The sequence below is a fragment of the Flavobacterium sp. genome, from assembly GCF_027483985.1.
Taxonomy (GTDB): domain Bacteria; phylum Bacteroidota; class Bacteroidia; order Flavobacteriales; family Flavobacteriaceae; genus Flavobacterium.
Genome location: NZ_JAIXTJ010000009.1, coordinates 57,672 through 115,342 on the forward strand (window position 1 = coordinate 57,672; position 57,671 = coordinate 115,342).

The 57,671-nt window shown below is 33.0% G+C and carries 54 protein-coding genes (2 of these 54 cut by a window edge); 1 reads left to right on the forward strand and 53 read right to left on the reverse strand.

What is annotated here, in order from left to right:
• From Q0050_RS01555 to Q0050_RS01665, 23 genes are all read right to left on the reverse strand, one after another.
• Window positions 1-117, reverse strand: partial view of an exopolysaccharide biosynthesis polyprenyl glycosylphosphotransferase gene (locus tag Q0050_RS01555; protein ID WP_298391973.1) — the 5' portion only. The gene continues 1,278 nt to the left of window position 1, outside the view; 117 of the gene's 1,395 nt are visible here — the first part of the coding sequence; the start codon lies at window positions 115-117; its stop codon lies off the left edge, out of view.
• Window positions 118-172: 55 nt separating this feature from the next.
• Window positions 173-1,186, reverse strand: a complete 1,014-nt coding sequence (locus Q0050_RS01560; RefSeq protein ID WP_367277140.1) for a glycosyltransferase family 4 protein — start codon at window positions 1,184-1,186, stop codon at window positions 173-175.
• Window positions 1,155-2,477, reverse strand: coding sequence for an O-antigen ligase family protein (locus tag Q0050_RS01565; RefSeq protein ID WP_367277141.1), 1,323 nt, complete (start codon window positions 2,475-2,477; stop codon window positions 1,155-1,157). The genes Q0050_RS01560 and Q0050_RS01565 overlap by 32 nt, the downstream gene beginning before the upstream one ends.
• A gap of 29 nt (window positions 2,478-2,506) precedes the next feature.
• On the reverse strand, window positions 2,507-3,580 hold the full coding sequence (locus Q0050_RS01570; protein ID WP_298391978.1) for a glycosyltransferase: 1,074 nt from the start codon (window positions 3,578-3,580) through the stop codon (window positions 2,507-2,509).
• The gene (locus tag Q0050_RS01575; RefSeq protein ID WP_298391980.1) at window positions 3,580-4,695 is read right to left on the reverse strand and encodes a glycosyltransferase; all 1,116 of its coding nucleotides are present in this window, start codon (window positions 4,693-4,695) and stop codon (window positions 3,580-3,582) included. Before Q0050_RS01575 ends, Q0050_RS01570 begins: the two co-directional genes overlap by 1 nt.
• A complete protein-coding gene (locus Q0050_RS01580; protein WP_298391982.1) occupies window positions 4,692-5,705 on the reverse strand; it encodes a glycosyltransferase family 2 protein in 1,014 nt (337 codons plus the stop codon). Before Q0050_RS01580 ends, Q0050_RS01575 begins: the two co-directional genes overlap by 4 nt.
• Before the next feature lie 5 nt (window positions 5,706-5,710).
• Entirely contained in the window at window positions 5,711-6,454 is a 744-nt protein-coding gene (locus Q0050_RS01585; protein WP_298391984.1) for a methyltransferase domain-containing protein, read from the reverse strand.
• Between the two features lie 20 nt (window positions 6,455-6,474).
• The gene (locus tag Q0050_RS01590) at window positions 6,475-7,281 is read right to left on the reverse strand and encodes a bifunctional 2-polyprenyl-6-hydroxyphenol methylase/3-demethylubiquinol 3-O-methyltransferase UbiG (protein WP_298391986.1); all 807 of its coding nucleotides are present in this window, start codon (window positions 7,279-7,281) and stop codon (window positions 6,475-6,477) included.
• Window positions 7,282-7,346: 65 nt separating this feature from the next.
• On the reverse strand, window positions 7,347-8,420 hold the full coding sequence (locus tag Q0050_RS01595) for a peptidoglycan bridge formation glycyltransferase FemA/FemB family protein (protein WP_298391988.1): 1,074 nt from the start codon (window positions 8,418-8,420) through the stop codon (window positions 7,347-7,349).
• Entirely contained in the window at window positions 8,417-10,030 is a 1,614-nt protein-coding gene (locus Q0050_RS01600; protein WP_298391990.1) for a hypothetical protein, read from the reverse strand. The genes Q0050_RS01595 and Q0050_RS01600 overlap by 4 nt, the downstream gene beginning before the upstream one ends.
• 3 nt (window positions 10,031-10,033) lie before the next feature.
• The gene (locus Q0050_RS01605) at window positions 10,034-11,569 is read right to left on the reverse strand and encodes a glycosyltransferase family 2 protein (protein ID WP_298391992.1); all 1,536 of its coding nucleotides are present in this window, start codon (window positions 11,567-11,569) and stop codon (window positions 10,034-10,036) included.
• On the reverse strand, window positions 11,559-12,704 hold the full coding sequence (locus Q0050_RS01610) for a glycosyltransferase family 4 protein (RefSeq protein ID WP_298391994.1): 1,146 nt from the start codon (window positions 12,702-12,704) through the stop codon (window positions 11,559-11,561). Before Q0050_RS01610 ends, Q0050_RS01605 begins: the two co-directional genes overlap by 11 nt.
• Window positions 12,704-13,777 (reverse strand): glycosyltransferase family 4 protein, encoded by a 1,074-nt coding sequence (locus tag Q0050_RS01615; protein WP_298391996.1) that lies wholly within the window; start codon window positions 13,775-13,777, stop codon window positions 12,704-12,706. Before Q0050_RS01615 ends, Q0050_RS01610 begins: the two co-directional genes overlap by 1 nt.
• A complete protein-coding gene (locus Q0050_RS01620; protein ID WP_298391998.1) occupies window positions 13,777-15,015 on the reverse strand; it encodes a hypothetical protein in 1,239 nt (412 codons plus the stop codon). Before Q0050_RS01620 ends, Q0050_RS01615 begins: the two co-directional genes overlap by 1 nt.
• A gap of 24 nt (window positions 15,016-15,039) precedes the next feature.
• Window positions 15,040-16,422 carry a hypothetical protein gene (locus tag Q0050_RS01625; protein ID WP_298392000.1) on the reverse strand — a complete coding sequence of 461 codons (1,383 nt, stop codon included), beginning with the start codon at window positions 16,420-16,422 and terminating at the stop codon, window positions 15,040-15,042.
• Window positions 16,419-17,216, reverse strand: a complete 798-nt coding sequence (locus Q0050_RS01630; protein WP_298392001.1) for a hypothetical protein — start codon at window positions 17,214-17,216, stop codon at window positions 16,419-16,421. The genes Q0050_RS01625 and Q0050_RS01630 overlap by 4 nt, the downstream gene beginning before the upstream one ends.
• Window positions 17,209-17,931, reverse strand: coding sequence for a class I SAM-dependent methyltransferase (locus Q0050_RS01635; RefSeq protein WP_298392003.1), 723 nt, complete (start codon window positions 17,929-17,931; stop codon window positions 17,209-17,211). Before Q0050_RS01635 ends, Q0050_RS01630 begins: the two co-directional genes overlap by 8 nt.
• Before the next feature lie 47 nt (window positions 17,932-17,978).
• The gene (gene neuC / locus Q0050_RS01640; protein WP_298392005.1) at window positions 17,979-19,100 is read right to left on the reverse strand and encodes a UDP-N-acetylglucosamine 2-epimerase; all 1,122 of its coding nucleotides are present in this window, start codon (window positions 19,098-19,100) and stop codon (window positions 17,979-17,981) included.
• Window positions 19,097-20,086: a glycosyltransferase gene (locus Q0050_RS01645; RefSeq protein WP_298392006.1), complete on the reverse strand. Its 990-nt coding sequence runs from the start codon at window positions 20,084-20,086 to the stop codon at window positions 19,097-19,099. The genes neuC and Q0050_RS01645 overlap by 4 nt, the downstream gene beginning before the upstream one ends.
• 6 nt (window positions 20,087-20,092) lie before the next feature.
• Complete coding sequence (locus Q0050_RS01650; protein WP_298392008.1) at window positions 20,093-21,133, reverse strand: N-acetylneuraminate synthase family protein; 1,041 nt, start codon at window positions 21,131-21,133, stop codon at window positions 20,093-20,095.
• 190 nt (window positions 21,134-21,323) lie between these two features.
• A complete protein-coding gene (locus Q0050_RS01655; protein WP_298392010.1) occupies window positions 21,324-21,989 on the reverse strand; it encodes an acylneuraminate cytidylyltransferase family protein in 666 nt (221 codons plus the stop codon).
• Window positions 21,979-22,884 (reverse strand): glycosyltransferase family 2 protein, encoded by a 906-nt coding sequence (locus tag Q0050_RS01660; protein WP_298392012.1) that lies wholly within the window; start codon window positions 22,882-22,884, stop codon window positions 21,979-21,981. The genes Q0050_RS01655 and Q0050_RS01660 overlap by 11 nt, the downstream gene beginning before the upstream one ends.
• Window positions 22,885-22,893: 9 nt before the next feature.
• Window positions 22,894-24,690, reverse strand: coding sequence for an ABC transporter ATP-binding protein (locus Q0050_RS01665; protein WP_298392013.1), 1,797 nt, complete (start codon window positions 24,688-24,690; stop codon window positions 22,894-22,896).
• A gap of 98 nt (window positions 24,691-24,788) precedes the next feature.
• Here Q0050_RS01665 and Q0050_RS01670 point away from each other — a divergent pair, with 98 nt between their 5' ends.
• Window positions 24,789-25,526, forward strand: a complete 738-nt coding sequence (locus tag Q0050_RS01670; protein WP_298392015.1) for a CpsB/CapC family capsule biosynthesis tyrosine phosphatase — start codon at window positions 24,789-24,791, stop codon at window positions 25,524-25,526.
• A gap of 9 nt (window positions 25,527-25,535) precedes the next feature.
• Here Q0050_RS01670 and Q0050_RS01675 read toward each other — a convergent pair whose 3' ends face one another.
• The 30 genes from Q0050_RS01675 to Q0050_RS01820 all read right to left on the reverse strand — a co-directional run.
• Complete coding sequence (locus Q0050_RS01675) at window positions 25,536-27,911, reverse strand: polysaccharide biosynthesis tyrosine autokinase (protein ID WP_298392017.1); 2,376 nt, start codon at window positions 27,909-27,911, stop codon at window positions 25,536-25,538.
• 5 nt (window positions 27,912-27,916) lie between these two features.
• Complete coding sequence (locus tag Q0050_RS01680; protein WP_298392019.1) at window positions 27,917-28,624, reverse strand: polysaccharide biosynthesis/export family protein; 708 nt, start codon at window positions 28,622-28,624, stop codon at window positions 27,917-27,919.
• A 56-nt stretch (window positions 28,625-28,680) separates the two neighbouring features.
• Window positions 28,681-30,678, reverse strand: a complete 1,998-nt coding sequence (locus tag Q0050_RS01685) for a polysaccharide biosynthesis protein (RefSeq protein WP_367277142.1) — start codon at window positions 30,676-30,678, stop codon at window positions 28,681-28,683.
• Window positions 30,679-30,733: 55 nt separating this feature from the next.
• Window positions 30,734-31,867: an aminotransferase class I/II-fold pyridoxal phosphate-dependent enzyme gene (locus Q0050_RS01690; protein ID WP_298392021.1), complete on the reverse strand. Its 1,134-nt coding sequence runs from the start codon at window positions 31,865-31,867 to the stop codon at window positions 30,734-30,736.
• Window positions 31,854-32,510 carry an acetyltransferase gene (locus Q0050_RS01695; protein ID WP_298392023.1) on the reverse strand — a complete coding sequence of 219 codons (657 nt, stop codon included), beginning with the start codon at window positions 32,508-32,510 and terminating at the stop codon, window positions 31,854-31,856. The genes Q0050_RS01690 and Q0050_RS01695 overlap by 14 nt, the downstream gene beginning before the upstream one ends.
• 18 nt (window positions 32,511-32,528) lie before the next feature.
• Window positions 32,529-33,131, reverse strand: coding sequence for a sugar transferase (locus Q0050_RS01700; RefSeq protein ID WP_298392025.1), 603 nt, complete (start codon window positions 33,129-33,131; stop codon window positions 32,529-32,531).
• Window positions 33,124-34,275, reverse strand: coding sequence for a glycosyltransferase family 4 protein (locus Q0050_RS01705; RefSeq protein WP_367277143.1), 1,152 nt, complete (start codon window positions 34,273-34,275; stop codon window positions 33,124-33,126). The genes Q0050_RS01700 and Q0050_RS01705 overlap by 8 nt, the downstream gene beginning before the upstream one ends.
• Before the next feature lie 5 nt (window positions 34,276-34,280).
• Window positions 34,281-35,153, reverse strand: coding sequence for a glycosyltransferase family 2 protein (locus Q0050_RS01710; RefSeq protein ID WP_298392027.1), 873 nt, complete (start codon window positions 35,151-35,153; stop codon window positions 34,281-34,283).
• A complete protein-coding gene (locus tag Q0050_RS01715) occupies window positions 35,150-36,265 on the reverse strand; it encodes a glycosyltransferase family 1 protein (RefSeq protein ID WP_298392029.1) in 1,116 nt (371 codons plus the stop codon). Before Q0050_RS01715 ends, Q0050_RS01710 begins: the two co-directional genes overlap by 4 nt.
• Window positions 36,266-36,272: 7 nt before the next feature.
• Window positions 36,273-37,304 (reverse strand): glycosyltransferase, encoded by a 1,032-nt coding sequence (locus Q0050_RS01720; RefSeq protein WP_298392031.1) that lies wholly within the window; start codon window positions 37,302-37,304, stop codon window positions 36,273-36,275.
• Between the two features lie 16 nt (window positions 37,305-37,320).
• Window positions 37,321-38,355, reverse strand: a complete 1,035-nt coding sequence (locus Q0050_RS01725; RefSeq protein WP_298392089.1) for an EpsG family protein — start codon at window positions 38,353-38,355, stop codon at window positions 37,321-37,323.
• A gap of 72 nt (window positions 38,356-38,427) precedes the next feature.
• Window positions 38,428-39,444, reverse strand: a complete 1,017-nt coding sequence (locus Q0050_RS01730; protein WP_298392033.1) for a DUF6625 family protein — start codon at window positions 39,442-39,444, stop codon at window positions 38,428-38,430.
• 9 nt (window positions 39,445-39,453) lie between these two features.
• Complete coding sequence (locus Q0050_RS01735; protein ID WP_298392035.1) at window positions 39,454-40,005, reverse strand: hypothetical protein; 552 nt, start codon at window positions 40,003-40,005, stop codon at window positions 39,454-39,456.
• A 2-nt stretch (window positions 40,006-40,007) separates the two neighbouring features.
• Window positions 40,008-41,111 carry a glycosyltransferase gene (locus tag Q0050_RS01740; RefSeq protein WP_298392037.1) on the reverse strand — a complete coding sequence of 368 codons (1,104 nt, stop codon included), beginning with the start codon at window positions 41,109-41,111 and terminating at the stop codon, window positions 40,008-40,010.
• The gene (locus Q0050_RS01745) at window positions 41,108-42,202 is read right to left on the reverse strand and encodes a glycosyltransferase family 4 protein (protein ID WP_298392039.1); all 1,095 of its coding nucleotides are present in this window, start codon (window positions 42,200-42,202) and stop codon (window positions 41,108-41,110) included. The genes Q0050_RS01740 and Q0050_RS01745 overlap by 4 nt, the downstream gene beginning before the upstream one ends.
• Before the next feature lie 23 nt (window positions 42,203-42,225).
• The gene (locus Q0050_RS01750) at window positions 42,226-43,170 is read right to left on the reverse strand and encodes a hypothetical protein (RefSeq protein WP_298392041.1); all 945 of its coding nucleotides are present in this window, start codon (window positions 43,168-43,170) and stop codon (window positions 42,226-42,228) included.
• A gap of 3 nt (window positions 43,171-43,173) precedes the next feature.
• A complete protein-coding gene (locus tag Q0050_RS01755; RefSeq protein WP_298392043.1) occupies window positions 43,174-44,610 on the reverse strand; it encodes an MBOAT family protein in 1,437 nt (478 codons plus the stop codon).
• Window positions 44,611-44,616: 6 nt separating this feature from the next.
• Window positions 44,617-45,777, reverse strand: coding sequence for a glycoside hydrolase family 88 protein (locus tag Q0050_RS01760; protein ID WP_298392045.1), 1,161 nt, complete (start codon window positions 45,775-45,777; stop codon window positions 44,617-44,619).
• Window positions 45,778-45,783: 6 nt separating this feature from the next.
• Window positions 45,784-46,344, reverse strand: a complete 561-nt coding sequence (locus Q0050_RS01765; protein WP_298392047.1) for a DapH/DapD/GlmU-related protein — start codon at window positions 46,342-46,344, stop codon at window positions 45,784-45,786.
• A 1-nt stretch (window position 46,345) separates the two neighbouring features.
• A complete protein-coding gene (locus tag Q0050_RS01770) occupies window positions 46,346-47,251 on the reverse strand; it encodes a glycosyltransferase family 2 protein (RefSeq protein WP_298392049.1) in 906 nt (301 codons plus the stop codon).
• A 1-nt stretch (window position 47,252) separates the two neighbouring features.
• Window positions 47,253-48,446, reverse strand: a complete 1,194-nt coding sequence (locus Q0050_RS01775; protein ID WP_298392051.1) for a glycosyltransferase — start codon at window positions 48,444-48,446, stop codon at window positions 47,253-47,255.
• Window positions 48,433-49,623 carry a glycosyltransferase gene (locus Q0050_RS01780; RefSeq protein ID WP_298392053.1) on the reverse strand — a complete coding sequence of 397 codons (1,191 nt, stop codon included), beginning with the start codon at window positions 49,621-49,623 and terminating at the stop codon, window positions 48,433-48,435. Before Q0050_RS01780 ends, Q0050_RS01775 begins: the two co-directional genes overlap by 14 nt.
• Complete coding sequence (locus Q0050_RS01785; protein WP_298392055.1) at window positions 49,623-50,780, reverse strand: polysaccharide pyruvyl transferase family protein; 1,158 nt, start codon at window positions 50,778-50,780, stop codon at window positions 49,623-49,625. The genes Q0050_RS01780 and Q0050_RS01785 overlap by 1 nt, the downstream gene beginning before the upstream one ends.
• 4 nt (window positions 50,781-50,784) lie before the next feature.
• Window positions 50,785-51,816 carry a glycosyltransferase gene (locus tag Q0050_RS01790; RefSeq protein WP_298392057.1) on the reverse strand — a complete coding sequence of 344 codons (1,032 nt, stop codon included), beginning with the start codon at window positions 51,814-51,816 and terminating at the stop codon, window positions 50,785-50,787.
• A gap of 97 nt (window positions 51,817-51,913) precedes the next feature.
• Window positions 51,914-52,816: a glycosyltransferase family 2 protein gene (locus tag Q0050_RS01795; RefSeq protein WP_298392059.1), complete on the reverse strand. Its 903-nt coding sequence runs from the start codon at window positions 52,814-52,816 to the stop codon at window positions 51,914-51,916.
• 92 nt (window positions 52,817-52,908) lie between these two features.
• Window positions 52,909-53,781: a glycosyltransferase family 2 protein gene (locus Q0050_RS01800; protein WP_298392061.1), complete on the reverse strand. Its 873-nt coding sequence runs from the start codon at window positions 53,779-53,781 to the stop codon at window positions 52,909-52,911.
• Window positions 53,782-53,816: 35 nt separating this feature from the next.
• Window positions 53,817-54,746, reverse strand: coding sequence for a glycosyltransferase (locus Q0050_RS01805; protein WP_298392063.1), 930 nt, complete (start codon window positions 54,744-54,746; stop codon window positions 53,817-53,819).
• 2 nt (window positions 54,747-54,748) lie between these two features.
• Entirely contained in the window at window positions 54,749-55,396 is a 648-nt protein-coding gene (locus tag Q0050_RS01810; protein WP_298392065.1) for an acetyltransferase, read from the reverse strand.
• Window positions 55,390-56,466 carry a DegT/DnrJ/EryC1/StrS aminotransferase family protein gene (locus tag Q0050_RS01815; RefSeq protein ID WP_298392067.1) on the reverse strand — a complete coding sequence of 359 codons (1,077 nt, stop codon included), beginning with the start codon at window positions 56,464-56,466 and terminating at the stop codon, window positions 55,390-55,392. The genes Q0050_RS01810 and Q0050_RS01815 overlap by 7 nt, the downstream gene beginning before the upstream one ends.
• Window positions 56,463-57,671 carry the 3' portion of an ABC transporter ATP-binding protein gene (locus tag Q0050_RS01820; RefSeq protein ID WP_298392069.1) on the reverse strand. 66 nt of this gene lie beyond the right edge of the window, so the window shows 1,209 of its 1,275 coding nt (coding positions 67-1,275); its start codon lies beyond the right edge, outside the window; its stop codon occupies window positions 56,463-56,465. Before Q0050_RS01820 ends, Q0050_RS01815 begins: the two co-directional genes overlap by 4 nt.

The window sequence follows — 57,671 nt, forward strand, 5'->3', positions numbered from 1 at the left end:
AAAGTCAAAAATAGAACTTATAATGTATAATGATAGTAAGACAAAGATTACATCAAAAATCTTTAGAAGAATTTTTCTTTCGGAAACTTCAAAATGTATTTTTTTATTACTATTCATTTTACTTGTTAAAAAACATTGACGCAAGTTATAAAAAATATCATAAAGAAGACTACTATTTCAATATTTCAAACCATTTTTGCTTAATTACACTCCAATCAAAACTTTCAACAGTAGTTCTTGCAGCATCTACAATTTTTTGGGTTAAAATTTCATTATTAAAAATTTCGATAATCGCACTAACCATTCCATCAACATCACTATCGGCTACTAAAAGACCATTTTCTTTATCGGATATCAGAAACGGAATTCCGCCAACATTAGTAGAAACTACAGGCAATCCTAAAGCCATTGCTTCAATAACACTAATAGGTGTATTATCAAAATGAGTGGTATTTATAAAAACATTATATTCTTTTGAAAGTGCAACCCATGCTTCTTTGGTCAATTTTCCTGTGAAAGTAACTTCAACACCTAAATCAGCGGCATAATTCTTACAGTCTTCAACTAAATGCTCTTTATCAGGACCAACCATAGCTAAGGTCGCATTAGGATAAACTTTCTTAAGTTGATAGAGCACAGCAATTGCCATCTTGGGATTATAAATTTTAGAAAAAGAACGAACCCATAACAATTTAGGAACGATAAAATTACGTTTTAAAAAATCATACTTTTGAAGTTCAATGGTATTTGGAATATAAATTAAATTAGCAGCATAATTTTCTCTAAATGCAGCAAGTAAATAATCAGAAGGAGCAGAAATTTTATAGGCATTTTTAAATATCAAATCAGAAAAATAAGGGCTTCTTTTTATTCGATTGGGTAAATCACCGCCATGCAATTTTGCAATATACTTCACGTTAAAAAGGCGACACAACTGACTTGTTGCAAGTGCATAATAAAAATTTTGGGTACTATACGTGTCAATAAAAACATAATCAACTTTTCTAGCATACCAAATCGTAGTCAAAAGCATGTCAAAAAATCTAAAAATCTTATTTTTTTTAGAAGAAGCATAGTACACTTCAAAACCTTCTGACTCAAGAAAACTTCCTAAGGTTTCTATTGATGTAGCAGTGTTCCCGTGTTTTGATAATTTATTTCCTATGTACAGAATCTTCTTCATCATAATTGAATTTAATTTTTAACAAAGAAAGTGCGTAAATAAATGCTGGTGATGCCGTTCGCATAGCAGCATGATTGATGGTTAGAAACCAAAAAACAAGAAAACAAAGCATGTAGATATGCTGTTTATTATCTAAGTATAAAAAAATTGGTGTAAAAATCAAGATCAACAAAGACAGAATTCCTAACGAACCATGTTCCGCTAAAATTCGGGTCAACTCATCATGCGAGGCTACTAAATAACCCATAGTTTCCGATCGTATTTCGGTACCTTTTCCTGCGCCAACGCCAAAGAAAGGATTTTCCAAAAACATCTCAATCTCTCCCATTGCCAAATCTTCTCTTCCTGTAAGTTGCGAATCCTTTACTCTTCCTGTAGCATCTTGATTGGCATAACGCTTACTTATCAATCCGCCAGTTTGCGACTCGGTATATGCCCAAGTGGAAGCCAACAATATGAAAATAAATCCAACAATATAAATCAATTTCAATTTTCCAATATTTCTAGAATAAACATAAAGAAATCCAAAAAAAACAATGATCATTAGGAAACCCGTTATCATTCCTCCACGTGAAAACGTCAACAAACCTCTATAAAGCATTAAGATACCAACTAGTAAATTTATTAGCAAAAAAGTTTTGTTTCGAGAGGCGACAATCATTCTTGCAAAAAATATAAACATCCCCAATCCCAAAGCAGTAGCCACTTGATTAGGACCAAAACCTCCTGAAGTTTCAGAATTGGAACCGGTTGATGTAACCACTTCTTTTAATTCGGGCGTGTACAAAACCAAATACACCGCACACGAAATTATGGGCAATCCCATCAATAAAAGCAAATTATTAATTTCTTCAAAAGAAAATTTCCGATTATAACAATATAAGGAGGCGACTCCAAGACAAAAAGCACCAGAAATATTAAACATGATGGTTTTTCTAATATTAGGCGCATCCAAACTTATGGATTGAGTAGCAATATAAACTCCGGGTAATAACAAAATAAGATAAATCCAATAAGGAATGGCATTTTTAGAGATACCGCTATAAACCATTCCAATGGCTAAAAAAACGATAACGGAATATTTCGAAAATTCGTGGTTTGGATTTCCACCAGTCATCCGCAAAAACACCTCAACACCAACCACATAGGCAGAAGCATAAAGTACTTCATTATTTCTATTCTTTGTCTTTACGATAAAATACAAACTTAAAAATAAAATTAAAAAGCCATAAATCTTTGAAAGAAAGGGTAGCAAATAAATAGCCACTCCAAGCGCAGCATGAAGTAATATCAAAAATAAATAGTTCTTAACTTTATTTTCCATTACAAACTTAAAACCCAATTAATATAATTAGCGATGATGGCATCTTGAGAATGATGTGCTGCTATGGTTTGGTATAATTGTATCCCCATTTTGTCTCTTAACTCCTTATGATCTATCAATTGAACCAACGATGAATAAAATTGTTCTGCATTGTAATTATCAACTAATAAACCATTTACAGTAGTAGTAATAATTTTAGGAATTTCTCCAACCTTAGTGGAAACAACTGGTTTTTTATTCAATCCATATTCTAAAATGGCTACCGGCAAACCCTCAGATTGCGAAGATAAGACACAAATAGCACTTTGCTCAATAATATTTTGAGTATCGTTACGAGAATCATATAGAAACAGAACATTCGAAAGGAAATGGTCTTGAATTTCATTCTTTAACTTATCAGAATAGGCATCCTGAAAATCTTTTCCGACCAAGTGAATGGTCCAATCAGGATGGGATATTTTCAGTTTTTGAGCAACTTCAACTAAAAGAAAATGATTCTTTTGAAATCGTAAATTAGCCAAACATAAAATACGTTTGCCTTCTACCCCAAACAACTGAGTTTCTTTTTTCTGCAGATGATCTAATACCGTAAAATTGGGTAAATAAAGTACTTTGGCACAATTCAATTCTTTTTCAGCCCATTTTTTCAACTGATCGTTAACCACAATGATGCCTTTGAAAAAGAAAGAAGTAAACTTGAGAACAAACGATTTTTGAGAACTAATAAACTCACTCAAACCGTTATGATCGTGCCAAATAATTTGCACTTTTGGCAAAACTAATTTGGTTAAAAACGCCGTAAAAAAAGAACTACTATGCGCTTGCAAATGCGTAATTTTGTTTACAATGCAATACCTACGCAACTTAAAAACAGCTTGTAAATCTAACTTCGACTTTCTATTTAAAAACAAATAATTTACGTTGGCCGCTAGTTGACTTTTTAAAATGCCTTCTTTTCGAGTGGCAACTAATCCTGAAAATTCAATAGCGTTTGCTAAAGCATTAGCATAGTTCACGGCCATTTTTTCAGCACCGCCGATATCCAACGAATCAATTATTTGAAGCACTCTCATTACGCTAACATTTTCTTTATTTCTTGTTCAAATTTATCAATTGTAAATTGATGTGACCAATTTGAAGCAAGATTTATTTTTTTCTGATAGAATTCAAAGTCATTTATATGTTCTATTAAAGAAGTAACATCCGAATCTAAATCTAAATTCAAGATGATGCCTCTGTTTTGATGATCCAACATAGTACTAATGCACGAAACCGGAGTAGCAACCGGCAAACAGTTCCAAAACATTGCTTCTGCAACAACTTTAGGCCAACCCTCACTCAATGATGGTAAAAGCAAAAAATGCGCTTCTTTATAATTTGCAATCATTTCTTCTTTCGTAACATTGCCTTTAAGAGCAATAAAACCATCAGATTTTGTTTCAGAAATTGATAAACATAGTTGATCTTTTAATAAGCCATCGCCATATATATCAAGTGAAACATCAAATCCTTTTGATTTCAATTTTCTAACTAAATCGATGGCATATTGAGGTTGCTTCCCTTTTGATAAAGTACCCACAAACAAAAATTTGATACCCGATGCAAATGATTTTACTGCTAAGTCTTCAATTTGTGAATTAAGGTAAGTTGCTGTAAAGAAAGGATAAACGTTTTTAGACTGATTGCTCCATTCACCATAAACTAAAACCTTACAATTTTTGGTTAAAAGTGTCGAACTTAAGATCTTTTTTTGCCAAACATAAGTCTGAGGTTGTTTGGATTGCATGTCCCAATTGCCTGCATATTTAGCGGTTTTATTTTTAGATGGAAAAAACATTTGAGCCAAACTACCTAATAATCCCATATTACCTGGACAGCGCAAATGAATGTGATTGGATTTGCGCATACTTTGAATTATTTTAAAAAAAAGTAAGGGCAATAAAAACAAGGTTTTCAAACCATTTTTTAATCCAATAAGTGAAAATTTCGGAACCGTAACGAACTCAATATTTGGATGATCATAAAAAGTATGTATAGAATTTACCTCTTGGTCTTGCAAAGGAGCAACAACAATAACCTTATCGACATACTTTAACCAAATATTCATTTCATTCACATAAGGAGCATAACCATAATAATGATTGCCCTTTTTTATATGAACGACATGGGTAATAATGCAAAAAGTCATTGGTTCTCTTTGGGTTTATTAAACATCAAACTAAACCAGCCAACAAGTCTGCCTACAGATTCTGTAAAAGCTTCTTTTTTTTCAATGGTGGTAAAAACGTTGGTAAACCTTATTGATAGTAAAAGTAGTGAAATCAAATTCCATTTTAATCTAGCTTTAAGACTCGGATTCGGATATTTCACGCGCCAAACATACCAACCATTTCTTACTACCATTTTACCATAAGTATACTTATTGGGTCTACCACTTCCATCGTGAAAATGAGCAAGTTTAGCATTCGTATTGAGATACAATTTCCCTAAATTAGATAATCTAAACGTATAATCTGCGTCTTCATACAACCCATATCCTTGAAAATAAGTTGAAAATTTATGCTGATCGAGTACTTCCTTTTTAAAAGAAGATACGCCGCCCATAAATTGCTGAACTTCATATATTTTGCCAGTTGGTGGTAAAAAACCAACACTCCTACCGTGAGAAAACTCAGGCATAAAACAAGGTGGCAAATTAGAATCTAAGCCAAGTTTTTTTCTAATCACAAAGCGCGAACCATCTTTTTTTTTCCAACCATCATAATAGTATTCTTTTATATTGGATTGGTAACCTGAAGATGCTTGTTCCCAAACGGTTTCATTAGTAATATAACCTCCTACGCCAAGCGCATCGGGAAAAACAGTGTAAGTATGTAGTAGTTGTTCGAAATAATCTGGTTCCAAAATGGTATCGTCATCAAGAAAACATACAACATCCATAGCAGAATTAACCTTTTTGATTCCAAAATTACGTTGCTTGGTCAAACCTCTTTCGTGGTCGGGAACTTTAAAATAGTGTAAATTTGCAAAGGGATGTTTTTTTAAAATCGTTTCCGTTTCAAGATTCGTTGATCCATCGATAATCAAAATCTCATTAGGATATAGCGTTTGTTCTTTTACGGAATTTAACAAACTCAGTAAAGGCATAGCACGCATGTAAGTGCAAATTATCAACGAAAAGGGTACGGTTTGATGCACTGATTTTACAGTTTAGTAGCTATAAAAATTAAATTATTATATCCTTTTTTTCTATCGTAAGATTTGCCTTGTTGTTGATAAAACTCCTCTAAAGATAGCACTTCAACAGCACTAAATCCGGAAGCAGTAAGATCTTTTAGCAATTGTTTTTTGGCGTAGTAATAACCAGGAACAGAGAAACCATTAAAACCTGTATTTCTATTTCCTACTCGAGGTCCGAGTACAAAAGAAAAAAGAGATCTAATTTGAAAATAAAGTGTTTTTAATGGCGCACCAACTTGATTGTGGACGGTTCCAATTAATAAGCCGTTATCCTTTAACAAGTGCAATGAATTATTAAAAATTGCCATTCGGTCATTTCGATTCGGAACATAAGTCAACATCGAATTAAAAATGGTCACGACCTCAAAAGTGTTTTTGGGTTCAGTAAATGCAACCGCATTAGCAACAGCAGTCTTGGTGATACCACTCAAACCCCAAAGTTGCAAATTTTCATTACACTTAGCAATCATATTTTCCGATATATCGGAAGCTAATATAAAATCAGGTTGGTACACTTCGGCAATAGATTCTACTTCTCTACCAGTACCACAACCAAATACTTTGATATTTTTTATTTTACCAAATTTAGAAAATCGCTCTTGAGCTTGGTTTAACAAGTAGGTTTCAAAATCAGAAGCTTTTTTTAATACTTCCTGAGTTTCAATAATATGCTCTTTCTCCCAAAAATCTTTATTTTCTATTTTCATATTGTACTACGGAATACTAATTATTTTTTTCGCATTAACATCGTTACGTGCATACAAGAAAACAAAGCACTAAGTGATGTTTGAGATTGTTCCCAATCTTCTCTATGCCATTTTTTTCCGATTTCTAATTTCTTTTCTTCACTCATAGGTAAAAAACCTAATAAGAAAAACCACTTCGATTTTCCTAATAGTCCGTGACGTTCTTCGATGTTAAAAGCTTTATCGTACTTGAAAAAAGTCTTTTTGGTAAAAGGCCATTCCCACGCTGCATCACTTTGAAACGGACGATAAATCATTCTGATGATTTTGATTGGCAAACTAGTTTCAAATGGATCATAACTTACTACAACTCCATTAGTAGCTAATTTTTCATTAAGCTTACTGATCAAAACATCAACATTTGGAAAGTGATGTAAAACACCGTAAGCGTAAATGATGTCAAAATCTTTTTCAGCAAAATCATCCGAAAGAAAATCAGCTGCCACCGCAGTAGCTGTTGGAATATCTTTTAATCGTTCGTTAAGTTTTGCAATAGCAACATCACTTAAATCCAACCCAATATATTGTTTAGCACCTTGAGCAAGTGTCAACGACAAACTATTTCCGGCATAACAACCTAAATCCAAAACTTTTTTGTTAGACAAATCACCAAACCATACTTTGTGCAAAGCATAAGATTCATCAAGAATACCAATGTTTTTTCTAATTTTTTTAAGCGTTTTTTCACGTAGTGAAGACCATAATTTTGTAGCAAAATTTTTCTTCTTTACGTTATAAAATTCCTTTTGTTTTAGATTGGTTTCTATTATTTCTTCTTTAGTTTTCATCGTGTGTCAACAGTTATTTTTTATTTAGTTTTCAAAGATAAATAAATCGGGTCTATAAATTTAGTTTATTTTTTTACTTTCAGTAAGATTTTAGCTATGGTAGTCTTATATTTTTTTAGTTTATTTTCAAACAACAAATAAATCTTAAAAATAAACGGATTTAATATCCAATGTTTGGTATCGATAAACTCGTGCAATTCACTTCCAAATCCTTCCTTGAATTTGATCACACCAGCACTTCCGCCAACTGAAATATCATAGGATTTAAAGTTTAAAGCAAGTGATTCTTTAATCATACAATCGTGCATAAAATGCGAAACATTCATGTGCTGAAATTCTTTTAACACACCACCGTTAATGTATATAAATCGATTGCCACATTTCATAGCATAAACAGCGCCAACAAGTTTATTTTCGTAAAAACAACCAGCCATTCGAGCATAATCTTTAGCAATATAGTTGGCTAAAGTATCTTTCATCGATGCATAAGACCGCAACGGATAACCTTTTTCTTTAGCATTCAATTCAAAACATTGATAAGCTTCTTCAACTTCTTCTGCTGAAGTAACAAATTTAAAATCTAACCCGTAAGTGGCCGCTTTTGTAATGTTTCGTTGGTGATTTTTACTGTATTTAGCAAAAACTTCGGCATGGGTTTTTCCTTCAAGTGGAATAAGGCGTTTGCCATATAGCGGAATAACATACTTAAATTTGGTACCACTACTTCCTGAAAAATATATAGATTGCTCTGAAATTGTTGGTAATGTATAATTATAAATGATAGCCTCAGATTTTAAAACAGGCAAACTAATTTGAAAATAACAACATCCTTTTGCGGAAGCATCCTTTTTCAAATCTGTTATAATAGCATCTACCCTATTTTCAAAACCTGCAGCCAAAACTGGACCACACGGAACGATGTAAAATTTAAAAAAAGCGAATTTGGCAACGACAATACCGCAACCACCAACAACTTTATCATCTTGCGTCAACAAATAAAATTGACTTTCAAAACCAAAAACTTGGTAGGCCTTAATCCAATCAGAATATTGATTGTATAAGCCTCGATCGGTTTGTTCTAAAAAAACATCCCATGCGGAAATCCATTTTGGATCTTTGGTAAAAAACGATTGTATCATAGGACTGCTCTTGTGGGAATAGTGGTAGTGTTTTTAATAAAAATCGCGCCTTCATCAGTAATATCAAAAACAACACTCTTATAATCAGTATAAAATAAAAGTAATTCAGATAAGGTTGGATTCCAAATTTGTGCTTTATTAATTTTTTCAGATAAATAGGTAAAGTTTTGAACCACTTGCTCGTCTAACCTATTCGATTCCTTAAAAAGCTTTCCGTGATGGTGTTTCATATCTACCGAAAAATAGGTATGCGCAATAAACACACCTTGTTCACGTACCAACAAATCAATGTTATTCTTAGACAATCCGTTGATGAAATCTACCATTTCAATAGTTTGAAAAACAGTAAAAGTAGTGGCATTTATTTGATGATCGAAAAATAACGGAGAAAATTTCGCCGCTTTAAAGGACTTATTTTTATTAAAATCCCAACGTAAAAAGGTTTTTAAAAGCACACCAACAACGGGTAAAATACTTTTTGTAAAACGCATTAAGTAAATTGGATTCTTACTATTTACCAATTTGCGAGCAGCCGAAAGGGCATCTATATAATTTCGTATTCTATTTTTATCATTATCAAAATGAAAGATAATGGCTTTAACCAATTTTATAATTTTTGTCTTAAAAGAAGCTGCTTGAATCGAATTCAAATACGTTTGAAGCGTAAATTGTTTTGGATTCAATTGATTTAGTATGCCATTGGAAGCCGTGCCGCAATCAATATAATTCCACAGTACTTTAATCTTGTTACGGTTAAGAATGTTTTCAAAATCTTGATCAGAAAAGTTGTTGTTTTTATAAAGTGAAAAATTATAAGGCTGAAATCCGTGATCGATCCAAACGGGAATTACGTCAAGTGGAGGTGTAAAATTTCTAAAATCACTAAAACTTTCATCATCCGATTTTATGGATTGCGAAAGCGAATGGTAACACAACTCGTGACCATCGTTTTGCCACAAACGTAGTTCCTCCTTATCGTTTTGCCACGAAGCATTGTCATTTCGCTTTGAAAAGTGGTTCAAAAAAAAGCCCTTGGTAACTTTTAAATCAAGATTTTTAAAAAAGGTTCGCTGTATCTTCAAATTTTCGGGCGTGTCATAATCACAATGATCTGTAAAACAAGCAATAGCGGCAAAAGGAATCTTAGAACGACTAAGTTCCAAACCTCCAGTTTTTGAAAATAAAAGCGCCAAATCTTCTGATAAATTAATTTTAGAATGCGCCGAACTGATTTTCTTGATATTATTTATTCCTGAATATTCAGTAATCGGATTAGAATATTCAGGATAAAAATGCCACACTAATTGATAAGGATTGTTTTTCGAAACTTGCCAAATGCCAATATTGATGTTGGGCTGAAGGTAACAACCGTTTTTTAACTTGATAATCTTAGGAGAAAAATCAGTTGCAATAGTTAAGTCATCACTTTGCACCCAAGTAAAATCGTGATTGCGAAAAGCAACTATTTCGTCGAGGAAATTAATCTCAATTTGAGTCGAATTACTAACAATTACATTTGAATTTTTTAATACAAATTTGGTAGTAATCGCATCAAAGTCATCGATTATCTGTGATTTAGAGCCATCTTTTATTACTATTGACTTAATCATACTTTACTTAGTGCGCTTTCCTAATTTAATCAAATTCTTGGCGTAAAAAACCGACTTATTAAATTGCAACAATCTAAAAGGTAATTTTATTAATTTCAAGGGTAATTCCCATTTATTACCTTTAAACAAGTACATTGAAAAATATTTATGCTTGTACTCTATATATTGTTGAGGCGTAAATTGCTTATGAATTTGATACATTATGGTCGGACTCGGTACTGGTCGAATCCATTTTACAGGATGGTCCAATTCCCATGGTTGTTGCTTTCTCTTTTTTCCTAAAATCTTGGCTTGTGTACCCCAAAATCTATAACCACCAACAGGTGGTTTTAAATGCAAATTGGTCGAAAACGGATTGAATAAAACAGTAACACCTATTTTTGTCAAAGAAATACCAAAATCACTATCCTCGCCATAACCACCATCATAATTGATATCATTACCTACTAACTGACGGACATACTCGCTCTTAACACACGAATTGGCGTTGCTATAATTGCCAGAAGCACCCACAATCCAGCGTTCACCTGTGTAGTGATCTAATTTGTATTTTAAATCATGTAAAGTTTGCTGTTGGTGATCGGCACGAATATCTAAACCATTGCAAGCACCAGCATTGTAGGTTTGCAATAATCTAATATGGTTTTCTATAAAATCAGGCGGAATTCTAACATCATCATCACCAAAAACAATGTAATCACCAGTGCAACGTTCGATAGCTTCATTTCGTGCTCGACAACTTCCTTTACTGGTTTGCCAATGAAATTGCACTTCAAACGGATAACGACTGGAATCATACAAATGCTCCTCACGCTTATCTTCTGGCGTAGCATCTACAACGATAACTTGTGTTGGTTGATAAGTTTGATTGGTTAAATCTTCTAATAAATTTAACGTAAAATCTTGTCGCAACATCGTTGGGATGATGTAACTTACAGTAGGTTTTCCTTCAATAGCATTTAATACTCTTGGCGGAACAATCGGAAACTTTTTCTTTTGCTTAAAATTATTTTTAGCATAAAAAAAAGAATTCCATTCGTTAAGGTTCCAAAAACCTTTGCGATAAAGCATAAAGATGCTATGATCAATTTTAAAGTTTTTTCTATAAAACACATAGCGATCTTTGGTAGAAATCACTACAGGCACTTTGACAGTATCAGTATACAATCCTTTTACATACAACGGAATAGCACCTTGATTACGCAAGGCATTGAAACCAAAATCTAAAGCAGCAAGTTGTGGATTTTTATATTCTTTATCAAATCCTGCAAGGAGTTCCCAAACCGATTTTCGAACAGCAAATAAATTAGGATTAATACGCCAACTCACACCTTGATCTAAATCGAAATCGTTAATGTACCAAAAAAACACAAAAGTTTGATAAACAATATCTTGAAAAGCGTTTTTATAACCTTGTTCAAACGAAGAATGCCAGATATCACCATAGCCGTGAGAAAGCGCTTCTAATTGTTCTAAATTAGGCGTTCCTAAATATAAAATTACTTCACCTTTTTGGTTAATATGTTCTTTAAAATTCAATGTTTAGTATTTTTTTATAAAATTCAACCGACTGTTTTGCAACTACTTCTATGCTGAATTTGTGTTGTATTTTCTTTAACGCGTTTGCTCCAAAACGTTCTTGCAGCTCTTTAGAACTTAGTAAATTCAAAATTTTATCTGCATAATCACTGTGATTTTTGGGCGAAACCAAATAACCTTCTTTGCCATCTTCAATAACTTCAGGTGCCCAACCTATATTACAAGCTACAATGGGTTTTTTCATTGCCATAGCTTCTAACCAAGATACCGGTAAGGCTTCAGCAAAAGTAGGAAAAACACATAACGTAGCGTGTTCAATTTGTGCTTTAATTTCAGAATAAGGAACCGCACCAAGATACGTCACGTTTTGGAATGCTGTTGCTGTAAACAAAGGTTTCATCAATTCCCAAGTGCTTTTACTATTCGAATGAATGTCTCCAGCATCTTTTCCGACCAAAATTAATTTCGCTTGTGGATTTTTAGCGTGTACTAAATTGAAAATATGTGGCAACTCCAAAAGTCCTTTTTTTCGTATTAGCGTACCGAAATACAAAATAATATTCGGCTCAGGAACTCCACTATTCTCAAAATTTGAAGAATTAATAGAATTGGGAATTATAGTAAAATCCTTTTGCAAACCAAAAATATCTTTGGTAACTTCAGCAGTATATGCACTAACGGAAAGCAATCCGTTGGCTCTTCGCAAACCTCTATTTTCAAAAAACCTATTGGCAAAACGCACTTTTCGGCTTTCTAAATGACAAAAATAAGTATCACTACCATTCAATCGGATTACATAGGGACATTTTAAATTCAAGAAAGCCGTAATTCCGGTCCAATCTGGAGCTTCAATAATATCAATTTGTCCAAGTCCGACCAAATTATTGATGATTCTTTGGAGCTTTTTTTGGGTAAAATAGAAAGAAACACCTCTTACGGTTACATTTTCAATTTTATGAATGATAACACCTGAATCCTCAAACACTTCATCGCCATCTTGACCATAAACTAGAACTGTGACGCGATGTCCTAACGCAAGTAATCCTTGAGACAAGTTATAAATACTCGTGCCAATGCCACCTGCAGGAGCCGTTTTGGACGTTGGATATTCTATGGTTAAAAAAGCTATGTTCATTAAGGCAAAAGTTTGAAATAATTTTCAACCATAGTTTCTATTGAAAAACGTGCGGCAATGGCAGTTCTCGTATTTTGTTCAATTTTTATTTCTTGGGAAATTAGAGCTTCTAAAACAGCCGCTAATTTTGTAACGTCTTTAGGTTTGAAAATGATTCCGTTTTCGCCGTGGCTCACAGCTTCTTCATTACCACCAACATTAGTAGTAATTACCGGAACATTAGCTGCTAAACTTTCTAAAATCGATAAACTAAAACATTCCATATAAGTAGGTTGCAACATATAATCATAGTTACAATAAATCTCATTCAAGTTAGCAACACTTCCTTTGAAAACAAAATTAGAAGTTAATCCTAAAGTAGCAACCTGATTTTCAAGCTTAGTGCGATAAGGTCCATCACCATAAACATCAATCACAATTTTACGTTGCATTTCATTGGAAAGCAAACCTACAGCTGAAATTAAATCCTGAATTCCTTTTGATTTTCTGAGATGTGAAGCTACTAAAAACGTCGGAGCATCAAAATTTCGTTGCTTGCGCTCTTTTATAGTATCCGTGATTACACCATTATAAATAGTTATTGATTTTCGTTTTAAGGACGAACCAAAATCTTTTAAAATTTCATTCACCGTGTAATCGGAAACACCCACAAATAAATCGATGTACTTTGAATATAACAATCCTTTAGCCTTCTTTTCTAATCGTTTTTTTAACGGATAACCTGATAATGGTCTCGGATTGTGATCAATGGTAATGATTTTGGCTTGATTAACTTTTTTTATTTTTTTATAAAAAGGCGTGCAAAGTTCTATAAAATGAGTAAAAATATGAGAATAGTCATTGGAAGAATAGTTATTCAAAAAATACTGTTCCACATTGCCATAATTACTACTGTGCAAGTTCAAATCGGAATAACCACCGTGAGCAGACAAATTGGGAAAAAACCAATCGACTTCGATACCATTATCTTTGCATTTCTTATCAAACAACCAATAAAAATGGTCCATTCCTCCTACGCGTTCGGGAAGGAGTTCGTAATTACATAAAACCGCTATTTTGTTAAAGTTCGCCATTAAAATAGTTTAGGTAAAATTCTGTAAATACCAAAAAAGAGCACGGAAACAATGATGATGTTATTTAAAAAAACTACTACTTTATACTTTTCTTGGGTAACGATTTTATCACAAAAAAACACGATCGCCATCAGGTAAACCGGTACTAACCAACGACCTTCAACATAAGATATAATGATAAATGAAAAGATTGCAAGCACTAAAAACACAACGATTGGCAAATAATTGGTTGCCATAAAATTAGATTTTTTAAACCCTAAAAAAGGAACAAGCAAAACAAAGAACACAATCAATCCAGTATTTCTAATAGAGTAAAACAGTACTTCAATAAAATCCTTGAAAAACTCTTTGATGGTTAATTGGTAATCGAAAGTCAAACTCTCTGAAATGGTTTTTGGTAAAGAATCTTCCCCATTGGCTTTTAAATAAGCAATAGTTTCCTCAAAACTCGGATGCTGATGATTGGGCAATTTTCCTTGATTAACCAACAATTGTGCTAGATATTGTCTTTGCGTCCAAGTACAAGCAAGCTCTTTCGGCGGTGTTTTATCATCATAAGACAGCGAATGATTTTTCTGAATAGAGGGAATATTTATCGCCAATAAAACCAAAAACAAAACCCCTGGAACCAGTAAGGATTTACCTAATTGGATGCCGCTTTTATACAATAAATAAAAAGTAAAAACCAAAACCGGAATATAAATATAAATCAATTCACGAGTAAAAAAGGCCACTATCAAAGCGGAAAACAAGAGCGAAACATTGTAATTTTTCTTTTCAATCAACAAATACGATTCCGTAAAAAAGACTACAATAGCAATGATAAATAAAGGATCATTCGTACCAATTAAAAACCAAGCTGTAGAACTAAAAAAAATAAAATAGGTTAAGAAATAAAGCTGTTTGAAAAATCCCTTTTTGTAAAAATAAAACAGCAAGAGTACAAAAAGAAGGCAATTAACAAGTCTAAAAGCCAAATAAGGTTTTATAAAAAGAGCAAACGGATAAACCAATATAAAATAGGTAAGCGGGATTTTAGAGGCAATGGCTTCACTCCAACCATTAATTTTTAAGAATTCAAAATTATCCAAAAAAAGGGCTTCATCACCCGATCCCATTGGTCTTGTAAACAAATAAGTTGAACCCAACGCAAAAGCCAACAGAGTAAGACCTAAAAACAGAGCATTTATCACTTTACTATGCTGAACCTTATCAATAAAATGTAGTAGCGTCTTCATATTTTTTGGTGTGGTTTATTAAAATTAACTTACGGTATATAAACTTTGTGCTATGCGCTTGCCAGTATGTTCTAGCGAATGAGTTATTTGCAAATTTTTCAAGTTCTTTCGGTGTTCTTGATCCAAAAACGGTTGTGCTAAACAACTTTTAATAGCTTGCAATAACTCGTTTTCATTCTTAGCAATTCGGGTTGCTTTAGAATCCACAACGTGCTTGATATGAACATACTCTAAAAAGCGTTGGTCGTCATATAATCCATTAGAAGCATTTCCGAAAACGGTATTGATGACGGGTTTATCAAACAAGATAAAATCCAAACTCATCGTGGAAAGCATGTTAATATTCAAATCAGAATATTCTAACAATGCTCGAAGCTCAATAACATCTTGAACAGACGGAATGCGCTGCGACCACTGCTCTTGATGTCCTTGTCGCGATAAATTCCACTTGGGATAATTCCATTTGATAAAAGGAAAATCAGTAACAAATTGATTAAAGCGTTTCGGATCTTCGGCAGGTGACGTTCTAACAATAAAATTCACATCCTCGATTTCATTTTTCAAAATAAAATTCGCGATGGTAGTAATATACAACTCATCATTTTTGCTAGTAGAAATATCGCCGCAACTAAAACAAATGGTTTTTTTAGAAGCATCCAAATCAAACATCTGGTAGAAATCAGCTTTAGAAGATTTATAGCGATCCAAAACGTAAGGTTCAAATTGTGGCGTTCCCACAACGTGGATGCTTTCGCTTTTCACATTCGTGTAAAATTGAAGTAACTCTTTTTTCATCAAATCGCTCCAAACCAAATAATAATCAAAAGCAGCAGCCATTCGTCCTTTCGAAGCTAGATTATCCCAGCTAAATATAAAAGAAGCTGTTTTAAGTTGGCACTTTTTAGCAGCTAAAACCAAAGTCGCTAAATAAGGCGGACGTTGATGGGTAAAGAAAAGCAAATCAAATTGTTCCTTCTGTAACAACTCTAAATTACTTTGGGTAATAGCATTATTTTTAAAAGTAAATTCTTGAAAGCGATTGGCCAATTGAATCCATCGCTCGGAATTAAAAACAGAAGTCAGTTTAAAAATAAATCTTGTAGCAAAGCCTCGAGCATTTTTAGACCTAGAATAGTTTACATTCAGACCGTCTTGAATGCCAAAATTATTTTTTTTATGCAATTGTAAATGGGCTACTTCTTTAAATTTCCTGAAAAACCAAGAAGTAAAAGGCTCTTGATAAGCATCCAATTCAATCACTCTATACTTGTCGGAATAGACCGATTTTGGCAAAAAAGAAAGGAGTACAACTTCATCAAATGATTGTTCAGCTTCCACTAAAAAATCACTTAAAACAAAATTTCTGTAACCAACACCATCGGTAATTACTACGCCTAATTTTTTCATTTAAATAATTTTCTAATAATCTTTCGAGACAATTTATGGATCTTTTGCTCCAACGCAAAGGTAGTTTTTTTATATAAAATTACTTTACTTAAATCGGGCAAACCGGTTTTAAATTCGCCTCTTTTTTCAAGGATTTCATCAATTCGTTTGGTGTGTTTTTCATTGCCACCATAGCTTCGTGCATACCAAGTGTGACACAAAACCTCGTCGCCTTTAAAATAAACCTTATTGGAAATGGCATCATCACCCATTTTTGACTCAAGAAAAAGGATTTTTTTACCCATTCGTCGCAACCAAAAATAAAAACAGTAATAAGGTTCATAAACACTTGCAACATCATAATCAAAAGGCAAATGACTAAGATCATCATTAAATTCATTTTCAAGAATATATTGATTTTTTAAAACGTCATTGGACCTCCAAACGCGTTCAATTTCTTTAAAATTTAAGATGGAAAAAAAAGTATTGATAGCAAACGGGTTTTCTTTTCGATGAACAATAACACCGCCATCTCTAACGCCGCAAACGGTGAAATCATTAGTTTGCATCTCATTAATTATAGAAAAAACTAGTTCTGAATGGGTAAAAATAACATCTTCATCGGCCATAATTAACCACTCGATGCCTTTACCTTTTAGTTTTGACATCATGTACTTGATGCTGTGCATACCATGCATTCCGTTAGTACCATCAATGACATACCTTTGGATATCTTTTGGGAATAATGTAGATGATTTTTGGTACAAACCAAAGTTAGCAACAGTTGATAACAGGGCAACTTTTTGCTTATCCATTAGCTACTTTATTATTTACTAAATAGTTGGAAGGTTCGTCATTATCACCTTTATAGATAAAAATCATGTTGTGATAAAAATGCATCGAAATAATATTTTGGTCATAATAAGTTTTTTTATAACCTTCAAGCATGTATTCTTCGTGGTTCAAGCCATCAATTAAGCCTTTGAAAAAACCATAAATAGTGGAACGATCATTAAATTCAGTGGAAGTGCCACCATAATCAGGCCAATACGACGTTTGAGTATCTTCTACCACATAAATGCCGCCTTTCTTTAACTTCGGAAATAAAAATTCAAAAGTTTCAATCACGTGCTCGTTAATATGACTTCCGTCATCAACAATTAAATCGAACGTGCCGACTTCATCACAAATAGATTGCAAAAAAGCTTTGTCAACTTGACTGCCGCGGTAAATTTTAATTCGGCTTTCTTCTTGTGGAGCTTTATCGTGAATGTCTAACGAATAAATCTTCGAAAACGGAAAATAGGCTTTCCACATGCGAAGCGAATTGCCACCCGAAAACGGATTCTCATAACCACCAACACCGATCTCTAAAAAGTTCATCTTTTTTAATCGATAAGGCGCAAAATGCAATTGGTAGTGTGGCGTATAAAAATGCCTTCCCCATTTGTCGGTCTTGAAGATGATAGCCAACTTGGTAAGATTATTAGAAACAAAAAATGCTTTGAAGGCATTAATTGTTTTCTTCATTTTTTGCTTCGATTGCCAATCAATTTTATTCTTAATAGTTGAAATCATTACAGTTCCTTAAATTGCTTTTGGTGGTTGATGCTCCAAATATCACTATTTTTTAACGAATCTAAAAATAATTGAGCACTATTTCCTACACCAAAATCAGAATTACTTTTATGTACTTTTTGGTAAACAATTTGTTGCAGGGCATTTTTAATCGCTTCTTGCTCATAACCTACATTGATGATGGCAGCATGCAAAGCTCTATTTTGTTGGCGTGTTCCAATATTAATGATAGGAATACCATAATAAGGTGCTTCTCTAATACCAGCACTACTGTTGCCAATAATGAATTTAGATTTCTTCAGCAACGTTAGAAAATATTCAAATCTCAACGAAGGAAACACTCTAAAACGGGTGTTGTTTCCAAGTTTTTTATAATTATCAATAATAAATTGACTTCCTAAATCATTGTTGGGATATATAACAACATAATTAGTGTTATCTTCTAACAAAGCGGCTACAAAATTGGAAGCGTATTGGTTCATTTCGGCGGCTTCAGTGGTAACCGGATGAAACATTACCACAGCATACTCCTCAAACGGAATTTCATAGTAGTCTTTAACTTGCTCTAAATCGGGCAAAGTATCCGAAAACATAATATCAATATCGGGTGAACCAATGGTATAAATAGAAGAAGTCATTTCACCCATTTGAATCAATCGTTTAGCAGCATCATCATTAGAAACAAAATGAATGTGACTCAATTTAGAAACACTATGACGAATCAATTCATCAACCGTTCCCGACAATTCGCCACCTTCAATATGGGCAACCAAGATATTATTCAACGAACCTACAATCGCTCCAGCAAGGGTTTCTACTCGATCGCCGTGAACCACAATCATATCGGGAGCAACCTCTTTACAATAAACCGATAAGCCTTCAATGGTTTTAGCCAAAGTCAAATCCATTGTGGTTTCGTGGGTGTGATTTTCAAACGTATGAACGTTGGTATAGTTACAACGCTCAATTTCAATAAGCGTATAACCATACTCCTTTTGCAAATGCATCCCGGTGACAAAGACAAATACTTCAAATTCCTCTTGCGATTCAAGAGTAGAAATAAGTGATTTGATTTTACCAAAATCGGCTCGTGTTCCTGTAAGAAATAGGATTTTTTTCATTTATTTGAATAAAACAACTTGAAGATTTTTTTAACTATCCGCTTCTTAATTTTATAGTACACGGTTTCATAATTCTTGATTTCAGTACCACTATAATGTCGGTCAATGCTTTCAGTATTGGTATTTGTTACCATATTTTCTTTCTGAACTTTTAACATCCAATCTTCAACAGTGTTGCCCATATGATACGCAAAATTAGTATAGGTAGCTAAACGCATTTTATTTGACAAATCTATCGGTAAATCGATATAACGGTATTCCGACAAATTTCCAACTAGAGTTAAAGAGGGTTCTATCGGAACATAACTAAATAATAATTCTCTTTTTATCGTTAAAATTTGATGTGAACTTCCTAAAATAGCTTTTTTATTGCCATAACTAACAACAGGCCATTTAAGATTTTCATCTTCCTCTTTTTCCCAATTAATACTTTCTAAAAATCTATTATGTGATTCGAAATTTTCTTTAATTACCTCGTAGTTAAATTTAACTTTCTTTAAAATAATTTTTGATAAAGATGAAAATGTTGCATAACTATGAGCTGCCCGAACTGAAATTGGCGAGACAGAACCAACGTTGGGAATAGTATGAAATAATGCTTCAACTTCTTCTTGCCAACCTGTAGTAAATAATATATCTATATCGGACAAAGTCACAAACGCTTCGCGAGCCATTCTTGCAGCGCCAATCATAGCGTCCATTTTTCCTATATTCTCTTTGTGATGAATAACGCAATTCACTTCATTTGATTCATACAAAGTATTTATATAATCGGTCACTTCTTTACAACTTCCATTGTTTACTAATGTTAATTCACATGCAGAATTTTTAGTAGCATTGGCAGAAGCGACACACAATTTAAAAACTTCAAATACGTTGGCATAATAACCTTCTAAACTAGGAATGTAGGCAACGATAACAATTCGATGATTGGATTTTAACTCAATTCGTTTGCCCTGTTTTTGGGGATTCATTCCTACTCTCATACTAATTTAATTAAAATCTTTAAAAGTTAATTGCTCATCATTTTCAATATCGCGAGTGGCTGTTTTACCGAGTAAATCATTAAAATGCTCGGCTAGAATCTTTCCTGTTCCTGGTCGTTTTACCCAAATATTGTCTTTGGTCAATACCTCACCTTTCTTAATGGCAGCAATCGAACAAACGGTGGCAAAAGCAAAATCAATAGTAACTTGCTCTTCCTTTGCAGGTTCTTTGGTGCCACCACGCATTTGCCACATCTCATTAGAATACACAATCAATTCAGAGGTGGTTTGTTCATCCATACTGCACACAATATCTGGACCAGTTCGCTGCATATGATCGGTAAAATGACGCTCCAAAATACTGGCGCCAAGTGCTACAGCACCCAAACAAGCGGTATTATTTAAAGTGTGATCCGACAACCCAAATACTTTATCTGGAAAGGCTTGATGCAATTGTGTCATAGCACCAAAACGCACCAAATGAATTGGAGTGGGATACAAATTGGTGGTGTGCAACAAGGCAACAGGAATTTGATGCTTATCAAAAATAGCTACCGCTTTGGCTACACTTTCAATGGTATTCATTCCGGTACTTAATATTACAGGCTTGCCAAAAGAACAAAGATGCTCCAACAACGGATAATTATTACATTCACCCGAACCTATTTTATAAGCTGGAATATCAAACTTTCTCAAACGGTCAGCTGCAGCTCTTGAAAAAGGCGTCGAAATAAAAATCATACCTTTACTTTCAACATAGTTTTTCAACTCCAATTCATCGGCTTCGCTCAAAGCACAACGTTCCATAATTTCATATATAGAAACATCAGCATTGCCTGGTATCACTTTTTTGGCCGCACCACTCATTTCATCTTCAACAATGTGCGTTTGATGTTTTACCACTTCAACGCCAGCACGATGAGCAGCATCAACCATTGCTTTAGCTACTTCAAGCGATCCTTCGTGATTGATTCCGATTTCAGCAATTACTAAAGGCGGATAATCCGGACCTATTTTTCTTCCTGCGATTTCTATGTATGGGTTCATCGTATAATTCTAATTTTAAAAAATGGGTTTAAACAATTACGGTTACGCACTCTTAAATGGGATACCTACCGTTTGTAAATGCAATAATATAAGTTTTTTCTGGTTTTACTATAGCTATACTTCTAAAAAAATCCTTTTTTGCATCAGGAAAAGCAACTACTTCTATTTGATAGCGATCATTTAAAGGCTACTACTTCCGATGCATAATGTATTCTGCATACTCAAAATCTTCTTTGGTATCAATATCTACAGTCGCAACTACATCATTTACTAAAAAGGGATAAGCCGTTGCTGAAATAATTGAACCTTCCAATATCGTTGTTGCTTTAGTAATATAAAGCAAACCGTTTTCAAAATAAAGCGGTTCTAAATCTTGACTGCGTTGCCCTAATTCATAATTGAAAGGAACAAATTGATTGTTTGCAATTTTTCCCAATTTATGATGATTTTGCGTCACAGTAAACAAACTATCTAAATGACGCTCAAGATACACTTGAAAACATTGCGACAACAAGTCAACAGGTCGCAACGGATTAGTAGGCTGCAGCAAAACTACAGTATCTACAACTTCATCAATCGTTTTTAACACATGTTGTAACGAAGACAAAGTCGGTTCAAAATCGCCAGAAAGTGCCGCAGGTCGATCAATAACCTTCGCTCCAAAAGCTAAAGCAACTTCTTTGATAGCAGCATCATCCGTAGAAACGTAGACTTCATCAATTATTGTCGGATTAGATTGTGCGTAACGGATACTATGTACCAACAACGGAATTCCTCCTAGAGAAAGAACGTTCTTTCCAGGCAATCTTTTGGAGCCACCTCGAGCCGGAATTATAGCTATTGTTTTACTGTTCATCTTCGGGTTTCCAATAAATTCGGATGTGTTTTAGTTGGTTGAATGCTTTATATTCTGCAGCCGTCAATCGATTACTTTGCTTCAGCAATTTAGGAAAATTTACCAATACATCAAAAAGGGCTTGAAGAATTCCTAAAGTAGCTTTGCCATCACCTGCGAAAGTCTTGCTTTTTAGTTGCATCCAAAGCGTATAGGTCAATCGATTGGGTATAATCGACCAAGGATAAAACATAAAATACAAATACCAACCGGAACGAAAACTGCGACGTTGCCTAATTTGATAATCGGCATTATTCCTTCTAGCCAAAACATCTACTCGATGGTGCACCAAAACGGTAGGCAAATAATGAATTTCTATTTGCTTCTTAAACAATTGGTAAGCTGCAAAGTCTTCTTCACCATAAAAAATAAACCATTCAGGATAAGGCGGAATAGCCTTCCAAGCGGTCATTCTCCAAACGTGTCCGCATCCGACAAAACCTCGAACGCGCTCCGCTTGCAAAGAAGTAGAAGTACTTGATGGTGCCTTTTTTCCCCAAAAAATCCTAAAACTAAGTAAACCGCAACTAGTATTTTCTTCAAAATACTGCGCAATAGCTTCTAAAGGATTCTCGGATAAAAAATGAGCATCGTCATCTAAGGAAATAGCATAAGTAGCTTGGGTAGCAGCTAACAAACGATTTCTACTATAAATTAATCCTCTAGAAACTTCGTTACGAAGCAAAATAATTTTAGGATAATGTGTTTTGATGTAGTCAAAAGTGCCATCCGTAGAACCGTCATCACAAAGCAAACATTCTAAATCAGCGCGTTCAAGCAAACCTTGAATAGCAGTTAAGGTAAAAATTAAATCTTCTAATCGGTTTTTGGTGGTAATTAGTATAGAAAATTTCATCGACTTAGATTATAATTCTTGTAAGGCCACCATCTTTGAGAAAGTAGGCGAACTTACCAATAATTCAGAATAACTTCCTTGACTTTCAATAGAACCATTGTTAATCAGCACAATGGTATCAGCATTCTTGATGGTAGACAAGCGGTGCGCAATAACAATAATGGTAATTTTCCCTTTTAAATTATCGACACTATCTTGAATGAACTTTTCGGTTTGTGAATCTAACGCTGAAGTGGCTTCATCTAATAATAATATTTCGATATCTTTATACAATTCTCTGGCAATCGAAAGTCGTTGTCTTTGTCCACCAGACATAACCACACCATTATCACCCAAAGCAACATCTTCTTTCAACACTGATTTTTCTACAAACTCCGTCAAATCTACTTGTTCAATAACTTCATAAAACCGTTTTAAATTGGCTTCATTTTTAGGCGCCCAAAAGGTAATATTATTAAAAAGTGTGTCATTAAAGACCACAGTTTCTTGTGAAATAAATCCAATTTTACTTCTAAAAGAATCTAAAGAATAAGCCTTCATATTTTTAGAATCTATACGAACTTCACCAGTGGTTGGCGACAATAAACCACAAAGAATATTGACTAAGGTGGTTTTTCCAGAACCACTTTTTCCAACAAATGCTAGCGTTTTGTTTTTCGGAATCGTTAGCGAAACATCCGTTATAATTTTAGCATTTTCGTTATATTGAAAAGAGATAGCATCCAATTGAATATGGTGTTCAAATCCTTCAAAAGGAAGACCACCTTGCGCCTCACGTTCACTTTTAAGTTCAGAAATGAATTTTTCATAATGCACCACCGAACCAACATATTTCAAAAAAGCGGTCCAACTTTGTTGCACACTCATCAAACTACCAAAAGCTCGGTAAAAAAACAGCAAAATCACTACGATAGCACCAAAAGTGCCACCCAAAACGTTCACCTGAATATAAATAGCTATGATGAGAAAAATGACAATTATTGGTTCACGAAACGACATCACTTTGGCCGAAGTCTTTCCTAAAACAATCACATCTTTTTCAATAGTATCAACAGTCGTATTGATTTTATTGAGGTAACTTTTCATCAGCGAAGTCGACTTCAAGTATTTGAAATTAGTAACTTGCTGTAAAACCAAACCTGATAACTTGTGATTTTCACTAGTGATGGAATAAGATAAAGCTTCAGAACTTTTGTATAACGACTTAAATAGAAATCGAGACAACCAACCGCCGACGATTACAATTAAGGTAAACTTGGGATTCGTTAAGAAAGACAATCCAATATATACCAATACAAAAATGACATTCTGAATCACGGAAATATACTGCGAAAAAGCATTATTAATACTCAATATCTCAGAGGTGACACTATTTTGAATAGTACCAAAATTAAGTGTAACAAACTTGGAATATTTTAAATCAGAAAGAGACGAAAGAAGATTATTTCTAATTTTCTTATTAAAATAGGATGTGGCAATGACTCTGTAAAAAATATCAAAATAACGAAAAGCAGCTTTCAATAAAAAGAAAAACAGCATTATCACCAAAACAGAATTTACAGTCGGACTTAAATTAAAAAACTGAAAGAATTTAAGAAAAACACCACTACTTTCGGAAGGTGTTGAAGTTTGTTCGCCCGAGGCAATTTGAAACAACGGAATGAACATCGTCAAACTCAATGCATCTACAAAACTATATAAAACGCTAATAGCTAGTATAAAAAAAAGTCTAATTCGAAGTACACTGTAAAAAAAGTACAGGTAATGAAAATTAGATTTTAAAGATTTTATAAGTAATTGCTTCAACGTGCTGGCGATATTTGTAAAGGTCAAATTTAGAAAACAAAATCTACATATGTATTTTAAATATTATTTATTTTGAATTACTTTTACAAAAAAACGCCGTGCTTTTCTTTACCAAAAAATCGTCCTACCTCAAAGACCTAATTCCTAGCAATTACACCGACATTCATTCCCATTTACTTCCCGGAATTGATGATGGTGCCACCGATAGCGACCATTCCATAACTTTAATCACGGAACTAAAAAATTTAGGGTTTAGTAATTTTATTACCACACCACACGTGATGGAACACGTTTGGGAAAATACTAAAGAAAAAATTGAAAGCACACTTCTTACAACACAAAAGAGCTTGACTGCTAACGGCATCAACAATTCCTTCAAAGCGGCAGCCGAATACATGCTGGATGAAAAATTCAGAAAACTGTTTCAAGAAGAACAACTGCTAACTTTAAAGGACAATTATGTACTTGTGGAAATGTCGTATTTGAGCGCACCATTACAATTGTACAACATCATTTTTGATTTGCAAGTAGCTGGCTACAAACCCATCCTAGCGCATCCAGAACGTTATAATTTTTACCATTCAAACACTAAAGAGTACACCAAATTAAAGCACGCCGGCTGTTTGTTTCAAATGAATTTGTTATCAGCAGTAGGATATTACGGTCCGATGGTAGCAAAAACTGCTGATTATTTACTAAAAAACAACTTAATCAATTTTGTCGGTTCCGATGTACACCACCTAAAACACATCGAATCTTTTGATAAAAAAATTGTTCTAAAAAACACCGATGCATTCAAAGATGTTTTTCAGAACAATAATTTTTTTACTCCTTAATACAGGAATTTATTTTTTAGTAAAGAAAGATTTAATTTTGTCTAATAAAGAAGGTTCTTCTTCCTCAACGCCATAGCCGTAGCCATAGCCGTAGCCGTAGCCATAGCCGTAACCATAAGTTTTCTTTGCTTCAGTATCGTTAAGAATAATTGACATATTAGGCAATTTATTTTCTTTGTATAAGTTCTCAGCAAACTTCAACATACGTTTATCTAGATAATTGGCACGCATCACGTAGATAAAAGAATCAGCATTTTTTGCAATTAATATAGTATCGGTAACCACGCTAACTGGAGCAGTATCTACCACGATATAATCATATTGTGTTTTTAATTCGTTAAACATTTGCGTCAACTTATCATTCATTAACAATTCAACTGGATTTGGTGGAATGATGCCTGACGGTAAGGCAAAGAAATTACTAAAATCTTTTAATTTTATAATATAATCATTAATGTCGTCATTGGGTTTTGACAGATAATTGGTCAAGCCATTAGGAGGTAAATCGATGTACTGATCTAATTTCGGATTTCTAATATCTAAACCAATAATTAATACTTTCTTTCCAGATAAGGCAATGGTAGTGGCAAGATTAATAGCGCAAAAAGTCTTCCCTTCTCTTGGCAAAGAAGAAGTTACAAAAATAGTTTTACAAACACCTTCAGGAACGTGCGCTAGCATAAACTCTAAATTGGTTCGTATCATTCTAATAGCTTCCGCAGAACTAGAACGACTGTTAGATTGTATGATTTGCTCATTAGTTTCCGACCTAGGTATATCACCTAAAAACGGAATAGAAACCTTACCTTCAACATCTTGACGGTATTTAATTTTAGTATCGAAGAAGTTAATTAGAAACAAAATACCAAAAGGAATGAGTAACCCTAGAATAATGGCTGCAAAATAAAACACTGGCTTTTTTAAAGATATTGGTCCAGTTAAATAGGCATTATCAATGATTTTAGCTTTAGCAGAAGTTACGGCTAATGAAATTTCGGTCTCTTCTCGTTTTTGCAAAAGATACAAATACAACGACTGTTTAATATTTTGCTGTCTTGCTATTTCGTTAAAATTACGCTCGTTTGTAGGAACATTATACACTTTTCCAGTATATAGAGAACGCTGTCTGATTAAATCGCGCTTTTGAATAACGATATCATTCTTTTTACTTATCAAACTCTGAACGATATTGTCGCGTAACTCAGTTATCTTTAAATCAATATTTTTGATTTTAGGATTGGCTTCAGTGGCACTTTTCAGCAACCTTCTTTTATCTAATACTAGGGCATTATACTCATTGATATAATTAGAAGAGGTTTCTGTGGCTGTAACCACATTGGTCGGAAGCAATTCGTCTTTTTTGGTTCGTTTTATTTCATCAAGCAGAAAATCTCGTACTTTGGCATCGGTCTCTAGAGCTAAAATAGATTTGTTATAATCAACAGCACCTTCAATACTCAATCCGGCATCAGATTCTAAACTTACGATACCTTTATCTTTCTTAAATTGTTCCGCCTGACTTTCAACGCCGCCCAATTCTTTGGTAATAATACCTAATCGATTATTAATAAACTCTTTAGTAAACTCAGCAACTTGATTTCTATCTCTAACAGCATCTTCGTTATATTGCGCTACTAAGGCATTTAAAAAATCAACGCCTCGCTCCGGAATTTCATCGGTAATGCCTAAGTTAATCACATTGGTTTTATCTACAGCATACACCGATAATTTACCTCTAAAACTATTAGCTTTTCCTTCCAAAGTGGACTTGGTAACAATAATATCTACAATACTCTCAGGCATCGGAAAACTAACCAACTTCACTATAAAAGTACCTAGCTTTGACGGTATCTTTTGACCAAAACTATAACGCTTCGGATTCTTTTTCTCAGCATCTAGTAGCTCAAATTGTTTGTTGGAAATTACTCTTATAACAAAACTTAAATAGTTTTCATTATAGTCTTCTTTTTTATCGACAAACACAACTTGGACAGGAGAGCTCTTGTATAATTCTTTATAAACTACTCTTCCCTCACTGAAATAAGACAAGTCTAAATCCATCTTTTTTACAACATCTTGAGCAAGCTGTCGTGATTTTAAAATAAAAATTTCATTATCAACATTATTTTTACCCGAAAAAATATTCAAATCACTGAAAGCTGAAAACTCGCTAGTACCACCTTTTTTTTCATCCTTGATTAAGATAGAAGAAGCAGCACCATACTCTACAACATAATACCTAAGATAAACAAAAGTAATACAAAGGAATAAAAGGATACTTGCAGCAAACCATTTCCAGTATTGAAGATAACCGAAGATTTGATCCTTCAAAGTAACTTCATTCTGCAAATCTGCATTCGATTCTTGAGATAATAAGTTTTGCATAAGGATTATTTAGTTACTAGTAAAGTTACAGTAAGCAAGAAACTTAAAACTGAGACGTATAAAGGTAAATTAGGCAAGGCAGTGGCATCGATTTTGGCTTTTCTTTGTTCCACATAAACCAAATCATTTTGATCCAAATAGTAAAATGGAGAGTTTACAAAATCAGCTTTAGTAATATCAACCCTGTTAAAGGTCTTTAAGCCTTGAATATCCCTTACAATAAGAATGTTATAGCGTTTACCAAAAGCTGTTAAATCTCCAGAGCCACCAATAGCATCAAATAATGTTACTCGGTGGTTGAGAAAGGTCTTCATTCCCGGCTGTAATACATCACCTAAAACAGTGACCTTAAAATTTAATATCCTGATATTAATAACAGGATCAACTAATTGACTAGCCAATTTTTGTTTCAACATATTCTTCAACTCTTTAATAGAATAACCAGCAACTTGAATACTTCCTACAACCGGAAAATCAATTTTCCCTTCATTGTCTACTAAATAACTTGGAGTATTAAAAGGAACAGCAGCATCGGGTTCTAATGTAGATACTACTATCGATAACAAATCATCATTTTGTATAATGGGATCGTAATTAGAAGAAACCGTCCCGAAATCTTGTGCGCCTTGCAGGTAAACAAATTTCTTTTTTGAAACACACGAAGAAAAAAGGAAAACAAATACAATTGTAAAATACAAAAAGTAGTTTTTCATTGATATTAAAATAATAAATTGGAGACAAAGATATTAAAATCGTTGGAACTTAAGCATTATTTCGTGTAAACATAAGAATCCTTAACTTCAATATCTAAAGTTTGAAAAACAGAATTCATACTTTTATATTCAGGAACCATAGTTTTCATTTTAGTAGCAATCATTTCAGAATTACCCGTTAGCGAAATCCCTATTAATTCTTCAACTTGTTTGCACACTACTTCAAATTCATCGCAAACCTCAACCGCAATGGTAATTTTTTCGTGGTGAGTGGTTAAATTTTGAGCGGAATCGTTTAGTAATTCTTCATACAATTTTTCACCAGGACGCAAACCAACAATCTTGATTTTGATTTCTTTATCAGGCTGATAACCTGCCAAACGAATCATTTTTTTGGCCAAATCAATAATCTTAACAGGTTTACCCATATCAAAAATATAAATCTCACCGCCATTACCCATCGAGCAAGCTTCAAGAACAAGCTGACAAGCCTCAGGAATCGTCATAAAATAACGAATAATCTCTGGATGTGTGATGGTGATTGGTCCACCTTCTTGAATTTGTTTAGTAAACAACGGCACCACCGAACCATTAGAACCTAGTACATTTCCAAATCGAGTAGTGATGAATTTAGTATAAGTATCGGTATTGTTTTTAAAATGTTTAAAATGCTTCGATTGAACATACATCTCTGCAATGCGTTTGCTCGCACCCATAATACTACTTGGGTTCACTGCTTTGTCTGTTGAAATCATTACAAAACGCTCCACGTTATACTTATTAGACAAATCAGCAACATTTTTGGTACCAAGAACATTCGTAAAAACCGCTTGAGAAGGGTTGTCTTCCATCATCGGCACGTGCTTATAAGCCGCCGCATGATAAACCACATCAGGTTGAAATTCTTGAAAGTGCTTTTCTAAAACATTATAATCACGAACATCAGCAATAATATTGAAAACCTCAACCGACAAACCTAATCCTAAAATTTCTAGTGATAAAGAATGAAGTGGTGTTTCGGCTTGATCCAATAAAACAATTTTTTTCGGACCAAAATGCAAGACCTGCCTAACAATCTCACTACCAATCGAACCTGCCGCACCGGTTACCAAAATCGATTTTCCTCGAAGCTTTGACGATATCGCATCGGTATCCAAAATAATAGGCTTGCGTTCTAGCAAATCCTGTATTTCAAAACTCTTAATGTTTTTAGAGATTTCTTGCTGGTCATCCCAATCTGAAACTACTGGCAAAGTATAAACTTTAAAGCCATACTCAATACATTCATCTACAATAGACAAACGCTCTTCTTTAGATAAACTCTTATCGGCAATAATCAAGGCTTCTACTTTTTTAGCTCGCATCAAGACAGGAATACTTTTCTTAATCTGAAAAATAGGTAAATTTAAGATACGTTTAGTAGAATTTTGATTGTTCTTATCAATAAATCCCTGCAGATTAAACCGTCCAGGCGTTTCCGATTTTAAGGCATTGGCTACCGCAGTAGCATTAGCATCCGAACCATAAATGATAGCGGATAGCTTCTTATCAGTATTCGACGAGATAAACAACAATTCAAACGTTTGCTTTACTACCATTCTGAAAACAAACAGAAAACTAAAGGACAAAACGGCATTGATAAACGCTCCTGTATTTAAAAATATTTTCTGCTTTCCTAATAAAATAACCGCAAAATTCACTAAAAGAATAACAACAAAAGTCGAAAACTGTGAAAAAAACAATTTTAAAGCATCAATAAAGGAGGAATGCCTGATGATGCCGGAATAGGTTCGATAAATCCAAAAGAAAAAAACATTAATAAACAAATACAAAGTACAACCCAATCCAAGATGCTGCTTTGGGATATAGTCTAATTTAACGCCTTGAAATAAAAAATAAGTAACAACACCCGATACTAATACAGTAAAAATATCCAACAATAGGATAACCCATCGTGGCAAATAGCTTAGGTTTTTAAAGCTAAATCCAGTATTGATGTCTGAAAAAGCCTTAAAAAAAACGCTGAAAAATTTAGTAAAGGTAGTGTTACTCAATTAAAATACTTTTTAATAATGGTAAATGTAAGAAAAAAAAGTTCTTAAAAAAATCTTAAAAAATATTTATTGCATTTTTTATGCGTTCGCGTTCTTCATCGGTTAAATTCGAACCGGAAGGCAAACAAAGTCCATTAGTAAACAAATCTTCTGAGACGGTGCCTCCATAATACGGCGCATCTTTAAAAACAGGCTGCAAATGCATTGGTTTCCACAAAGGACGACTTTCAATATGCTCAGATTCAAGTAATAATCGTAAGTCTTCACGGGTTTTTCCGCCGTTCAAACTAGGATTAATCGTTATAGCCGACAGCCAATGATTAGAAAAATAATCGGAAGTAGGTTCTGCGAAAACAGTAACGGCATCATTGTTACTAAAAATAGATTCATAAAACGAATGCATACTGCGTCGCTGCGCCACGTGATGGTCCAAAACCTCCATTTGTCCACGTCCGATTCCTGCACAAATATTACTCATCCTATAATTATAACCAATCTCACTGTGCTGATAATGAGGCGCATTATCTCTAGCTTGGGTAGCTAGAAAAATAGCTTTATTTTTTAAGTCAATAGTTTTAGTAACTATAGCGCCACCGCCAGAAGTAGTAATAATCTTATTACCATTAAAAGACAACACTCCAACATCGCCAAAAGTACCACAACGCTGACCTTTAAAAGTACTACCTAAAGCCTCAGCACTATCTTCTAGAATCGGAATTTCATAATAATCAGCAATACTTCTAATAGCTTCCACTTTATAAGGCATTCCATATAAATGAACAGCAATAATAGCTCTGGGTTTCTTTCCTTTTGAAATCCGGTCTTTGATGGCTTCTTCTAGAGCAACCGGACAAATATTCCAAGTCTCAGGTTCACTATCAATAAAAACAGGTGTTGCTCCTTGGTATACAATTGGATTTGCCGAGGCCGAAAAAGTCATACTTTGACAAAGCACTTCATCGCCGGCTTGAACACCCAACAAAACCAAACCTAGATGCAAGGCTGCAGTACCAGAACTCAGAGCGCCAACAAACGAATTAGAACCTAAATAGTGTTCTAAATCTTGCTCAAAACCGGTGACATTCGGACCTAATGGCGCAACCCAATTAGTAGCAAAAGCTTCGTTTACATAGTCCAACTCGGTGCCGCCCATATGAGGCGAGGATAACCATATTTTAGTTGCATTCATCATTATGAAATTTAATAGGTTTTGCAGGAATTCCAACTGCAGTACAATTTTCTGGTAAACTTTTTGAAACAACAGCGCCAGCTCCGACTATAGTTCCTGAACCAATAATTACTTGATTAATAATCTTCGCACCTGTTCCAACATAAACACTTTCTTTAATATGCACTTCTCCGGATATATTAACGGAAGGCATAAAGGATGAAAAATCATCAACAATAGTATCATGACCAATGGTACACATTAGATTTAATGTAACAAAACTTCCAATCACAATATTACAAGTGATTATGGTTCCGCTACAAATAATGCAACCTTTAGAAATAGTTACCTCATCGTCCGAAATTTGTACAGATGGATGAATTAGTGTAGGAAAATTTATTTTATCATTAGACAATTTAGCTATAATCTTACTTTTAGTAGTAGGGTCTCCAATGCCTAAAAGAACAGAAATTGCCTCAGAAATGGAGTTCAATTCTTGAAGATTTCCTAAAACAGGAAAATTATTTATCATAGTACCTTTTTCAATGCCATCATCATAATATCCAATAAAATTATAGGTTTTTTCAACCTTATTTACTGCATCTATAATGGTTTTAACTTCACGTCCAAAACCTCCTGCTCCAATAATTACAACATTTTGCATATCTGTTTATTTTATTATTCAAATCCCTTGAAAGGGTTCTATTGTTGCCGAATCAGCAGCATTTATTCCATCACTTTTTATTACTTTTTGAATAGTTTTAAACAAAATTTTCAAGTCTAATAAAAAGGAAATACGATCTACATACCAAACATCTAATTCAAATTTTTTATCCCATGAAATGGCATTTCTTCCATTAATTTGTGCCCATCCTGTAATACCTGGCTTTACCTCATGCCTTCTGTTTTGAAAATCACTGTATAAATGAAGGTAAGTGGTTAGTAATGGTCTAGGACCTACTATACTCATATCGCCAATAACAACATTTAACAATTGTGGAATTTCATCTAAAGATGTTTTTCTAACAAAACTTCCTACTTTGGTCAAACGATCTGAATCTGGAAGTAAATTACCTTCGGTATCTTTCCTATCATTCATGGTTTTAAACTTGATGATTTTGAAAATTTTTCCTCCTTTACCCGGACGCAATTGAAAAAAAAACGGCTTACCATCGTTTGCAAAAAACAGAAATACTGTTACAACAAGAAAAATTGGAAACAACAATATCAATCCAATCAAAGCAGAGATCATATCAAAAAAAGGCTTGAAAAGTTTTTTATACATTGTTTTCTAATCTTTTGTATTCTTGAAGTAAGTTATTCCAAACAAGTTCTTGTTGAAACCTCGAAACTATGTTAACTCTTGATTTTGATTGCAATTTTTGAAACAAATCTTTGTCATAATATAGCAAATGCATCGCGTCAAAAATAGCAATTTCATTTTTAATGGGAAGAATAATTCCGTTTTCGTTCGGAATAATTATTTCATTACTTCCCGAAATATCAGTAACAATACAAGGCAACTCCATCGCACCAGCTTGCAAAACCACATTCGGAAAGCCTTCTCTATAACTCGGAAAAACAAACACATCGGAAACAGCTAAATACGGACGAATATCGTCTTGAAAACCAACACTGATAATGGATTTATGGGTAGCAAGCAACTGTAAGGTCTCAGGAAGTAAAGGATCCAATTCGCTTTCAAACGGACCAACCAAAAGCAACTTTACAGCAGAATGCTGACTGGCTAATTTAGTAAATGCAGCTACCAATTCATTAATGCCTTTATCAGTAACCAAGCGTCCGACAAAAACAAAAACAAAATCGGTGGAAGCAATTCCTAAAGAAGTGCGCAGTTGTTCACAATCTTGAACAGAAACGGTAGTAGGATTAAAATAATCTAGATCAATACCATTGACATTGCCATTCGCAATTACTTGAAGTGGTTTTCGGGTAACCTTAAATGCCAACAAATCTTTTTTAACGCCTTCGCCTTCGGGAAAAATATGGGTAGCAAACCGGCAAAGTACTTTATCTAAAAACAACAACAAATGATGCAAAAAACCTTCTTTATGTGGAAACAACAATCCGGTAAAAGTGTGTATTCTAATGGGAACTCTAGCAAAATAAGCAGCGCACATAGACAGTAATCCGGCTTTAGGCGTAATCGAATGTACGATCAAAGGCTGCTCTTTTTTGAATAATAAATACAATCTTACCAGAGAAACAAAATCCTTAAAAGGTGAAATAGTGCGATACATAGGCACATCAACAGTTAAAACCTTTTCCCTATTTTTTACATTTTCTAAATGAACATCTTGACCAGAAACAGCAAGTACCTGATAATGGTCATTCAAAAAAGCCAATTGCCCTTTTAAAAGAATATCCAAAGAAACGGAAACGGTCGCGGTTCGAATTAGTTTTTTCAAAATAATTAGGTTCTAGTTTTATATCGAATCAAAGCATACAAAGCAATACCAAACGGCACAGCTAACAGGGTAAGCAGTTTTTCAGGACAATCTTTTAGAAAATTATAGCGTTTAAGAATAATACAACTAGATACGTAATGAATACATTCTATAAACTTACGCTTAGTAGATTTTGTGTATTGCATCGTAGTAATCCTATTATAAATAAAGCCTTTGGGATATTTTAAATACTGATAAAACATAGTATTACTTGAGCCAGTAATTTGGTAATCAACGGTAACCAGCACTTCATTAAGAGTGGCCATTTCATAATCTTTGTCAACAAATAAATATTTGGTACCTAAACCAACATAACGCTCGCCTTCAAAAATGGGATAATCAGGATAGCTCGTAATAACATCGGTGCGATAAACCAACTTTTTGTCTCCAGTACCGCCATTGATATAAAAATCTTCAAGTGTGGTATACTCGGTGGTGAATTTGGATCCGATTATAGCGCCCGATTCTAAGGCATCTAAACCAATAATACCAGCGTACTTTTTTTGATCGATACTTTTCCATTTTGTTAAAATCAATTCCACAGCATTCAGCCGCATATAATCGTCTGAATCAATACAAGTATTTAAAACAGTCTTGATAGCTTTATAAGCCGTATTGTGCGCTCCATGCATACCTTGATTCTCTTGATAGATATAAGTAATTGCAATTTTTTGTTCCAAAATCCAACCTGCTACAAGCGCTTTTGTGTCATCGGTCGAACCATCGTCAACTACCAACCACTCAAAATCCATATGGGTTTGGTTACATAAACTTTCATAAAGTCTAGGTAACAAATGCGCTCTGTTAAAAGCAGGAGTAAATACGGTTAACGTCTTCATGAGTGTTGTTGCAATAGTGCTAAATATTTTTCTTGTAGAAGGATAATATTCTTATTGATATCATATCCTTTATCAATAATTATTTGAGAAACATCTTGTTTTATAAACTTATTTTGAGAATGAATGGTTTGTGCCCAAACTAAAGCGGATTCTTTAAGAGAAATAACTTTTACATTATCATTCACAATAATAGATTCCTTTGGCACACCATCTGAAATGTAACATTTTACACCACTCGCCTGCGCTTCAACCAAAGAAACGGGCAAACCTTCAAACAAAGACGGAAATAAAAACACATCCATGCCTTGAAGCAATTCATTAACGTCGCTTCGCGAGCCTAAAAAAACAACTTTGTCAGCTATACCCAATTGTGCTGCCTTATTTTGAATTGGTGCCATCAAATCGCCGATGCCGATTAAAAACAACTTACGGTTGGCATCCAACTGAACTAATTCATAAAAGATACTTATTAAAAAATCGTGATTCTTCTGCACGTTGAAACGACCAACGTGAACAAAATTCTGTGTGGTGACAGCATCCAATTCTTCTCTAATTTTGTCACCTTTCTGAACATCATATGCAAACAAACTGCTATCAATCGCATTGGTCATCGTGAACGCTTTAGGTGCATTTTTTTTTCCAAAAAGCCACACGGCAGCTTCATAACCACAAGTAAAGTAAGTGTTGATATAAGGCATCATCTTTTTTTTGTAATAATACCTAAAAGGTGATTTTAAATTCCAACCATCAGTAGCATTATGACCGTGCGCAATTATTACTGGCGTACCTCTTTTTTGAGCTTCTTGATAAATATAAATACCCAATTCTGAACAATTGCCGTGAACAATCGGATAAGTATGTTGATCGAAAAATGCAGCAATTTGTTTTTTGTAATGTTTAATCTTTAACGGATTAAATGGTGGTAATCTATAAATTGTTCCGCCCAAAGCAATAATCTCAGCTTCATAAGCGCCTACTTCATCACGATGAACAATAAAATCAAACTGAAATCGGGTTCGATCCAATTTTCGATAATAATTCATCACGTTAGTTTCAGCACCACCGCGATTGAGTATCGTAAAAAGTTGTAGAATTCGTATTGGTTGCTCCATAACTCAATTACTTTTTTATGATTTTTTTGATGGCATACAACATAAAAATCAAAGGATATACCAATTTATTTTTTGCGAAAAAAAAGAACAACTTCCAATGTGTTGGAAAATACTTTAATGATAAGTTTTTATAAGCTTGATCAAAAACTGGAGAGAAAAGAATATTTTTAATATTTCTATATTTGTTAAAAAGACTATCATTTTTATATATTTCATTTAAGCCCAATCCAATCACACTCAAAACAATTCTGTTATTAAAAGCTTTTTGAAACTCCACTCCTTTATTTTTATCAATCAAATCAGCTTCTATAAGATCAAAAAGATAATTTGTTTTTTGAAGCATACCTGATTTATGATTTGAAGTAATAGAGTCACTATTAAACTTTCGATAATGGTAAAACGGCTGATTTATGATAAATACGCTTTTACAATAATTTAAGTAATCCCAATTGAAATAACCATCCTCCCACGCTCCGATTTCCGACATTTTTTTAAAAACAATGGAATGCTCCTTTATTATACTTGATTTGAATATTTTCCCCCAAACAGTTGCAAATGTTTCAAAATGACTTGGATCACTCAATTCTTCATTGATCAATCCAGTAAGCCTCCTTTGAAAAAAATCAGCATCGTAGCTACCATTCAATAATAAATCTCGTACTACTTTACTAGTAGGATATTCTTTGATAAAAGAAAAGCAAACCAAGTCATAACTAGACAAAGATTGAAAAACGTTTTCAATGGTATCCAACTTCAACCAATCATCACCATCGACAAACATTAGATAATCACCTGTAATATAACAAAGACCAGTATTTCTAGATACAGAGACTCCTTGATTTTTTTGATCAATGACACGAATTCTTGAGTCCGATTTTTGATAATTATAACAAATATTCAAACTATCATCTGTGGAACCATCATTAACCAGAATGATTTCTAGAGAAGTGTAGGTTTGATTTAAGATACTATCCAAACATTGCTTCAAATACTTTGAAACATTATAAACAGGAACGACAACACTTATTAATGGACTCATAAATCATCAATCAAAGTTAGTAAATAAACACATTCATAATATAAGTAAAAGCAAAATAAGCTATAAGAATACGAACAATTACTTGATGTTGATTATTAAAAAACTTATTTTTAAGAAGCGGATAAATAATTATAACACCTAACATAAACCAAGATAGATAAGCTAATCTGTTGGAATAATTTGCACGAATTACTAATACCCAAAAGGCATTACAAACAAGATAAATATTTAATAATTGAAGATAAAGTTGATCTTTATAGTTCATTTTTATGACATAGTACCAACCTGCTAAAACACCAAAAGAGCTGTACAGTAAGAAATCCCACCGAAATCCAACTTTTAATTCTACACCTTCTGATGCTTGATTAAATTCTCCTAAATAACCCGATAAAGCTTGCTCTTCAACTATTCCGACACTCATAAAAAAATTTGTGAAAAAACCACCCATTACTAGTGATAACGGAATACATAATAACCAAAAATAAAAATAAGTCTTAGAATTATTATAAAACAAAGTTGCAATATAACCAAATAATGGTAGTAACATTGATTTGTGAACTAAGGTACTAGCAATCAAAATCAAAAGTGCAATAGACTTTTTATCCCTAGACAATCCAAATAAAAATAGACTGGTTGCTATTCCATTTCTGATACCATTTGTTCCATAAGTCCAAAAAGAAAAGGATATAACAAGTATAAAAAAATTATAAAACCAAAACTCTTTAAAAACTTTTTTTGAAAAATAATAAAGGGGAACTACATAAAAAAAAGCACACAGAAAAAAAAACACAAAGGCATTAGCTGTTTTTGCAATTCCGTACTTAAAATATTCAAATAGCGGATCTTTAGCTATCAAGAGAGGCGCACCATTAAAATACTGTTGAAATTGAATATTATAAATTATCATATCTCCAAACCTATAATTTATTGGTCTTAAGCCTATGTACAACAAAATAAATAGAAAAAATACAAATCCTAAACTTTTTTTTATAACTAAATTGTTTAAAGATTCTAATTTTAAACTCCCTTGAGCAACCACAATAAATAGCATTATCAATGTAAATTGATAAAACAAAAAAGTATAATATTCAACAAAGATAAAATTCACTATAATAATTTATTTTTAAGAATTTAACCATTTCAAAGCTAAATACCTATTTATTAGTAAGCTAAAAATCAAACCTTTTTTATAAAAAAATTCTCTTTTTATTTTGTTTATAGTATTCTTTTTTTCCTTTTCCTTTGTAAACTTATTAAATTCTTGTTGCTCATACTCAGTTTCTTTAGAACCAATTTCAGCGAAGTAAGTTGCAAAGCTATTTTTGTTGAAAGAAAAAAAACCTTTGTGTGATATTACAAAATCATTTGTTATTTTCTCCTCGCTGTTAATTTCACCTCTATTTTGAAGATGAAAGTACATAAACTCTTTTGTTTCATATTCTCCTTCAACTAATTTAAATTCATAAACACTGCTACCTACATAGGCTAAAAAAGATGGATATTCATAAACACCTGAACCAAGCCTATATTTAATAAAATTACTATTTACATTAGCACAGTATGATTTTTCAAAAAAAGAAAACCCGGATTCTTTGATTATAACATTCATCCCAACCTCATCAAAATTACATGGATAAGATGTTTTCTTTACATAATTTATATCAAAAAATTTAGGTATATGATTTAACTTTATAGTAAATGCATTATTAATCTTATCAGTGTTGCTATAAATAGAAAAATGACCATAGGTAAATGTTCGATCAAAATTTTGATAATTAGCATTTAGCAAATATTTATCTATATCACCAAAAATAATATCTATATCACAGTGTCCCCAAAAACTAAACTCACCTATATAATCTTTAAAAACTTTTCCAAAAGCAGGTCTATAATCACAAATTTTATAGGGATTCTCAAGATATATTGATTGACCCAAAGTTTTTTTGAACATTTTCGACAGATCTGCAAAGGAACAATAATTAACATTAAAATTTATTGGATAATTAAATTTTGTTTCATCGTCGGTAAACAATATAAAAGTGACAATCTTTGTTTTACTTGCAGAGATTAGAAACAAATTAAACCAAGATGGCAATTTACCGAAGTAAGGAATTATTATAGCAATATTGTTAGAATTCATAGATAAAAATTAAATTAACTTGGCTGGATTGCCAACGGCTACAGCATATTCTGGAACATCTTTAACCACCACAGCACCAGCGCCAATAATAGCATGATCACCAATGGTTACACCGCCAATGACAATACAACCAGCATGCAATTGAACATTATTTCCTATGATTGGTTTTTTACCTTCTTTTTCACCTAACGTAACCAAATGATTGACATAAACATCGGTACCAATAGAAGTAGCATTCAAAATAGTAGCATAAGGATGAGCCAATTGCAATCCTGCACCAATTTTAGTATGCACATCAATGGTAAATGAATCTTGTTTTGGATAAAAAATACGTAGTACTTTTGAAATTAACCCCGGTGTTCTGTAATAAAATAAGGTTCTAAAGTACTTACTCAACAACAATTCCTTAGTCAAATCATATAATTGAGTAATGGTACTAGATTTTATGGTTTTTCTAGCATATAAGTCACGTACAATGACTGCTTTGTTGGAAGACAACAAAAACAAGATTCCGTGCGGAATAAAAAACATCTGACCTATTAATAGAAATACCGTTCGCATCATTATTTAGCAAATATAGTAGTATTCCACAGATTCATCACTTTCGGAAGTAGATAATTTCGCGCAGTATCCACAGCGTGCTTTCCAAGCGTATTCAAAAGTTCAGGATTTACTGCAAGCGATTCCAATTGATGCACAAAGGCTTGCTCGTCACCGTAAGGAACCAAAAGGCCATCTTTTTCGTGATGAATTATGTTTCTTGGTCCGGTCGGACTATCATAAGATACTACGGGAACGCCAACCGAATTAGCCTCCAAAATAACCATCGGAAAACACTCTTGAACCGAAGTCAGCAACAACACTTTCGCCTGTTCCAAAACTCCAGAAACATCTTGAGTTTGACCTTTGAAAAGAACTACATTTTCCAATCGTAATTCTTGTACCAAAGACAAAATCTTTTGATAATAATCGTTACCAATCGCACCATACAAATGCAACTGCCAATCAGGTTGCTTTTGATGAAATTGCGACCAAATACTAACCATAACTTCCAACTGCTTTACCGCAGCAAAACGAACAATCGCAACAGCAACATTAGGTCTAGTCGACAATAAGGAAGACGACACAACCGCATCGGTAGCTATCGGATTCGGCAACACTACCGTATTTTTACTAAAATAATAACGCTGCTCTTCCTCACTGAGCACCGCTAAATAATCATATCGCGCTTCTACGAAAATCAGCAACTTATTTTTAAGACCAATATTAGTATCTGCATATTTCGTATAATGAAATTCTTTTATGGTCTTAGTCCTACCTTTAAACAAAAAAGGTAACACATAGGTAATCGGAATATGAGAAGCAACCAAAACAAAGTCGGGTTTTTGGGAAAAAAGATACTGTTGAATTTTTAAAACATTCTTAAGTAATTTCAATACATTACCAAAACTAAAATAGCTTTTACTGCGATCAAAATCTATAGCTAAATCTTGAAACACAACAGCTTTATCTAATTCATAAATCAAAGGCTTTCCTCCTTGTTCTGTACTTAAAATAGTAACGTTATAGCCAAAAACAGCACTCCAATAATTGGCTTTGATAGCAACCAATTTTTCAATGCCGCCGTGTGAATGCATTTGATCGACTAGGATAATTATTTTTTTCATCGCACTAAGGTTTTAAACAAGGTATCCCATTGCTGACAAATCGTTTCAGGTAAAAAACGCTTTACAGCTATTTTTGCTTTTTGTCCCATCTTAATCCGCAAAGCATCATTTTCAATCAACAGCAATAACTTTTCAGCTAGCAAATCAACGTCGCCATTTGACACTAAATACCCATCTTCACCATCGGCAATAATATCACTTGGACCATACGGACAATCAAACGACACACATGGAACTCCACATGCCATAGCTTCAATTAACACCATTCCGAAACCTTCATAACGAGATGACATTACATATATAGAAGATTCTAAATATTTGACTTCTATATTTTTTATTGGATCAAAAAATTGAACATTTAAAGAAATCCCTAAACAACTAGCTTGTAATTCTAATCCTTCTGATGGTTCTTTTTTCCCATAAATTTCTAGTTGCCAATCAGGTTGTTGCGCTATTACTTTTTGCCAAGCTTGCAATAATAAGTCATACCCTTTTTGATGACTTTGCTTACCGACTGCAATAACTTTTTTAGTAGTTAGAGTAGCAGATGCCTCTGGATAAAAAGACAATGGATTAGAAATTACTTCTAAATTCTGTAAAGGCCATTCTCTTTTATTTTCATTTGTAAGCACTACAAACTTATCATAGCGTTTTGCTAAAAGATTCATTAAAGTGAATTGAAACTTGGTACTAATGGTTTTCAAAAATCCTGCATCTTTACCAATCGAAATAGTTTTTGATACATGACGTTCATAAATCATTTTGGCTTTAGTTTTCAACAATAATGGAAGAAAAAAAGCTTTCAATCCATCATCACAAACTAAAACTATATCAGGATTAATTTGAGAAACCACTTTATTTAAACCAGAAACATATTTTTTGACATAAGAAATCGGATTACCAAAAACAGATATGCTTTGTAAATGTATCTTAGGGCTAAAATCGTAAAACAAATTTTGATGCGAATCATTCAAACAAACAATATGAACTTCATACCCCATTTTTTCAGCCAAATAACTTGCCTTGATTGACAGAACACGTTCTAATCCACCAGAGCCATTTAAGCCGTTTGTGATGTATAATAGTTTCATTATTAAAGTTTTAATAAAAAATATTATTTAGGTAATTTTTTTGTTTGTTTTGACAATTGCTTTTCAATCAATAAACCTGAACTTAGAAGCTTATTAAAATAGTTTGAAAACTTTTTAGCTCCTGTATCATTCAAATGATTAAAATCTTTAAAATGTTTGTTTTCCAACGAAAAACCATGATAATCAAGAAAGGGAATTGTTGAATAGCGCATATTTCTAATTTCTTGAAACTTAATTTCATCTAATTTTTCGAAAAACTTTTGATGTATAGGTGTTCGAATAAATATCAAATTCTTTTCATAAGCTTTGCACAAAGCAACAATCTTATCTAAGTAATTCAAATTAATAGATGAGATTTCATTAGTTTGGTTTGCTACAAAATCTTTGATATAATTAGTTTGTAATAAAGAATCTATCTGAGATTTATTAATATAATTATAACCTCCAAAATTACGATCTTCAAAAATACTCTTCTTTTTTACCAGCAGTTTGGCATTTGAAATCATTCCTAAATGCTCCGCTTTCAAAAAGGCTTTAAAATTATTTACAGCGATTAATTTCGAATCCTCAGCGTTAATCGCAAAGGAATATTTTGGGTAAAAATTTAAAACGGTTTTCTCTCCATAAGTCCACTTATTCATTACAGATTCTATCTGATTATTAGAGAAAGAAACTATTATGTTCTTAATGTTTTTATTTTCTTTATTCTTCTCTAAAACTATTTTCAATTTTTGATAAGTGTAAAAATAAGACTCACCACCAAAGCATAGATTTTTTAATCCAAAAATAATAGAATCTTTAAAAGCATGCTCCGTTTGTGAATGACCTAACACTAATGTATTTATTTTACTATCTAATGTAAAATCAACAGAGCTATTAACCATTTTTTTTAATCCAAAACAAAGAACTATTAGACTAATAAAAACAGGTAGAAAAAACCATAAAAGTGATACTAAAAACTTTCTCATGCTCTAAAATTGAAAATAAATAAACTCCTGTTCTTTACCCATAAAAATGAATAATAGGGCAATTAATAAATAATAAAATCCATAACGAACAAGTTTAGGCCATTTTAATCCAAGAACTTGGAGGGCATAATTCTGTTCTCTTCCAATCCATTCTATGATAATAAAAAAAACAACCAATAAAATAATGTGCTTAGGGAAAATTGTTGGAAAAGATAGTATCGAAACATCAAAAATACCACCAATAAAAGTAAATGCATCTGAAAGTGAGTTGGCCCTAAAGAATATCCATGCAAAAACTGTTAGACTAAAAGTAAATAACATTAAAAATAGTTCTCTCAAATTAGGAAGAGCACGACCTTCGGCTACCGTTCCAATATTGTTCCTATTTTTCTTAGCCAATAATAAAGGAATAAAATAAAGTGCATTTAATAATCCCCAAATTATAAAAGTCCAATTGGCTCCATGCCAAAAACCACTTACAAGAAAAATTACAAAGGTATTTCTAACCTTCATCCAAGTACCTCCTTGACTTCCACCTAACGGAATGTATAAATAGTCTCTAAACCAAGTTGATAATGAAATATGCCAACGACGCCAAAATTCGGCTATATCTCTAGAGAAATATGGGAAGGCAAAATTTCTTAATAAGTCAATTCCGAAAAGTCTTGCTGTTCCCAAGGCGATATCGGAATATCCAGAAAAATCACAATAAATTTGAAAGGTAAAAAACAATGCTCCCATAACTAAAGTACTTCCAGAATATTGTTCGGAATTATTGAAAATAATATTAGCATATTCTGCACAATTATCTGCAATAACTACTTTTTTAAATAAACCCCAAAGAATCTGACGTAATCCATCTACAGCATTAGTGTAATTGAATTTTCGTTCTTTTTGAATTTGAGGAAGTAAATGTGTGGCACGTTCAATTGGACCAGCAACTAAAAGTGGAAAAAAACTAACAAAAACCGAATAATCAATAAAATTTCTTTCAGGTTTAATTCTATTATAATAAATATCAATTACATAAGACAAACCATGAAAAGTATAAAATGAAATACCAACCGGAAGAATTACGTTTAATGTCCAAACCTCAACGTGCATTCCTAAATTTGCAAGTGCCTCTGCAAAAGAGCTGACAAAGAAATTATAATATTTAAAAAATCCCAAGAAACCTAAATTGACCAAAATACTCAACCAAAACCAAAATTTCTTACCTGAAATAGTTTTAGAATCAAACATTTTAAGTCCTGTGAAGTAATCTAAAAGAGTAGAAAAAACTAAAAGAAATAAAAAACGATAATCCCAACATGCATAAAAAAAATAACTTGCTACGAGTAATAATATATTTTGAAATTTGTAATGTTTATTAGCTAATAACCAATACAATAGAAAAACTATTGGCAAAAAGAGGGCAAAATTAATAGAGTTAAATAGCATAAAAAATTATATAGATAACGTTCTTAAACAAAATCCTTGTGTAAAAGGTAAAATATCAAAATGTTGAGAATGTACACCAATGGATTTCGTATCACCTTGTGAAAAATCAACAACACCATCTCTTCGAGTTACTTGTTTTAAATAATTTAGAGCTTTAACTCTAGCTTGTTCACTAGCATTAGCAATACTTGAAATAGTTTTTGCTTTGGCAAAAAACCACGCCAAAGTCGCTGTGGTGGACGAATCAAATTGCGATTGCCTGTTCGTAACCAGCCAATTCCAGCTACCATTATCATTTTGAAATGAAAGTGCCATTTTTGCAAAAGCAACCACCATTTGAGTAACTTCCTCTTTTTCAGGATGAGATTCTGGCAATTCACTCCAAGCATCAATTAGACCAATAGCATACCAACCCAAACCTCTTCCCCATCCAAATAATCCGACAGATAAATTGGTTTTGATATTATAAGTATGACATGGTATAAAATGATCGGCTAACATACCGTGAGTATTAAAAACACGTATTTGATTTATTCCTAAAGTAACTGCTTCTGGTTTATTAAAAAGCAATCCATAACGCACTAAAAATGGGGATATAAAACCTATAGTATCAACATAACGATAATCGGAAGTATGCTTTCTATAAGCTATAGTGCCATCTGAACCCTTCAAATTTAAAATCAGTTCATATAAAAAATCAAAGGCTGGTCGATACTTTACAGAATCAAAAGCATCTAATTTCAAAAAAGCATAACCTAAAATTACAGAATCAACTTCAGTAGGTTTAACAATCCAATGTCCATCAGAGGTTAACTTGGAAGCTACAAAATTGTTAATTGAACTAGTAATGGCTGCATCATTCTTTGCTTTTCTGTATTCATTTAATCCTAATAACAAAGAAGCTTCTTGCCAACTTTGAATTGCAGTTCGTTTGTAATTTCCTTTTACTATATCAATTAAAATTAAACGCGTATTGTCGGTTACTTTAATAGTAGGCGTTTTCTTCAACCACTTAAGTGAAATGGCAGTTACTTTTTCTTTCCAAAGTACGTCATCAGACAAACTTCCAATTTTAATCCTACTCTGCCAAGTATGCAATTGCGGATATAAATCAACAACTACAACCACCAAAATCAAAACGACTAATACAAATAATAAATAAACCATAATTTTTTATTTAACAAATCCCACCGAATCTTCCAACGCTGCAATCATCTCTTGCTTCATTGCATCGGTAATAGCAAAATCTAAGGTATAGTCTTCTCCAAACTTGGGAGCAACAGCAAAAGTGGCTTTCAATTTGGTCTCATATTCGGCTATCGTACAAATAATTCGTGCTGGATTTCCGGCAACAACAACATTTTCTGGAACCGACTTAGCAACCAAACTTCCTGCTCCAACTATAGAATTATCGCCTATAGTAACACCAGGCATAATAAAAGCTCGGGCACCAATAAAACAATTATTCCCTATTTTTATTTTTCCAATTCGGGTCGAACCCAAACTTCGTTTCGTGCTAGTGTCCTTCGCTAACAAATAAACTTGAGGCGCAAAAACAACATCATCTCCAATTTGAATCAACCAAGCGTGCGCATAATCAATTGTGCAACCTATCAAACCATAACAATTTTTCCCGACCTTCATCCCTGCTTTTATCGTCGCTTCCAAAGTCAATTGTTCGGGAGATATTCCTTTTAATTTGTAATATATTTTTTTTATAATGCGCTGAATCATACTAGGTACGTATTAATTTTTTCATTCTCCAATAAGAAAAATAACCTCTCGGAAACAAAAGTAAATAGAAACATTTAGATTGCAATGTCGGAAGTTGATTAAAATAACTTGTGCCACTCAATAAAGAATTGCTAGCTAAATGAATAAAACTCCACAAATAAGTTTTGGGATATCGTGAAAGAGAATAGGTTTGATTGGCAAGCAATTGAAAGTAGGAAAAAGCTAAGGATTGAATATACCATAACTTATACGAACTATCAGACAAACCTTCTTCTAAATATTCTTTATATTGAATAACCTTATTTACAGCAAGAACATCATAGGATTTGGACATAGCGTGCCACACAACATCCTCAAATACAAATCGAATGCCAGGCGCTTCAGGAAAAGGATACGCTTTCATCACACTAGTTTTAAAAGCTACCGATTTATCACCTCTCAATTGGTATTTCAGATAAAAATCAGAAAAGGACAACTGCCATTCGTCTTGCAAAAACAAATCGCCAACCGTTTGACCATTGGTATATTCGGAAAGACCAATCATACCACAAACAGCGGAGTTATCTTTATATTGTTCCCAAAAATGAGTGGTAACTGCAAGGGCATCATTTGATAAAAAATCATCACTATCAACTATAAAAAACAAATCACCTTGTGCTTTTTGAACACCTAAATTAATCGCAGTGTGTTTCCCACCATTAGATTTATAATAATAAGAAATCGGAATTTTTTGCTCGGCAATAAAAGAAGCAACAACGGCTTTAGTGTCATCGGTGCTTCCATCATCAACTAGAAGCCATTCAAAATTAGCCGTGCTTTGTTGCAACAAACTAGCATACAAGCGAGGCAATAAAGAACCTCTATTGTAGCAAGGAGTAAACACGGTAATGGTCTTTATACTCGACATTTTAAAGCAATTGATAAAATTTAGTTACCTCATTTTCTGTACCAAAGGTAGTATTTTTCAAGTTAATACTAACTTCGTTGCGAAGCCTTTCATCGGTAATGAATTGGGCCAATTTTTCAGCGATAGACGTAGGATTCATAGCCGCTATCAAACCTGTAACGCCATGCTCAATTTGGTCTTTAGCCGAACTAAAATCAGCAATAACAATAGGCTTATGCAACAATTTAGCTTCTTCTAAAGAAATGGATTTTCCTTCAAAAAAAGAAGGCAATAAAAAAGCGGAAGCTTTACTGATATAAGGATACGGATTGCTCTTCAACCCAAGAAAAAACAAATGCGAAGCAATTCCATAACGTGCTGCGTCGAGTAAAAGTTGTTCTTTTTGGTTTCCTTCTCCAATAAGATACCATCTCACAGCATAGCCTTGCTCCACCAAAATCTTTAAAGCTTCCAATCCCATAAAAAGACCTTTTTCTTTGGCAATTCTTCCGACATAAATAATATTAAAATAATTGGAATCAAAAGTGGTTGCAGTAGGTTCTTGACTTAAATCAGTTAGTACTTTAGACGAAATAATATTTTCAATAGTGATAATCTTTGATTGAAATTGAGGTTGTTGTTGCTGCAATCGATCGGTCAATCCTTCAGAAACAGTAACAAGATGATTTAATTGGTCAAAATAATACTGCTCGTGCTGAAAATCCAAGCCCAATTGCACCAAATCCGTATGAATCCAACCAATTTTAATATTGGCTTTAACTTTGTCTACACAAAAATAAATGGGGTTTTTTTCTTGAAAACCTATAGCTACATCATATTCTTTATCAAGCGTTGATAAACCTTTGGCGTAGTACTTCCAGAAATACTGTTCAACCGCAACGCCACTTTGATGTTTTTTTGACAACAAAAACAGCTGCAAACGCAACCAAATGGCTCTAAAATTAAAACTTTTTAAGGCTTTTAAAACAGCACTTGTAGTGCTTGAATACAAATAGGGCACAATTTTTTGCTCTTCTAAAACACATACTTCCTTAGGTAAATTTTCAAAAAAAACACCTTCGTGCTTGAACACAAATAAATCAACAGCATACTTACTGTAGTCAATAGTTTGCAAAAGGGAAACCAACGCTTTTTCAGCGCCACCACAGTTCAAATTATTGATAACAAACAATAAACTTTTTTTAGTTGTGGCCATCGATTAGTTTATAAAAGGTGTATATTTCAGCTTCTGAACCTAAAGATTCCTTAGATAAAGCAAGCGATAATTCTTGTTGTAACGTTTCGTTTTGTAATACATCCGCCAAGGCATTTGCTAAACTTGCAGCATCCATATCACAAATAATACCATTTTTCAGATGTCCTATTTGGTCTTTTGCCGTGGTAAAATTGGTAACCACAATGGGTTTATGCAACAGTTTGGCTTCGTCAAGCGCAATAGATTTTCCTTCATAGCGCGATGGTTGTACAAAAATTGTAGCTTGATTTATATAAGGATAAGGATTTTCTTTAATACCTAACAAAACAACATACTGTGCTAAACCATATTTAGCTATAGCTTGTTCTAAAGCGGTTCGCTCTGCTCCTTCACCAATGATGTACCAAACAAAATCTAAACCTTGCTTTTTCAATAATGCAGCTGCTTCAACGGCAAGATCAAATCCTTTTTGTGGATGCAATCGTCCAACAGAAAGTAAACTTGGTTTTGAGGTATCTAGGGTTACTCGCTCTGCTGCCATTTGATGAATTAATTGGGCAGAAACTATATTATATAACAAGTGTACTTTATCTTTTTGAGTAGGAAAAACTTCTTTTAAAACCGTCACACATTGTTCAGATACTGTGGCAATAGTATTCAACTTTTCAAAATAAGGCAGATCAAAAGAAGCATCCAAATCCAATTTCAAATAATCGTTGTGGATAAAACCAATTTTTCTTTTGGCTCTTACACAATCTACTACAAAATAAATAGAGGATTTTTCTAAAAATCCAATGGCGGCATCATATTCTTTTGGAAGTAAAGTGATTGATTTCTTTAATTGGTTCCAAGAATATTGCTCGGCTTTTCCTTTATTTTGGATAACATTAGATTTAAACGTATAAAGTAATCTTGAAAAAGCCAAACCTACTTTTCCTTGCTTTAAAAAATTTAAAATAGAAGATAAAAAACCAGAAGTAAACGTTTTATAATCGTCGTTAAGATAAAGTAGCTTAACATTTTTGGGTACTTGCTTCAAAAAAAGTCCTTTAGGTACAAACAAAACCAAATCTACATCATACTGTTCATAGTCGATGCAATTCAATAAAGTTACCAAACTCTTTTCGCCGCCACCGGCATCAAGACTTGGAAGTACAAAAAGTAACTTTTTCTTCATTAAGTCAATTCAAATAAATAGGTTACGGCTTTTTTAGCGTTTTCTTTTATTGTCGGAATGGAATTAGCCAAAGTCAGAATTAGCTCTTGTTCCTCCGATACCATTTCATCAAAAGCGGCAATTAATTTGGTACTATCGGAAATTTCATTGATGCTTAAAACCAATTTTTCTGAACCAAATAAATCCTTAGCAATCCCTTTAGATTTAACACTATAACCCAAAACCAAAGTCGGAATCAATGACGAATAAGCCGCAATCGTAGCATGGGTTCGAGCACCAATAAAGAAACGCATTTTGGCAATCAATCCTTTATATTGTATGGCATTCAAATTATTTGGAAGCAATAAAACACGACCAGAAACTTTGAAATCATTATAAAATTGCTCTAGCACTTCATAATCATCATTACCAGGAATAATAACATGAGGCGTCAGAGCGATAGTCATAGTTGTAGTATCAAGAATGTGTTGAATCAAATCGTAGGCTGCTTTTTTTGAATCAGCATTTCGTTTCCAAACCAAAGGACTAAAATTGAATCCAATAGTATTGCCTTCTTGCCAATCAGATTGTAATTCCATTGTTTCTTTTTGCATCGTAAAAGCACCATCTGCAACCAACTTTACATTAGATAAGCCTCGCTCTTTAAGAATACTGTAAGTTAAACTTTCTCTTGCCAAAACCAAATCCATCGACTTTAAGTCGGCTATTTTAGCATCAGATAGATCTTCATCTCCAATAGAAGAACCCCAAAGAATCAATTTCTTGCCAGCTTTTTTCACAAGACGATCCATTTCATAAATCCATGGTTGTTCTCCATAACAATAATTATCACCGCCTATAGAAAGAAAAACATCATGCTCAGGAATTAATTTAATAATATTATGATGTCTTTTTCTTAGAAAATAAGTTTCATCCTTTTGAAATTTAACTTTCAAAGCAGAGATAATTCCTGAAGTAGAAAAAGGTTTTACCTCCAATTCTCTTCCATCATAAATAGTATCTACATTTGGAATTACAACATCGGAAGCAGGATCAAAAGATGCAAGATTGATAACCACTTCTGGATGTTGAGCCTTAATTAAATCGACTGCAGAACGCACAATGGCTTCGCATCCTCTATTCAAACTTCCGGCGTGAAAAAATAATAATATCTTCATTAATTTATCTTTTGTTTCTTTTATTACTATACCATATAACCAATGAAATTATAAAAGGCAATTTATATCTTATAGCAAATAATAGTAATTGTTCGTATTTTGATTTTTGTAAAAATACAGCTTTATAGTAGTCTTTAAAAATTTTGATGGTTGTTTTACTAGTAAGAAGTTCTTTGACCAATAATTTTCTAGTTTTAATTGCAATAGCATTAACTGGATTATAATATTCATGCAACAGCGAAACTACTTTTGTTATATACTTATGTGCTTTTAATTGAGAAATATTTGACGCCGCTAAATAGTCATTTTGCAAATGGGAATAGTCATTTTCATGCTCTTGCTCAATACGTTGAAAATAATTTTTGCCCACTATATTTCGTGTAGCACTACCAGAAACCTCAATATAATGATAGCCAGCATAGGATAAAAAATATACTTTAGTTGCTTTGGCAAAACACAAACTATTAAACCAACCATCTTCTCCAAGCGCAACGCCTTTAGGAAAAAGAATGGCATACTCTTTAAGTAAACTTGAACGATAGAGTTTATTCCAAATCGAATTTATGTTTTCGTGACTAATAAAATAAGGCAGAATATCTTTCTTTATCGTATCCGATTCATAAACTACATGTTCTTTGAACGGTGATTTAGACGTATAAGCAGTACCATCTTGGGACGAAAAATAATTACAAACCGTTATATCCAAATGATGCTTCTCTGCCGTTTGATATAAGGTATCAAAGAAATTATAGTCTACATAATCATCGGCATCCACAAAACCAATATAAGTACCTTGAGCGACTTTCAAACCAGAATTTCTCGCTTCACTAACACCTTTATTTTCTTGACTTATTACTTTAATACGACTATCTTTTTGCTGATAACGCTCCAAAATAGATAAACTAGCATCAGTAGAACCGTCATTCACAAAAATAAATTCGCAAGCAGCTAAGGTTTGTGACAACAGTGAGTTGATACAGCGCTCAAGAAACTTGTCGGCATTATAAACAGGAATGATGATGGATATTATGGGCATTATTGTTAAATAGATTTTAAACTAAATTATACATTTAAAAAATCATTAGATGCAAATTTCAACAGGTTTGGTAGGCATTTGAATATTAGGTTTAAAATTAGATTTTTTTTGTAAAAAAGTAACGCGAAACAATTTTTATAAAATATAGAAACTCTTTAAAAGACCTTATCAATTTAAAGGCTTGTACGATATAATTTTTATTCGTATCACCAGAGCTTACAATGTCTAAATACGTATGAAATAATTTTGACCGAATGGCTTTTCTATATTCTGGAAATCTATACAAACCAATAAATTGTTCCGATCCCATTTTGATTCTTTCTATCTCAGATTTTCCAGTCCAAGCTCCATTAGGATGCGTTCTTCTGAAACCAAACACTTGATTAAAAAAGTATCCTTTACCTTTTGAAAGGCACATAATAAAAATTACATTATCTCCAGAATACTCAAACGTTTTCAAGCGTTCAATATCTAAACTATTAGCTCTAAAAAACATGTTCAAATAGTGAGGTCTGAAGTTATCTATTTTCTTAAAATCATACGTAATACCATCAATACCTCCATCTACTGTTCTTGTGACCAACCCAACATTAGGAATAATGGATTGATGACCTGCAGTACAGAGAGCATAATCTAGGTTGCTTTCTAAAAAATCAAATTGTTTTTGGAGTTTATTTTTGTCTGTCCAATAATCATCACCCTCTAACAATGCAATATATTTTCCTTTGACTTGTTCCAAAGTAAAGATTAAATTCCCGTTCATACCCAAGTTTTTTTCTTGATTGGTATAATTAATGGTATGACCTTTTGGGTGATTTTTAATTATTTTATTAATTACCTCATCGGTTTTGTCTTTTGAACAGTCATTTGACAAAATTACTTCAAAATCAAATTGGCAATTTTGTTCTAAAACACTTACAAGCGCTTCTTCTATAAACTCTTCATGATTATAGGCACTCATGCAAATGCTTACAGCAATTTCATTTTCATGTGTTTTCATATTTCTCTTTTAATAAATGGAATGACTAACCATCGAAAAGTTTCCATTTAAAATTAGTACTTATTGATTTTGATTTTATTTAATGATATAAATTATTTAGATTTAATAAGCTTAATAATTTTACCCTTTAAAATAAAAACGACTGGTGGCAGCCACATATGAAAGGCTAATTTTATTTTATGAATTAAGCTATTCTCATCGATTTCTGAAACTCCAAAGTAGGCAACAAACTCTGGATTTTGATTACACTTTTCTACAAATTTTAAATAATTTGCACGCATAGTATTCGGATCTTTCGTCATACTATTATTATGTAGTCTAACCAAAACTTTCGAGTTATCTGCATATCCTGAATGATGGAAAATCATTTTTTTTAAGGCACACCGTAAATGAAAATCCCAATCTTCTAATGAATGTAATTGTTCATCAAATTTACCAATAACTTCGAACACTCTTTTTTTATATAGAGGTGCACAAATAACAAACGGATTTCTACGTTTAAACACATTAATAACATCAACATGATCACTCATAATTATTGCAGTCTCAGGTAGGATGCTATTATTTCCAATTATCCTTAACTTCGTTATTCCCTCAGAATTTTCAAAATAACGATAACCCGAAATTAGCACATCAATTTCTTTATCAAAAAATTGTGATTGCCACTTTATCTTATCTTTTTCTAACAAATCATCGGAGTCTAAAAACTGAATGTAATCGCCTTGAGCTATCTTTAAACCAGCATTTCTTGCACTACTCAATCCGCCATTTTCTTTTTTTAAATAAATAAAACGTTCATCTTTTTTACACCATTGTTGTGCTACCTCTTCGGTATTATCTGGAGAGCCATCATTTACAATAATACATTCCCAATTTGTATAGGTTTGTTTTAGAACAGATTCTAATGTTTCAGGCAAAAATTTTGACTGATTATAACATGGAATAATTATGGAGACTAATTTCATTCTAATTGTGATTATTTTTTTACTAACGTTTTTTTTTAAATACTAATTTTTTTTAAAATGAATATTTTTAAAAAACTTAAATATGATTTTACTGGAAATGATTTAAAACAAGATTTTAAATTTTCAAATAAAATCAAAATTGCTTTTTTATAATTTGCTTGATAACATCTTAATAAAAAAATTTCTAGATAGTAATGATTCAATTTTTGTTCAATTTCTTTTGAATAATATTTATTGCCAATGTATTTTTGAATGGATTTAATTTGGTATATGTGTGCTAAATAATTCTTTTCTAAGTTTAAATTACTCATTACACCACCAGAATGAATTCTATAAACCGATAAAACCTCATTAGTTCGATATACTTTCTTTTTTGCATTATTCATGAGTATAATATATAAAAACCAGTCACCAAAAGCAATTTTATCAAAAAAATTGGGGAAAATAAAATGTTGATTTCTAAACAAGACAGTACAAGTAATTACATTATTATTTTTATAAAAATCATCAATTTCAAAAACTGAATCTTTATTGAAATTTAAAATCAATGAATCATTATTAGTATCATTTGATAGAATTCGTGCATTACCTGAATGAATTACATAGTCATCATTAGCTTCTAGAAAATTTACTTGTTTTTGTAATTTACAATGGTCTGTCCAATAGTCATCACCATCACAAATTGCTATGTATTTCGCTTTACATTGCTCAAGAGCCCAAACAAAATTGCGCATCATTCCTAAATTGCTTTTGTGTTTAGTATATTTTATTAAATAACCTTTTGGATGATTTTTTATTATTTTACTGACAACCTTATCGGTATTATCAGGTGAACAATCATTGGCAATAATCAATTCTATTTCAAAATCAGTCACTTGCATTAAAACGCCGTTAATAGCTTGATCTATAAACTTTTCATGTCCATAGGTAATCATGCAAACACTAACTTTTGAATTATTGCTCATGTTTAAAATTCTAATTGTGGTAGTTCTTTAATTACTTTTGCTGGTATGCCAACTGCAACACAATTGTCTGGTAAATCTTTTGTAACTACTGAACCTGCGCCAACAATTACGTTTTTACCTATTGTAACTTTTGGTAAAACTGTAGCATTGGTACCAAGTACAGAATAATGTCCAATGATACAATTTCCTGAAACATGAACTCCTGGAGATAATTCAACAAACTCACCAACTATACAATCGTGACCAACTGTACAATTTAGATTTATTAAAACACCTTTGTTTATTATGACATCATTTGTAATTACAGTTCCAGTCATAACATTTGAACCATTTCCTATTGTATTTCCAAAATTTCCTATGGATGCTCTTGGACTAATTGTTGAAGAAAACACACCTCCAATTGCAATAAATTTATCGCAAAGCTTTTTCCTCAAAACTGGATTTCCAATACCAATTGTAAATTGATTATCTGTAGTTTTAAAATAATTTTCAGCTTCTGAAATTGACTTTAGAATGGGAAATTGACCATACAAAAGAGTTGGAGTGTCTGTATTTACATCATCGTAAAAAACAATGTTTTCCAATTGATTTAATTGATGTAATACCTCTAAAACTTCTTTAGCAAATCCTTTAGCTCCTACTATTAACATAAAGTTGTATTTATAATTGAAATAATTTTTTGAACATTTTTAATTTCTAATCCAGCATACAAAGGCAAACACAATACGCTTGAGGCAATACGCTCCGAAATAGGCATCGACGCACCAGCAACATAAGGAATCGTATTCAAAGAAGGATAAAAATACCTTCTTGGAAATATACCCTGTTCGTTTAAAGCTTTTTGAACCTCTAACAACATCGCTTCATTTTCTAAAATAACAGGATAATAACTGTAATTCCATTGCGTATTTTCCCTAATCTTGATAGATTTTAATTTGGTAAAATCAAGATGCGCTTGATAGTAATCAACCACGGCTTTTCTGCCAGTCAAAATGGTTTCCATATGTGGTAAAACAGCCAAGCCCATCGCACCTTGCAACTCGGATATCTTTCCGTTAATACCCAATCCGTGAAATTCCAATGGTCCGTTGTGACCAAAGTTGTGGCTGTAAAAAAGTTGGTGTCGCAAAGCTTCATCCTTGCAAAAAACAGCACCACCTTCACCCGTATGAAACAATTTGGTAGCGTGAAAACTACAAGTACTCACATCTCCATAGTCAAAAACGGATTGATTATTATAATTTACCCCAAACGAATGAGCGGCGTCATAAATTACTTTTAAGTTATGCTTCTTTGCAATAGCTTCAATAGCTTCAATATTGCAAGGATTTCCGAAAACGTGAGTAGCTAAAATACAAGTCGTTTTTGGAGTTATAGTTGCTTCAATTTTACTTTCATCAATAGTTAAATAGTCTGGGTGAATATCAACAAAAACTGGAGTACAATGTTCCCAAATAATCGCTGCAGTGGTCGCAACATAACTAAAAGGAGTCGTAATAATTTCTCCTCCATTACCTAAAATCTTCAGAGCTATTTGTATCGGAATCGTTCCGTTATTCATCACTAAGATATTGGAAACAGAAAGATAGTCTTTTAACTGTTCTTCCAACTCCAAAACCAAAGCACCGCGATTGGTCAGCCATTGGTTGTCCCAAATACGCTGCACCTGACGCTGATAATCTTCTATGGGCGGAAAAAAAGTCTTAGTAACGTTTATCATAATGAAGCTAAATTTTTCCACTCAAACTGTGGTCTTATTGATCCTGGTTCTCTTCCCATATAAATACCTAATTCCCTGCCACCATCTACAATAGTAAAACTAATTACATCTTTTTCAACAAAAATAGCTTCTTTCTTATCTTGAACAATAAATAAAGCCAAACTGTAATTACCTGATTGAAAAAAGTTTTTCGGAAAAGTACACAATAATTGATTAGTACCTTTTTTAATGAAATTATTGGAACCTTCATAAAAAGAAAAGAGAGCTTCGCCCATATCGTTATACAAGTGATAAGTGATATGATAATTTTGTGGAGTGTCGGTATAAAAGTCAATATCAGTTAGCAACTCAATTTGTTCATTTTCATATAGAGGATCATCAATCTTATATCCTTTAGACCGCAACGAAATTGAATTTAACTTAAAGACACCTGATTTGTAAATATAATCATAGGCTTTGCTATTAAGACCTATTGCGTTATCTCCTCCTAAGTATAAGGCTACACTTTTTGAAACATCGCCTTCAAATTTCAGAAGACCATTTTCTAAAACAATACCTCGATTACATAAACTTTTCACTGCTGCCATATTATGACTAACAAACAACACAGTTCGACCTTCTCCCTTACTTACATCGCCCATTTTGCCTAAACATTTTTTCTGGAACTCTGCATCACCTACCGCCAAAACCTCATCAACAATAAGTATTTCACTTTCTAAATGAGCAGCCACGGCAAAGGCTAAACGAACATACATACCCGAAGAATATCGTTTTACAGGTGTATCTATGTATCTTTCAACTCCAGAAAAAGCTACAATTTCATCAAACTTTCTAGTAATTTCAGCACGACGCATACCAAGAATTGCTCCATTAAGATAAATATTTTCTCTTCCAGTCATTTCGGGGTTAAATCCTGTACCCACTTCAAGCAAAGAAGCAATTCTTCCGTTAACTTTAAAACTTCCTGTCGTTGGTTTTGTTACTTTACTTAATAATTTTAGCAAGGTACTTTTTCCAGCACCATTTCTTCCAATAATACCAACGGCATCTCCTTGTTGAATCTCAAAATTAATATCTCTCAAGGACCAAACATAATCACTATCACCTGCAGAGCTACGGTCGTTAGTTTCTCCAATTTTTAGGTAAGGATTTTCCTTACCACGTATTTTATACCAAAATCTATTCAAATCATGCGTTAGCGTACC

Coding starts and splice junctions, on each gene's coding strand:
- Q0050_RS01740 (WP_298392037.1), bottom strand. CDS start 41,111: ATGAAAAAAATAATTATCCTAGTCGATCAAATGCATTCACACGGCGGC.
- Q0050_RS01645 (WP_298392006.1), bottom strand. CDS start 20,086: ATGAGAGTAGGAATGAATCCCCAAAAACAGGGCAAACGAATTGAGTTA.
- Q0050_RS01680 (WP_298392019.1), bottom strand. CDS start 28,624: ATGAAAAACTACTTTTTGTATTTTACAATTGTATTTGTTTTCCTTTTT.
- Q0050_RS01760 (WP_298392045.1), bottom strand. CDS start 45,777: ATGGTTTATTTATTATTTGTATTAGTCGTTTTGATTTTGGTGGTTGTA.
- Q0050_RS01750 (WP_298392041.1), bottom strand. CDS start 43,170: ATGAGAAAGTTTTTAGTATCACTTTTATGGTTTTTTCTACCTGTTTTT.
- Q0050_RS01755 (WP_298392043.1), bottom strand. CDS start 44,610: ATGCTATTTAACTCTATTAATTTTGCCCTCTTTTTGCCAATAGTTTTT.
- Q0050_RS01575 (WP_298391980.1), bottom strand. CDS start 4,695: ATGACTTTTTGCATTATTACCCATGTCGTTCATATAAAAAAGGGCAAT.
- Q0050_RS01595 (WP_298391988.1), bottom strand. CDS start 8,420: ATGATACAATCGTTTTTTACCAAAGATCCAAAATGGATTTCCGCATGG.
- Q0050_RS01810 (WP_298392065.1), bottom strand. CDS start 55,396: ATGTTAATAGTAGGAGCTAAAGGATTTGCTAAAGAAGTTTTAGAGGTA.
- Q0050_RS01695 (WP_298392023.1), bottom strand. CDS start 32,510: ATGCAAAATGTTGTAATTATTGGAGCAGGAGGTTTTGGACGTGAAGTT.
- Q0050_RS01805 (WP_298392063.1), bottom strand. CDS start 54,746: ATGAGCAATAATTCAAAAGTTAGTGTTTGCATGATTACCTATGGACAT.
- Q0050_RS01815 (WP_298392067.1), bottom strand. CDS start 56,466: ATGATAAACGTTACTAAGACTTTTTTTCCGCCCATAGAAGATTATCAG.
- Q0050_RS01570 (WP_298391978.1), bottom strand. CDS start 3,580: ATGAGAGTGCTTCAAATAATTGATTCGTTGGATATCGGCGGTGCTGAA.
- Q0050_RS01675 (WP_298392017.1), bottom strand. CDS start 27,911: ATGCAAAACTTATTATCTCAAGAATCGAATGCAGATTTGCAGAATGAA.
- Q0050_RS01620 (WP_298391998.1), bottom strand. CDS start 15,015: ATGAAGACGCTACTACATTTTATTGATAAGGTTCAGCATAGTAAAGTG.
- Q0050_RS01780 (WP_298392053.1), bottom strand. CDS start 49,623: ATGAAGAAAAAGTTACTTTTTGTACTTCCAAGTCTTGATGCCGGTGGC.
- Q0050_RS01700 (WP_298392025.1), bottom strand. CDS start 33,131: ATGTATAAAAAACTTTTCAAGCCTTTTTTTGATATGATCTCTGCTTTG.
- Q0050_RS01725 (WP_298392089.1), bottom strand. CDS start 38,355: ATGCTATTTATTGTGGTTGCTCAAGGGAGTTTAAAATTAGAATCTTTA.
- Q0050_RS01625 (WP_298392000.1), bottom strand. CDS start 16,422: ATGAAAAAATTAGGCGTAGTAATTACCGATGGTGTTGGTTACAGAAAT.
- Q0050_RS01720 (WP_298392031.1), bottom strand. CDS start 37,304: ATGAGTCCATTAATAAGTGTTGTCGTTCCTGTTTATAATGTTTCAAAG.
- Q0050_RS01730 (WP_298392033.1), bottom strand. CDS start 39,444: ATGAATTCTAACAATATTGCTATAATAATTCCTTACTTCGGTAAATTG.
- Q0050_RS01600 (WP_298391990.1), bottom strand. CDS start 10,030: ATGATTAAGTCAATAGTAATAAAAGATGGCTCTAAATCACAGATAATC.
- Q0050_RS01795 (WP_298392059.1), bottom strand. CDS start 52,816: ATGAAAACACATGAAAATGAAATTGCTGTAAGCATTTGCATGAGTGCC.
- Q0050_RS01635 (WP_298392003.1), bottom strand. CDS start 17,931: ATGAAGAAAACAATTAATGCCTTCAAAGCATTTTTTGTTTCTAATAAT.
- Q0050_RS01610 (WP_298391994.1), bottom strand. CDS start 12,704: ATGAACATAGCTTTTTTAACCATAGAATATCCAACGTCCAAAACGGCT.
- Q0050_RS01775 (WP_298392051.1), bottom strand. CDS start 48,446: ATGGCCACAACTAAAAAAAGTTTATTGTTTGTTATCAATAATTTGAAC.
- Q0050_RS01585 (WP_298391984.1), bottom strand. CDS start 6,454: ATGAAAATAGAAAATAAAGATTTTTGGGAGAAAGAGCATATTATTGAA.
- Q0050_RS01690 (WP_298392021.1), bottom strand. CDS start 31,867: ATGAATGCAACTAAAATATGGTTATCCTCGCCTCATATGGGCGGCACC.
- Q0050_RS01770 (WP_298392049.1), bottom strand. CDS start 47,251: ATGTCGAGTATAAAGACCATTACCGTGTTTACTCCTTGCTACAATAGA.
- Q0050_RS01785 (WP_298392055.1), bottom strand. CDS start 50,780: ATGAAGATATTATTATTTTTTCACGCCGGAAGTTTGAATAGAGGATGC.
- Q0050_RS01710 (WP_298392027.1), bottom strand. CDS start 35,153: ATGAAGACGTTAACCGTATTTACTCCTGCTTTTAACAGAGCGCATTTG.
- neuC (WP_298392005.1), bottom strand. CDS start 19,100: ATGAAAAAAATCCTATTTCTTACAGGAACACGAGCCGATTTTGGTAAA.
- Q0050_RS01655 (WP_298392010.1), bottom strand. CDS start 21,989: ATGAACAGTAAAACAATAGCTATAATTCCGGCTCGAGGTGGCTCCAAA.
- Q0050_RS01745 (WP_298392039.1), bottom strand. CDS start 42,202: ATGAAACTATTATACATCACAAACGGCTTAAATGGCTCTGGTGGATTA.
- Q0050_RS01735 (WP_298392035.1), bottom strand. CDS start 40,005: ATGCGAACGGTATTTCTATTAATAGGTCAGATGTTTTTTATTCCGCAC.
- Q0050_RS01715 (WP_298392029.1), bottom strand. CDS start 36,265: ATGGAGCAACCAATACGAATTCTACAACTTTTTACGATACTCAATCGC.
- Q0050_RS01590 (WP_298391986.1), bottom strand. CDS start 7,281: ATGAAAACTAAAGAAGAAATAATAGAAACCAATCTAAAACAAAAGGAA.
- Q0050_RS01615 (WP_298391996.1), bottom strand. CDS start 13,777: ATGGCGAACTTTAACAAAATAGCGGTTTTATGTAATTACGAACTCCTT.
- Q0050_RS01660 (WP_298392012.1), bottom strand. CDS start 22,884: ATGAAATTTTCTATACTAATTACCACCAAAAACCGATTAGAAGATTTA.
- Q0050_RS01800 (WP_298392061.1), bottom strand. CDS start 53,781: ATGAAATTAGTCTCCATAATTATTCCATGTTATAATCAGTCAAAATTT.
- Q0050_RS01630 (WP_298392001.1), bottom strand. CDS start 17,216: ATGGATAAGCAAAAAGTTGCCCTGTTATCAACTGTTGCTAACTTTGGT.
- Q0050_RS01790 (WP_298392057.1), bottom strand. CDS start 51,816: ATGCCCATAATATCCATCATCATTCCTGTTTATAATGCCGACAAGTTT.
- Q0050_RS01765 (WP_298392047.1), bottom strand. CDS start 46,344: ATGATTCAGCGCATTATAAAAAAAATATATTACAAATTAAAAGGAATA.
- Q0050_RS01650 (WP_298392008.1), bottom strand. CDS start 21,133: ATGAACCCATACATAGAAATCGCAGGAAGAAAAATAGGTCCGGATTAT.
- Q0050_RS01560 (WP_367277140.1), bottom strand. CDS start 1,186: ATGATGAAGAAGATTCTGTACATAGGAAATAAATTATCAAAACACGGG.